The sequence below is a fragment of the Microcoleus sp. PH2017_05_CCC_O_A genome (assembly GCF_020738785.1).
GTDB lineage: Bacteria > Cyanobacteriota > Cyanobacteriia > Cyanobacteriales > Microcoleaceae > Microcoleus.
Genome location: NZ_JAEQCB010000005.1, coordinates 1 through 54,440, shown reverse-complemented (window position 1 = coordinate 54,440; position 54,440 = coordinate 1). Strand labels below are relative to the sequence as shown.

Genomic DNA, 54,440 nt, shown 5'->3' with positions numbered 1-54,440 from the left:
TCTTTTTCCCTCTGCCTCATCATAGTTTTTTTCCACGATTGTGGGATGTTTGGTTTCACCCTTTTTTAATTCGCCAACAGTCTCTTGAAACCGCGTCTACACAAACAAAGTCTGCCTCCGCAGACTAAAGAATAGAATATTAAGATAGACTCCAAGTTTTGGAAGTCGTATATTATGGAAGAGCGATCGTAAAAGGTAAGTCAAATGGTTGTCGCAATTTCTAAAGCAGGATTGGGTACAGGTGCGACTTTTCTGTCAAACGTGACATGGGAGACTCTGGAAAAGTTGGATGCAGATTTGGCAGACATTGGGGCGCGTTTAACTTATTTGGATGGGTGTTTAGAAATTATCGGTTCTTTTTCTGATGCTCATGAAGAACCTAAAAATACTTTAGGTCAGGTTTTAGAAATGTATATGCGGACGAAAGACATTCGTTTCTATGGGCGCGGTAGTACAACTATCGGGATGAAGGAGTTGGGTGCACGGAAAGAACCAGATGAGTCTTATTGTTTGGGTACGCGCAAGTCGGTTCCAGATTTGGCGATCGAGGTGACAGTGACAAGTGGTGGAATTGATACGCTGGAAATCTATCGTCGGGTGGGTGTGCAGGAGGTTTGGTTCTGGGAGGATGGGGTAATTTCGGTTTATTGTTTGCGCTCTACGGGGTATGAGTTGGTTAGTAAGAGTGAACTTTTGCCGGAGTTGGATTTGCGATCGATCGAGTTTTATTCGCGGATGGCGGATCAATATGATGCGGTGAATGCTTTTGTGCGATCGATGATTTAACAAACCCGGCGGTTGAAACCGCGTCTACAAAAACAAAGTCTGCCTCCGCAGACTAAGAAATAAATGGGTGGAATGTTACTTGGATTGAATATATTCTTTAAATACAGGATTAATCTGAAATTGCGATCGCCCTCCTACTAACATTTTTTGCACTAAGCCACGCCGCGCTAAAGATTGTATGGCTTGCCACAATTGCGATCGGGATAATTCACTATCTGCTGGTGCGTGGGAAATATCTACCGCATCATCTTGACTTGCTAACCAGTAGAACGCCTTTTTTTCCGAGTCTGATAAACGCTCTAGGTGAGATTCTAAAAGGGGTTCTAAGTCACCTAAAAATAAATCTGTTCCATCCGCTAAAAACAGGGAAACGCTACCATCAAATAATTCCCAAATTGTTGCAGCGATGATATTTAGCCAGGAAGGATGTCCTTGATAAAAGGCGATCAAGTCTGACCATTTTTCCTCATCAGCTAATCCTTTTTCTCTGATAATTTCTGCGGCTTGTTCTCCTAAGCCTTTGAGGTGTAATGTTCGTGCGGGTCGGTTTAGTGCTTCTAAAGCAGTAATTTCTCTGGGTTTTTCCCAACTGAGGAGGATTAAACAACTCTGATGAGAGGATGTGGCAATTTGTTTGAAAAATTTGCCGTAATCTTCATAGCCTGTTAAATATTGACCTGCTAATTGACTGCTACTAAAAATATTTTGTACGTCATCAAGGATTACTAAACAGCGAGAGGATCGGAAATAATCGATGATTGTGGGTAATGGGGGTTGTGGCGATCGCCCAAAAAATTGCTTGAGTTCGGTTTGGAGGCTTAAAAGTGTGGGTGTGTTGGTGAGACTTAACCAAATAATATAATCAAATTCGGTTTGAATTTGTTCGATGAGTTTGAGGGCGATCGCGCTTTTGCCAATTCCACTTAAGCCGTAGACGGTAATCAGGCGGGTGTGGGCTTGTAATATCCATTGTTTGAGGGTGGAGAGTTCGGATGTGCGGTTATAAAAGCTTGTTAATTCGGGTGCGTCTGTTAAATCGATGATTGGGGATTGATTTTTATTTTGGGGAGAGTTAGGGGGATTGGGCGATCTGATTTTTGTATCTTCAATAGTTTGTATAAATTGACCCCCGATGTTAATATTATCAATTTGTAATAAACAGTGACCTAATTGGGAAGCTTGAGAAACTCTATACTTTTTCTCTAACTTAGAACGAAAATTTAATTTATTAAGGTCTTCTCCTAATTCCTCACGCAACTTTTCCCATAACTTAGCCGCTTCTTTTTTTACGTGAGATTCACTACAATGGAAGTCTTTAGCGATTTGAGGATATTTTTGTCTTTGCCAAACACCCATCAGTATTGCTTCCTGTATAGGTGTAAGATGTTCTCCAGTTTTGTCAAAAATCGAATTATTCGCCCATTCTACAACATCTTCAACATTCATGGGTCTGGGTTGAGTGCGGTTGAATGTACTATATCCTACTAAATCCTACTTTGTCAACTGAATTGTACCAAATCCTACTAAATTGGTTCGGGATGGTTAGAAAAATTGGGTACTAAATCCGACTCTTTTGAGTTGTCAAAGCTAAAACCGACAAAATATAATCATTGAATAAAAATAAAACACAATCGAATTCAATAAAGTTGAAGTAGTGTTTTATAACCTATATAAATTATTCTGCTCTTGCTCAAGCCCAATTAATGACTTTTCTGAACAATGAGGATAGTCAAGAGAAATAACATTATGAAAAAATTGGCTATTATTGCGACCACACTCGGCTTTTTGTCTCCTCTGTTCTTTTCAGGTACAGCCCAAGCACAATCCCTTGCCTCCAAAAGAGTATGCCTCCAGAGTGGTAAGTATGTAGTCTTCGCTCAACAGCCTGTGTTTTTTGGTGCGTGGAATGTTCAGGGTTTATTGAATTACTGGCTTCCTCCAGAGCTAAGGAAACCAGGTGGAGATATATTACCAGGACAAGGTATTACAAATACGGAACTTTCCCACGAACATATCTTCTTCTGCGATAGTGGTGAGATAGTTGATAACATTGGTTTTGGTCCAGAAGGAAGGTTCAAATACTCCAAAAATTCACTTAACAGTGGGAAAGAACCTAACGGGGGTAACGTAAATAATTTCGTGCCAATCGATCGTGAGAAATATAATCCTAATATTGTGCGTTTAGTTGTGAGCGAGTTCCGTAGAATTCTTCCAGATCGATGTGTACTTCAACCAAGAGATGGTAAATACGAGCTAATCGGAAATAACTGCCAGAACTTCACAGCAAAGATTAGAGAGGAATATTGGCGTAAAATGTTTGTAGGTACATGGAGAGGAAATGGTTACACTTGTGAAAGAGGAGGATTAACAGAAGAAGTACAGATTTCTGTTAGTGGTAATTCTCTAGTTGCCAAAAAGATTATAGGTGATAACTGTGTACCAGCAGGAAATATAACTTTTCAAGGAACAATTCCCCAATCTGTATCAAAGGGTAGTTCTTTTTCTGTCACTTTTAAGACTGGTTGGCCAGATAGACCAGCTTGTTGCTCTGCTGAAAATCAGCTAAGTATTGTAGATGCAAATACATTTACTGCTTGGGGTATTAGGTTTACTAGAATTGATTAATTGAAATTAAATTCAAACTTCATAAGTAGCAGAAGAAGCGCGATCGCAATATCTATTGGTAATCAAATTGCGATCGCACTTCTTCAACAATCTCGACCAACCTCATGGGATGAAAAGCCGACTTACACCCATATAGCCATTAATACCAAGCACAATCTCTATTAGACTCTCAACACAACGTTCTCGATATTCCGAATCATTCAGTAATCTATCAGCATTTCCAATCGTAATCACAGGTAATGAATTAGGAGTATTTTCTTCGCGCATTACTTGTTCCAAAGAATCCTTACCTTTCATACTGCGATTAGCTGTGAGCAAAATCATCTTATTTTCTTGAGCAAGCCGCCAAACTACTCTATCATCGCTATTGATGGGTAATTCCATTTGTGCAAAGGTGACAAAACGAATTGGGATGATATCAAGCCAACCTTGATTAGCAATAGAACCAAAGAAAATTATGGCGTGTCCGTTGAGATTATGATCTATCAAAAAAATCATGCTTTAGCCTCACGTTTTGCCTTAGCCGCTCGAAGTTTTTCCCAAGCCACTTCCGTTCCTGGTTTTGGTGGTTGCGCCGCAATTCGAGCAATCAGATCGCGATTTTTTTCTTCGTAGTATAGTCGCAGTTCCTCAGCTTCCTTAAGAACAATTTGATACTCGGCTTCAACATCAGCGCGATTTGCCTCAATATAAGCTAAAGCTGCGTTAATTTGTTCTTCTGTAAGGTCAAATAATCCTCTGATAAACTTAGGCGGATATTGAGCCGTCACATAGTCCATGATGTCGTAGATAGTGATGCGCGTACCTGCGATGGACAGTCCTCTTTCTGTACGGATAATCGCTGTTTGTTCGTTCGATAGGGTTGTCATTTTTATAGCCTCCTAGAAGTTATTTTTATATGGCAATACGCTTGGGTTGACAAGGTAATTGCTCAGTACGCACCTTACTTAATTGAGAAATGCCATAATCTCTGCGATTGCTTCGCGGGGACAGCAATGACAAATAGCGCTAACCCAAGCCTATTTCTTTATATTGCTCGAAAACTCTGCACAAAATTCAGCCAGCGATCGACTTTATTGCCAGTAATGTCTAAAATTCGGATAGAACGAGTTCTCAATATTGGCGGCCCAGCCTCCTCCTGAGAATATGAAATCGCACTACGCTCTCGTTTGCCTAAACCGTAAGTGTTCGCAATATCTCCAGCCAACTGACAGGTGATTCTGAATGTCCCCATGCTAATTCTGCCATTTCCGGCCCTGTACTCCCAATCTCTAAAGCCAGCCCTAGGGATCTCCTGGCAATCAGCATAGGTCACCTCAAACATCTTAGCAATATGCACGTCATAGAGGCGCAACTGACCCCCATAAGCAGATTTTGTGGTGTCCGTCTCTGACACCGTAAGGGTATAGGTTCCTTCCCCGTGTTGCAGTCTCATCGGAACCTTTGTCTGGGCGATCGCCCCCGGTATCCCCTGAATGACGGTGACAGATCCCCAACTCATAGTAATAGCGGTCAAGCTGGTGAGGAATAATTCTTTCGCGCTTCTCATTTATCTCTTAAAAGCTATAGGCTACTTTTAACATATATTTAATTTTACTATAACTGTAATCTTTAATAAAAATTAAACCAGAAAGAATTGGTTTAAAGCCTGTCCCCGATCGGGAGAAATTAAAATCAGACTATTCATTACTCCAATCCTCGGACTTCCAGGTAGAGGTCGCTGTCCCAGGTCAACTGTCAACTGTCAACTGAATGAAGGTTATACCTAAATTTTATGTATTGAACCAACTGCCAAACTATACGATCGTAACTATTGATGGGCAGATTTATTTCGTCAAAGGCGATCGGCTCGCTCAGCACTGAAATTGGACATCAAGAAATAATCAAACCAGGAGTGAGCCGTTGGTCAGACGCCGCTCCAAATATGCAATTTAAATGCAGAATTGTTTGCCAGCCAACGCTACTTGAATTTATCCTCAAACAAGCAACGCTGCTAACAGATTTTTTACCAGAAATAATTGGTTGAAAGCCTCTCACGAGTGAGGGAGAAATTAAAATCAGACTATTCATTACTCCAATCCTCGGACTTAAGGGTAGAAGTCGCTCTCAAACTGTCAACTGTCAACTGTCAACTGTCAACTGTTGAACACTTCCCCGCCTCAAGACACCTGGTGTTCATAGTAGTTTCTGTAACTTACGCTTTTAGGCTAAGTTAGAATGGCAAATTTCTACCAGTCTTCAAAACCATGCCATCAGCAGTACCAGTTAAGATCGTAATCACAACCCCAACCCCAACCAGCCCGGGTACCAGACCCGGAGGCTCTGCTACCGCTCGCAATGGCACCAGCGGCCCTGACTCCCTCAGCGGTACTGCCGGCGCTGACTTGATCTTCGGTTTGGGAGGCGCTGACACCATTTTAGGTTTGGGGGGAGACGATAGCCTCTACGGCGGTGACGGGGACGACTCAATACAGGGCGACGCTGGTAATGATTTGCTGTTCGGCGGTGCAGCCCGCGACAGCGTTTTGGGCGGCGCGGGCGACGATACTTTCTACGGGGGGAAAGGTGCTGACTCGGTAAGCGGGGATGATGGCAATGATTTGCTGTTTGGCAACCAAGACAACGATACTTTGTTGGGCGGCGCGGGCAATGATACGTTTTTTGGCGGTGCCGGCGATGACTCGCTGTTTGGTGGCCTGGGCGATGATTGTTTGTCGGGCGATCGCGGCAGAGATACTTTAACTGGTGGCGCAGGGAATGATACTTTTGTGATCGGGCGATCGGCAGATGGCGATGTGATTACCGATTTTACTGTTGGTACGGATAAAATTCGCTTGAGAGCCGACCTCACTTTTGCCGAACTCACCATTTCTGCTGGGGCCGGAACCGTGCCGAGTACAATTGTTCAGTTTACAAGTACCAAGGAAACTCTGGCTACTGTATTGGGAGTTACTATCTCTCGGACGGACTTTATTTTTTAATTGGGAATGGGTAATGGGGATTGGTAATTGGTAATTGGTAATTGGTAATTGGGCTTGCAGGTTCTTTTGAGTTTTAAGTTTCAATATTTAACTTTTTAACTCAAAACCGGGAAGCGTTGCGACCAACAAAGTAATCTCAAAACTTTTCTTTTTCCTTCTTTCTTGTTCCTTGTTCCATTTTCCCTCGAATCGATTTTCACTAAATCCGTTACATCTGAGATCTTGCACCAATGTCGATAAGCCCTTGATGAACAGGCAAGATGCCTGTTCCACCAGAAAATTCATCTTTTGTGGAACAGGCATCTTGCCTGTTCTTGAGAATGGTACAAGATGTGAGTTACATCCGTTATACAATCCCTTGCCGAACTTCCTTCTTCCTTCTTACTAATGACTATTGACGGTTTTCTCAATCTCAACAAACCTGCGGGCATGACATCTCACGACTGCGTGGGGCGAGTGCGCCGAATATTGAAACTCAAACGAGTGGGACACGGAGGAACCCTCGATCCGGCTGTGACTGGCGTTTTGCCGATCGCCCTGGGAAGAGCAACCAGACTGCTGCAATTCCTCCAACACCACAAAGCTTACCGAGGTACGATTCGGTTTGGCTTAACTACCGCTACGGACGATTTAGAAGGAGAAATCCTGAATTCTAAACCTGTCCCGGAGTTGAGTTTAGAACAAGTGCAAGCTGCACTGCCGAATTTTATCGGCAAAATAGAACAATTTCCGCCGAGTTTTAGTGCGGTTCAGGTGGGAGGAAAACGGCTTTATGAGTTAGCTAGAAAAGGCGAAACTGTGGAAGTTGCGGCTAGGAATGTTGAGGTGTTTCGGCTGGATATCTTGGATTGGCGGCCCGGCGATTTTCCAGAATTGGATTTGTCGATCGCCTGCGGGGCGGGTACTTACATTCGGGCGATCGCCCGGGATTTGGGCGCACTCTTGAATGCCGGCGGTACTTTGGCTGGTTTGACTCGCACCGAAAGCAGCGGTTTCTCGATCGACCAAAGTCTCACGTTTGAAGAATTAGAAGTGCAATTGCAGGAGAATACATTCAGCCCGATTTTGCCATCGGCGGTTTTGAGACACTTAGGTGCGATCGTCCTTTCTCCTGAATATACCAAACGCTGGTTTCAAGGACAGCGCCTCCCCATTCCCGAAACCGCGATAGAAGCCGAGGAAAGTAGCAACAATCCCCCTGAAAACTTAATAACCAAACCTCCCTATCCCTTGCAAGTTTACGACCCTGATGGTATTTTTTTAGGTATCGGTCAAGTAGCAAACTCCGAAACAAGTACCATATTGTCTCCTCAAATTGTCTTTTAGCTATCCAAGAGGTAAAAATGAAAATAGGTATAATTGGCGCGGGAAATGTTGGCGGAACTCTCGGACGCATTTTAACAGCAAAAGGTCACTCCATTGTATTTGGCGTCAGAGATCCGCAGAGTGCAAAAGTGCAGTCTGCTGTGGAAGCTACAGGAGGAAATGCGCGAGCCGCTAGCGTTGGGGAAGCTGCAAGTCACGGTCAAGTTTCGATCTTAGCTACGCGTTGGAATGGCACGCAAGAGGCGATCGCACAAGCCGGAGATTTGACTGGCAAAATTATCATTGACGCAACTAACCCGATCGAGATGACACCCGCTGGACTTGCTGCTGGACTGACAATCGGATACACTACCTCCGCAGGCGAAGAAATTGCCAAATGGGCGATCGGAGCGCAAGTTGTGAAAGCGTTTAACAACATTGGCGCAAGCTGTGCGTGAAAACTTGCAGTTCGGTTCGCAAACAGCAACTGCTTTTATTTGCGGAGACAATGCAGATGCGAAGAAAATTGTCACCAATCTTGCGGAAGATATCGGATTTGAAGTTGTAGATGCAGGGACACTCAAACAAGCTAGATTGTTGGAACCTTTGGGGATGCTGTGGATTAACCTAGCTTTCAGCGGTATGGGACAACATTTTGCAATTAATTTAATCAAACGCTGAGGTCAAGATTGTGAAAGTATTGCTGATCGGATTAATTCGAGGCTACAAAATGGGGATTTCTCCTTATTTGCCTAACGCCTGTAGATTTCAGCCCACTTGTTCCCAATACGCGATCGAAGCCATAGAAAGATTTGGGGCGGCCCGCGGCGGAGCGATCGCAGTTAAGCGCATTTTGCGCTGTCATCCTTTTCATCCAGGGGGTTACGATCCCGTACCTCCCAAAGATAGTCATTAGTCATTAGTCATTAGTCATTAGTCATGTTTTGCTGTCCCCGCCGAGCGAACGTCCAACGTCCAACGTCATGTTTTGCCAGCGTCTCCCCCGAGCGAACGTCCAACGTCATTAGTTATTAGTCAACTGTCAACGCATCCTTATAGCTAAAACTCCCGAGGGGAATCATACCTTTTTGAGATTTGAGATTTAAGATTTCGGAATACCGGATCAATTAAGGATTTCGATCGCACTTATAGTTGCATTATTTTGGAGAAATTGTATGAATACCCGATCGGGTTAAACTCGCATCAGGTAGTGTGTTTTTTTGAACACAATTCAGTAATATTACTGTTTTTTTCCCAAACTCAGCAGCGATATAATAGGGAAAACAGGAGTACAGGGGATGCGAGTTGATATGTCTGCTACCGCAATCGGGTACAAAATGCTGTCTCATACTTTGGCAGTCCTCAGCCAGAAACAAGCAACGGGAAAACTGCTATTAGAGCAAGGTGAGCAACAGTGGCAACTATACTTTTTTCAGGGTAGTTTGGTTTATGCCACAGGAGGAGCGCACAGAGCGAGGCGCTGGTACAGGGCTATTGGACAACACTGTCGCAACTTTCAAGTGGATCTTAGAGATCTCGAAGCTCGGGAACTGTGGGAATATCAACTGATTCAGCAAGGGCTAGCGGCCAGCGAAATGAGTTTGCAACAAGCTAAGGCGATCGTCCACAGCAGCGTTTCCGAAGTATTCTTTGCTCTGATCGGTCAATCGGGTTTGCGTCGGGAGTGGCGTCCGTCGGAAAAATATTTTTCTAAAGTAATCTCTTCTTTGCTGCTGTCTGTAACGGAAGTAGAACAAATTATGTACTCTACAGAACTAATTTGGCAGAAGTGGAAAGGCATGGGTTTGTGGCTGGTAGAACCAGAACAAGCACCCCTTTTAAAAGCGTCTGCCCAGTTGCAGGAAAATCGATTTAGTTCTAACTCTTTGATAGCTTTGGCTAACGTATTTAACGGCGAGAATACTCTTTGGGATATTGCATTGAAGAAAAAGCAGTGCGTGACAGTCGCAACTCGCGCTTTAGTTAATTACATGAAGCAGGGTTTAGTAAATTTCCGCACAGTACCAGACTTACCGTCGCCTATAGAACAGTGGCGCCTTGCTGCGTCGATGGCTGGGCAGGTTCGCCCTTTGATTGCCTGTATCGATGACAGTCCGACAGTATGCGAATTTTTACAGCAAATTTTATTGCCGGCGGGGTATCGAGTTCTAAAAATTCAAGATCCGATGGATGGAGTGGGCATCATTGCCAAACAAAAGCCTGCTTTAATTTTTATGGACGTGGTAATGCCGAAGACAAACGGCTTTGCTTTGTGTAATTTTTTGCGACAAACACCGAGTTTTCGGGAAACTCCGATCGTGTTTTTGACTGGTAAAGACAGTATAATCGATCGCACGCGAGCCAAACTTACAGGTGCTTCCGATTTTTTGAGCAAGCCGCCCAATCCGGAACAGGTTTTGCAAATAGCTCAGAAGTATTTAAAGGTAAAAGGCGATCGCAACCCTTTAGGAATTCGCCCCCACGATTTACTGAATTCGCGCCAACTTACTTTGGCAAATTCTTGAACCAAATTTATGCTCAAAAAGCATCGCTTATCCGGTGCGTCAGTCTCTGGCGCACCTTAGACGTATTATAATAAAGACGCAACTAGATTTGATAAATAAATCTTTGAGGCGCGAGTGTATAATTTTTCTGGATTTCACAGCCAGGGATTTTAGTAAATCCGCCCAGCCTGTATAGATTCTAATGCTTCGGACTTGATATTCATGATGAGCGATCGAACTCCGCAGGTAAGCGTGGTGATTCCGGCTTACAACTGTGCTGCTTACGTCGGCCAAGCCGTAGATAGCGTGCTGCACCAAACCTATACTGACTGGGAAATTATTGTAGTAGACGACGGTTCCCGAGACGACACCAAATTAGTTTTAGAGCAATATAGCGATCGCATTCGCTACATTTACCAACAAAATCAAGGAGTTTCCATTGCCCGAAATCGCGGCATCGAACTAGCGCAAGGAGAATTCATCGCCTTTCTCGATGCAGATGACTACTTTTTACCCGAGAAATTAGCAGCACAAATTGCTGTATTTAGAGCGCAACCAAATCTAGGAATAGTCCACAGCGGCTGGCGTCAAGTCAACAGCATAGGCGAACCTATCAAAGATGTCAAACCCTGGGAAAACGTCCCTAAATTAGACTTAGAAATGTGGCTGCGGTGGAAACCAGTATTGCCCAGCGCGATGATGTTTCGCCGCCATTGGTTAGAGCGAGCGGGCGGTTTCGATCCTCGATTTCCACCAGCCGAAGATACAGATTTAGCGCTGCGTTTAGCCTTAATGGGATGCGAAACAGAGTGGCTGCGACAAATAACAGTTTGCTACCGCCAGCACGAACAAAGTGCCATGTACAAAGGTTTACCGCAGGCTAAATCCTTGGCGGCGGTAATGGACAATTTTTTTGCGCGGCCCGAAGTGCCGGATAAAATACGTTTGTTGGAAAAGCAAATCAAGTACAGTACGTTGGTTTGGATTGCTTGGTATTTGCACCGCACCGGTCATCCTGTTGAGATGGCAGAATTTTTGCAGCGTTCTTGGAATTATACGCCTTATTTGCCAGTGGAAACAGTAATTAATTGGGCGGAGTGTTTTACGGAATTTTCGCAGGATACTGGCAATGAATTGGATGCAGATTTATTAACTCAATCTCCCGAATGGCAGCAGTTAATGCAGTGGACAATTCTCAGCAGCCATACTACAATAGGTTTGTAGTGAGGACTTTAGTCCTTCTTTCCGAGGACTAAAGTCCTCACTACGAACCTTTTTGTTACCAATTCCACCTCAGATTGGTAAATAAGGTTTTTTTAACGAACCGCGAAGACGCGAAGGACACGAAGAAAGAGAAGAGAAAAAGTGCTAAAGTTTTTTGGCAATATGAAATGCTGAAATATAGGAAGCTTTGATGATATTTTCGCAGTTTTTTGCTAACGCTTCCCGCAAACTTGCCAACAAAGAATTTTTCGTGCCATCGTCTAGCGCGATGTACTCTGAGTAAGTCTGCAAAAGATTCAGATAATCCTCAATGCTGTAGGTAATTTCACATACTAACTGTTCGTAAATTAAATCCTCGTACAGGCCTGAGTCGATGATATTTTGTCCGAGTTCTTTGATACTTTCTGCTTGATTGGCTCTTTCTTTGGCATGATATACTGCTAGAGACGGAGCTTGATTTTGATAAACTTCATCCAAAACTCGGTAAACTTCATCTTCTGGCAAAACTCCGGCATTCCAGAGCAAAATCAATGAACCTTTATCTTTTAATACGGCGGCCGTTTTTTGATAGCGAATCTCCGGTGACACCCAATGAAAAGAAGTCGCCGCCAGTACAGCATTGAATTTATCAGCTTCTAATTCCCACTCTTCCAAAGTTTGATTTTTAATTTCTACAGATGGATAAGTTGCACAGTTTTGTTGTGCTAGCTGACAAGCTGGCTGACTGGGTTCGAGACAAAGCATTGCAAAACCTAATTCCGCAAACGGAACAGTGGCTATTCCGGGGCCACATCCGATTTCAAGAATGTTGGCATTTGAGGGGAGTTCGGCTAATTCAACAACGCGATTAATTAGTTGTTGAGGATAGCGCGGTCTAGTTTTGTGGTAGAAACCTGCGATTTGGCTGTACCAATTTTTTCGCTGTTCGTAACTGTAGGTGGCGATATATTCGCTATACCAATCTTGGGGTTTTTCTGATTTATTTGCCATTGTTAAATCTTTCTTTTCTCTTCTCCTCTCTTCCTTCGCGTCCTTTGCGTCTTCGCGGTTCGTTCAAACTACTTATATTAAAATGCGAGATTATCCTTCAGTTTCAGCTTCTGTAAAAATTGGCGGTCACAGTTCACAAATTGGCAATTCCCAACCAGGAAAAAGTTCTGATACCGTCAAAATATCTCCATTACCCAGAACAGTTGATTATTCTTTAGCAGAAAAGGAGTTGCCGCAGCTACAGCTTTGGGCTGCATTGGGATTGTGGAATCGGAAACCTCCGCCCATCAAGTCTTCTGAATAATCTAAGGTGAGCTCGTTGAGATATTTTAAGTGCTGGGGGTCGATCGCAACTTGAACTCCCTCGGACTCGCAGAGAGTGTCTTCTGGGACGGGTGCATCGTCAAATGCCATTGTATAAGACAAACCGGAACAGCCGCTCGATTCCACGCCCAGACGAAACAAAGCATTCGGGTTCGGATACTTTGACTTGAGGCGCTTTACTTCTGTCGCTGCTGTTTTGCTTAGATGAATCATTAATTTTATTTGGTTACTGGTTACTGGTTATTGGTTACTGGTTATTGGTTACTGGTTACTGATTGGTGCGAATAACAAATAACAAATAACAAATAACAAATAACCAGTTTATAGGTTATTTAGCCTTAGATTCTGTCCGCGCATAATCGTCTTGAAAGCGCACAATATCATCTTCTCCGAGATATTCACCATTCTGCACTTCAATTAAAACCAGGGGAATCACTCCCGGATTTTCCAGACGGTGAGAAATACACTGTGGAACATAGGTAGACTGATTTGTAAATAGAACTTCTTCGGTTTCGCCACAAGTAACTTTTGCAGTACCGGAAACTACGATCCAGTGTTCGCTGCGGTGGTGGTGCATTTGCAGGCTGAGGCGGTGTCCCGGCTTGACTTCGATCCGCTTAATTTTGTATCCCGGGCCTTCTTCAAGTGTTGTAAAAGAACCCCACGGGCGTGATTCTGTAGCGGAAATTCCGTTGGGTGCAGCAGATGCGAGCAGAGTTAATGTTTGAGAAAGTTCTTGAGTTTGAACCATGATTTTTTACTCCTTCGGGATTGCTTGTTGAAGCCTTTAGTAAACGATGTTGGTTTTTGAGGTGAGCTAATTAGTTGTTAAAATCGAACCTCACCTGCGCGGAAGGGTTAGCGAACTGTACATTTTACTGTGAAATCTGCTCTTCCCGATCGACCAGCCTTAACAACCATAGCAAAATCACTATATTAGTTGTCACCTGTGATGGGTGCGATCGGCCAAATCTACATCAAATCTTCATCTGGGAGTGCTGATTCTTTATTTAATGGGAACATTTTATAAGATTTATGGTTGTTTTGGATTTTTTTAACCGCAGAGGGCGCAGAGGGCGCAGAGGAAGAGCGGATGTAGCGATTTGATCCTATCACTGTTCAGCTCCCGATCGTGTCCAGCTTCATTCGGCGCGATCGCAGCTTGAATATCCTCTAGATGTGAGTCGCTATCACAATTACTCATCTCTCTTCTCTTCCTCTGCGCTCTCTGTGGCCTCTGCGGTTAAAAAAATCCAAATATCTAATTTATCAATTAATTACCAACAAACTGTTTTTTACTTATTTATGAACAGGCAAGATGCCTATTGCTGACAATGGCGTAACATCTCAGCTTTAACTATTTTTTCACCGTCACTCGATCGCACAAGCTTTGATTTTTTAGTGGATCTACCCAATGCAGTATATCCACATATAATACATGATACTAGGTCAGGGTAAGCGCACCTCAAACGCAGTTTCCATCTAGATTGTAGGACTGCTACTTTGAGAGAGTTCAGGGAGCGCTGCGACTAATACCTTCACCATATAGAACTCATTTGACATCTTTTCTTGACCGATAAGGCTTGCAAGTAAGCCGTTTGGTATAACTCAATAAACTGTTGACGATAGCTGCGTAACCAACTCTAGCAAAACAGCCAAAATTCATAGATCGCAAGGCTTGCAGTTATAGCAATAGATCTCAAATGAGTTCTATGAGGCTTTGTAGATCTTAAGACCTACAAGTAGGCAAAGCCAATTGATAGTTCTGGCGTTTATGTACCCTTAACTGTCGTTTTTTTTAGGGTGCATTTATTATGTTGATTAACTAAGTTTTTTCGTAATTGCTCACCCCCCCTACGGACAAAAATAAAATCTCTGAAACCCTTTGTAGGCAAGTATTGCAAAGTTTGAACACAATTATTTCATTTTTCAGTTTCGATCGCTAAAACCCTCATTCTGTCCTTGATTTTATTGAAGAAGAAGCTTTTTGCTTAAAATTCACAATCTGAAACTGTCTCGCTTGAGGCAGTTTCAGGGGAGGGAGGGTAGTTGACCAATTACAATTCATGTTACGATCGTCCAGATTTGCTATTAAACTTAGCAAAGCCTTTTAGCACTAGCGTTTGTAACCATTTGTGTCTGAAACCCAGAAGCCCTCTCGTTCCCTAGCAGGGATTGCCGGTATTGTCGCAGTCGCCACTCTGATTAGCAAAGTCTTCGGATTGGTGCGCCAAATTGCGATCGCAGCAGCCTTTGGAGTCGGTGTCGCCGTCGATGCCTACAACTACGCCTACGTCATCCCCGGTTTCCTATTTATTTTACTGGGAGGCATTAACGGGCCATTTCACAGCGCGATCGTCAGCGTTTTAGCCCGCCGCGACAAAAAAGAAGCTGCACCCTTAGTCGAGACAATCACCACATTAGTTGGCGGCATATTGCTGTTGGTAACAATCGCTTTAATTATTTTTGCAGATCAGGCGATCGATTTAGTAGCACCCGGGTTAAATAGAACAGCAGAAGGTTTAGAAATCAAAGCAATAGCCGTCCAACAATTTCGGATTATGGCGCCGATGGCATTGCTTTCAGGCTTAATCGGCATTGGTTTCGGCACACTCAACGCCGCCGATATGTACTGGCTTCCTTCGATCAGCCCTTTATTTTCCAGCGTTGCACTTGTCGGCGGTTTAGGAATTCTCGCGCTACAACTCGGAGAAAAAATTACTCAGCCACAATACGCACTAATCGGTGGCTTAGTATTAGCTTGGGGAACTTTAGCAGGAGCAGTTTTGCAGTGGTTAGTGCAACTGGCGGCGCAGTGGCGCGCGGGATTGGGAAAATTGCGTTTGCGGTTTAATTTTAAACGCCCCGGAGTGCAAGAAGTAGTTAAGGTGATGGTTCCTGCTACCTTATCCTCGGGAATGCTGCAAATTAACGTTTATACTGACTTGTTTTTCGCATCCTACATCCCTCAAGCTGCATCTGCCATGGGCTACAGCGGCTTGTTGGTTATGACTCCTTTAGGCATTATTTCTAATGTAATTTTAGTACCATTTTTGCCAATATTTTCTCGCCTTGCCGAACCCAAAGACTGGCAGGAATTAAAAGATAAAATTCGTCAAGCTTTAATTTTGACTGCGCTGACAATGATGCCCTTAAGCGCTTTAATGGTGACACTGGCTACACCCATCGTCCGCATTGTTTACGAACGCGGTGCTTTTAATCTGTCAGCCTCGCAGTTTGTCATACCGATATTGATGGCTTACGGTATTGGAATGTTTGTGTATTTGGGCCGCGACGTTTTGGTACGGGTATTTTATGCCTTGGGAGACGGGGAAACCCCTTTTCGTGTCAGTATTATCAATATCTTTTTAAATGGGCTGCTGGATTATTTGTTAGTAGGAGCTTTCGGCGCGCCCGGATTAGTTTTGGCGACGGTGGGAGTGAATCTAGTTTCGATGATTATGTTTTTGTACTTATTAGATAAAAAGCTGGGTGGCTTGCCTTGGGGGGAGTGGAGTTTGCCTTTTTTGGGGTTAGCTTGTGGTAGTTCTCTAACTGCTTTCGTGTCCTTGGCTACTCTGCAAGGCTGTCAAAGAGTTTTGGGTACTGAAGGTTTGGTAATTCAATTAGTGCAGTTGAGTGTGGCGAGTTTGGCAGGGTTGGGAGTTTTTGCCATTTTTGTGCATCAGATGAAGTTGCCGGAAGTTGAGATGTTTGTCGATCGCATTCGCGGCCGTTTTGGTAGATAATATAGTTTCTGTTGGCATCTGAATCATGTTTTAGGAGCGTCCCACTGCCCCAGAGAATAATCTAAAAAGTCTCGACAGACAGACAAGACTTCCTGATTGACGAGGTTGACTTGCTAGCAACCCAAAGCCTCGTGAATGTTGCCGTAGTCGTTAATGGTATACTCTATTTGCAGCATCAAGCGCGGTTTCTCAGTTGGCTGCGTTCCTCTGTGAAAGCAAAGGGGATTTTCTACAAACCCAAAACCAGCTTTGCCACAGACATTCACCACATTTTCAGCGCCGTAATATTCAACAATCTTTTCGTCATCGATGTCTGCACAGCGCGTACTTATAAGCTGGTGCATCAACTTTTTGCCTTTGTGAGTTCCAGAAACATAAGTGTGCGGCCCGCTGAACATATCGACATCGGTAAGGTAGAAAAAAAACTTAATGAACCGATAGTCGTCTAAATCGTAGTGAAATACTTGGGCTGCCTTGCGTTGCTGGATGTGGTTTTCTGCTGGAACTGGGAAACTCCACGATATTTCGCTGCCCATGTGTACTGGTTCGGCACCCAGAAATTTAGCTGCAATAGCCAGTATGCCGGGGTCTTTTTCCAGTTCTTTCAGGGTTGAAGACTGGTTTCCGTTACTCATATAGCTGCAAACGCGGGCATTTTTGGGTAAGTCCGCACCTACTTTTTCTGTTCCTTTGTAGTGGTAGGGACGGTTGGCATCTCTGTTAATGTAGCCAACTGTAGAACTGGCAAATTTCAAAAGTTCTTGAACTGTATCTTCGGGTAGCTGAAGATTTTGATAACAACTATCGGTTTCGATCGTAGCAGCGATCGCATCTACATCCAACTTTCCCAGAACTGAAGCATTTTCTTGACTGATAACATGAGATTTAGCTGGACGCTTCAATAACATCGTTGCCCAGTCGCGTACAATCTCGAAACGAGCAAATTTACGCATCAAAAATAGTCGAGGGTTTTGAATCAGACATTGATAGTTTTTGACGAAATAATTGGCAAGCTTGTACCCGAAGCTTTCCGATTTCTGAATCACGCTTGTTGTGTTCATAGTTTGCGGTAGTTTTGTACAAAATTTGTTATTGTAGCTTGCACCTGTGATCTTTTTGTGATTGTAAGCTGTCTTTGTTTGCAAAAAAAAGAGATATAAAAGTTTTAGAGTTTGCCAATACTTTAGCAAACAAACTTTTAGGTCTCAAGACTTACGCATGAACCACAAAAAACATAGAGTTGAGATTGCGATGCACAGCAAAGAATGACAGATATGCGTTTTCTTGCGTAAGTCCTATATCTGTCACTTGCATTGTTCTAACCTGATTGTTTTACGTTGTCAAGTAAAACAGATTTTTTAATTATTGTTGCTCTCGATCGAGTCCATGCTTGAATTCGACTGTCTTGAATGTATTTACGGCTGGTTATTTCGCGATATCTGCTCTTGATACGATCTGAACTTATGTGTTGCTTTGTTTTAAGAAATGTTATCAGAGCGGTTTCAGTGTAGTGCCGTAAAGATATTCAGTGGAGACAAGTCAATGCCTTGTTTTTAAAGGATTTCAGGCGATCGCAAACCTCTATAATTGCGCGAGCAAATTCTGGCAAACCGCTATCTTAAAAAAATGTAAAAATATTGGGTGGCATTCCCGACAAGCCTCCCCATAGCATTTTTGATTGCAAAAATTACGCTGGATGTGACAATTAAATCTCTGGTGTCCGGGGCTATAAGGTGTATTTTTAAACTTCTCCTTCAAATTTAGATCCGCCTTGCATCCCCCTTAAAAAGAGGGACAAAAGAGGATCTTGCTTCACTCTTTTTTAGCTGTCAATTAAGTAAATGAGTATGAAAATATACAAGTATTCAAATAGCGATCGAGACGAAGTGAAGTGAAGTCAAGCAATTGCTCCCTGACACCCATACACATTCTGTTACACCGCACCGATTTATTGGCGCCTACTTACTTAGTCCCATTTTGTTTAATATTTACGATCGCGCCACCGCCCCACCATTCCCTAAATTCACCGCGATCAATAATCAGAAAAATATAAATAATTGTAAATAAGCGAACTCAATCACAGACAGTGCGATCGCACTTTGCTAATTTCCTAGTAATTAAAAGCCTAGGGTGCCATCAGCTACGAGATAGAAGTTGCAAAATGATAGTTTAATTTGCGGTAGCGGTAACAATCTATTTGTCTTAGAAGCCGATGGAGGATTTGATACGATCGCTGATTTTACCGTCAATCGAGATTCGATCGCACTAACCGATGGTTTGAGTGTTAGCCAGTTGGGAATAACTCAAAATACTCAGGGAACTCCGATCGAAAACCTCTTGACAGGGGAGCAGTTAGGTGTGATGGTTGGAGTAAGTGCGAATGCGATTACCCCTGCTAATTTCTGGTTGATTTAGGCAAATAATGAAAAGTGCGATCGCCCTTAAGTCAAATTAAGGGCGATCGCACTTAAATCCCAATCAATAATTGAGATCACATATCCCGTTGAAATTCCTCAAGAACATCCATCAATTGCACTTGACACTGCATCGGAATCAAATCTGCCAGCGGCACTTCCCGCTTACCGCCACCGAGCTTAACTGAAATACCTTGCAAAACTCGTGCAACTTTGTCATCATTTAAACTGCCATCTTCCAGCATCGGGTAAAGTTGTTGGGCAACAACGGTATGCAGGTGGGCATCACGGAGATATAAATGCCACTTGGCAATGTCAATGTAGACATTTTCGCCGATTTGGGCGGCTAAGGATTCGATCGCAACTGTAGTATTAGCCATATCTAAAAAAGCAAATTATTTGTGCTGGATTAAAACAGTTAACAAATCGCCGACAACTCCCTTCAACCAGAATCTTTGGTTAAAGGCGAATAATCGGCGATCGCAAAAATGAAAATCGCGTGGGCCAAAACTACTAGAGCCCATACACCCGTCACTGTAACTGCCCAAGGCCAATCAGCCTTTTGCAAATTTTGAACAAACCACAAACCAGAATTGGAAGCAGAAAAAAGACCGACGTGGATCGCAAAATTCATGCGATCGTCTAATTGACGGTACTCAGGGTCTTTGCGATCGGGTTTGCGGGGCCAACGAGGAGGCATAGTTTTTCACTTGATGTTAGTAGTTCTGTGCCTATTTTAAGCATAAGTGCTACTTTTTGAATTCTGCCTCCCCCCAAGGCCGGAACTTTATCCCTCTAAATTTTGATAGTCTCCCGATTTGCCGCCGCTTTTGCTTACCAGTCGAATCGATTCAATGGCGATCGACTTGGACAACCCCTTAGCCATATCGTACAGAGTCAGCGCTGCAATCGAAACCGCCGTCATCGCCTCCATTTCCACACCAGTTTCGCCCTTAATTTTCACCGTCGCCCGAATTTGATACCCCGGCAACCCAGCATCCGGTATCACCTGCACTTCCACGCTGCTAATGGGCAGAGGGTGACACAGAGGAATCAGATTCGCCGTCTGCTTAGCCGCCATAATTCCAGCCAGCCTTGCAGTGCCCAATACATCGCCTTTCGGCGCATTCCCCGCTTCGATCGCCGCAAACGTCTCCGGCAGCATCCGCACCCGCGCCGCAGCCACAGCTTGGCGCACAGTTGCCACTTTCGCCGAAACATCCACCATTTGGGCTTCCCCGCTGTTGTCGAGGTGAGTTAGCTGCGCGCGATCGGGCAATTTAGAAAAAGTTTCGGAAAGGTCTTGCATTATTTTAGTAAAGGTGTTACTGTTAGATTCTGTGAGAAAAGAACTTAATCAATTTTAGATTAAGTCTGAACTCGACAGGGGCTTGTAGCTTAGTTGGATAGAGTGCATGGCTACGAACCATGAGGTCGGGGGTTCGAATCCCTCCAAGCCCATTATCAAAAGCGACGCATCTTACAGTATTTTGTAGGGTGCGTTTGTTGTTTAAAGTTGCCAAGTGCGATCGACAACAGACAAGATTCCAAAAATAGCTAAGACGGGCTCTCCGGCCCATTCCACAAAACTTTTTTCTTGTGGGATGGGCCGGAGAGCCCGTCCCGAGACGAAGAGAGGAACGAAGCAATCGCAGAGTCTATTTTTCACATCGCTTTTACTATCTTGAGATCTTATCTAAACTGTATCGGACAATAAACAAGATTGCAAAAATAGCTAAGACGGGCAAGATGCCCATTCCATTTTTTTGTGGGATGGGCATCTTGCCCGTCCCCATCCTGTCACCTATTCAAAGCATAAACATCTTTGCCACGCCCGATCGCAAATTTAAGCGAATGAGACAAATTCTTGCTACACAAAGTAACAAAAATCAGCAAAGCCAAAGCAGCCAGAACAGCCGCCAAACCAAACATATTCCTGTAGCCAACTTGTTCAGCAACAAAACCCAAAGTCGGGCCAGCAAGCGCAATCCCCAAATCAAACCCACCAATACAAATCGAAAACAAACGACCTCTTTCTTGAGGTTCGCACCTATCCGACATCAGCGTCACCATCATTGGCATAACAGTACCGCCAGCCGTACCTTCAACCAAAGCCGCGATTAAAAAAGCACCGCTGCTGTTAGCAAAATACAACAATAACATAGACACGGCGTAACAGATTAAGCCGCCAGAAATAAACAAGCCGCGGCCGTATTTGTCCGAAGCCCGCCCCGTCACCAACCGCAAACTGAAACTGGCGATAGCCGCCGTAGAATAAAATAATCCCGGATTCAAATTAACCTTAGTTTCTTGGATAAACAAAGGCATAAAAGTGCTCAAAGTTCCGAATACCAAACCAACCAGCAATAGCACCAAAGCCGGAATCCGCACCCGGGGATTCCACAGCATTTGCCAGTATTTTTGGCTGTTTTTGTCCTCAGATAGCGAGTCAGACTTTGTTAACTCAGCGAAATTCGGTTCCACAACTTTGGTGGTAATAAATAAAGCTGTGGTGGCGAAAGCCGCCGACATCGCAAACAAAGCAGGATAACCAATCCCAGCTTGAATAAATCCGCCCATCGCAGGGCCAAATGCCAAACCGATAGGGGCGGCCAAACTCATATAACCAATTAATTCGCCCCGCTTTCCTGGTGGCGACAAATCTGTCACCAAAGCGCTGTAAGCTGTAGTAAAAGCGGCGATACTAATGCCGTGAAAAGCCCGGAGAAACAACAGTAATGGGACAGATTGAGCTAACAGGTAGCCGATAGGGGCAAGTGCAGCGACAGACACGCCTAGCAGCAAAACTTGTTTGCGCCCCCGGCTGTCGGCTATTTTACCCAACTGCGGCCTCGATAGCAAAAGCCCGATCGCAAATGCACCCATCACAAAACCAATTTGCTGCTTGCTACCGCCCACAGATTGAACGTACAGCGGCAAAGTTGGCAGCAGCGAAGCCAAACTACACCAGAATAGCAAGCCTGCGGTGAATAAAGTTACCAAGCTGCGTTTGGGTTGGGGTTCGATGTCCCTAAAAATATTCAAGATGCGAATTCCCTGTAAATTTTCTGATTACCAATTAGCAATTGCCAATTCCCATTACCAATTACCAATTACCAATTACCAATTACCAATTACCAATTACCAATTACCAATTCAGTAACTTGAGAATTGCCACATTTGTTTCTGTAAACTGTCAACCCTTCGACAAACTCAGCGCAAGCTGTCAACTATCAACTGCAAACTGTCAACTGTCAACTGTCAACTGTCAACTGTCTGTTTTACCAATCAACCTCGGCCCTTTCCTCCACCACGCGCTGATAAACCCACTCGGTTTCCATTGCCAACTTCGGCCAACTAAATCGACGTTCCAAATCCTCATAAGCATTGTCAACCAACCATCGCCCATAACCAGGATTTCTCAGTACCTCCAAAATCCCCCAGGCCAAAGAATCGCGATTGTTAGCCTCAGTAACAACACCAGTTTTTGTATGCTGCACCACCTCCGGTAAGCCACCCGCATTCGACACCACCACAGGTACTCTTGCAGCAAAGCTTTCTAATGCTACAATCCCAAAAGGTTCGTAAAGACTGGGGAAAACCGCGCAGTCAGCCACCGTCTGGAATTTGTCGAGATGTTCCTCAAACATGAAACCCGTAAAATAACACTTATTCCAAATTCCTAAATTCCAAGCCATAACTTTGAGATGGTCTGTATTGCCACCACCAACAATAACAATTTTTGCGTTACCCCCCATTTCCCTAATTACTTGAGGTGCTGCATTGAGAAATACAGCAATGCCTTTTTCGTAGCTAATTCTGCCTACATAATAAACTATTTTTTCGTCGTCTGCTGCAAACTTGCGGCGGAAATCCATCGCGTCAAATTCGTCCCTGCGCGGCTTTTTTTCCGATCTAATTCCGTTGTAAATTACCTCTATTTTGTTCCACGGAGTCGATAGTACAAGTTCGGCTTCCCGCCGCATATAGTCGCTGCAAACAATGACGCGCCAAGCGTTATAAGCGAGGTCGTTTTCCTTGGCGTTAATGTAGCGCTGCCCGTCATTGTGGAGACCGCTGAAGCGCCCGTATTCGGTGGCGTGGATGGTGGCAATTAGCGGTACTTTAAAGGTATGCTTGAGGGCGATCGCCGCATCTCCCACCAGCCAATCGTGAGCGTGGATCAAATCAAAGGGGCCTTCTTCTAGCATTAGTTTGCCGCCTTGGTGCCCCATGCTTTGGTTGAGGTTCGCCACCCAGTGAAAAAAGTCCTTGGCGTGCCCGACTACTACACGATGCACCTCTATTCCTTCAACCACTTCGTACATCGGCGCGTGACCGAACTCTACTGTAATTAAGTGAATCGAGTGCCCTAGCTTCACCAATTCTGGATACAGTTCCGATACGTGGCGGGCGATACCGCCGACTATTCTGGGAGGAAACTCCCATGCCAATACCAAAATTTTCATCTTTCTCCCCTCCTAAGAATTTATATATCTTAATGTTTATTGTTGACTACTTTATTGTATGATCCACAGCCTAAAATGTTGATCGATCGCAAATCTATGGCCGAGGGCTGACTTTTGGCAGCAACAAGGACGGAAAATTATGCAGAAACCGGGTGTTTGCAGCAATTGCTCTCTGGCCCGGTTTCTGGAATATTTGGCCTAAACCGACAGTTTCGGGCGATCGCCCGCACCCTCAAGATTGCTTCAAAATCGGTTCCAACTCGCGGCGAAAACGATCCCAAGCAGCCACCGATGCAGAATTAGAAGCAGCGCCCTGACGCATTAAAATCGCACCGTCTTCAAAGCCAACAATTCCGTAGTCTCCAGATTTGGACATTCGATCGATCGCTGGCACGATTTGCTGCAACTGTCCGCGTTCCCGGCGAAACGCAGGTTGATACTGCTGCAACTGCCACATATCGGCAATTACATATTCCATCTTCACTGCCTCTCCCGCATCATTCCGCAGTTCAAACATCGGAAACCGGAGAATTTCCCGGCGGCTTGACAAAATCGGCACAATAGTATTCGTTGCAGCCACGCTAGCATTATCAGGAATTTGAGCTAACAGCGGGCGCACTTGAGACACGTGCTGCCACTGTCTGATGAGAGGAACCTGCACCCAAGGATCGATCGCATCGGGCAAAATAAACGAAAAAGTCCGATTAGGATTAGACGTGAAGGTAAAAAATAGCGACAAGCAGATGCAAAACCCCCAAAAGCGGCGAAACTGCGAAGACGAAGGGAAAGGAAACACCGCATTCGGAAAACGCAAAATTGTTTGTTCTCCCCTTTTAATTCTATCTTCTTCCTTTTGACGGCCAGCCCACCACAGGATTGCCCCATAAAACAGCCCCGGAACCACAGTCATCGCATAGCGAATATTAATTGCCAGCACAGATTCTCCTTTAGCTAAAAATAGCTTTAGCAGCGGGAAACCTGCGATCGTCCAAGATGCGGGCGCTACGGCAGGAACCAAAGCTAACGGCAACCACTGACCAAGTAGGTATCTAATCTTACCAAAAAAGGGCGTAAATAGCTCAGTCACCAACCGCCCGGGATTGCTAACCATTCCCCAAATAATTTCAAGAGTCGAAGCTTCATCACCATCAGCATATTGACCGAAGCGCTCCATCATAAACCGCTCGGAAATATCAGCAGAAAACAAAGGCATAATCAGATTTGTCAAAGCAATCATGTAACCAAAACTGAGAATGCACACAGCCAAGCCAGTCAGAGGATAGCGCCGACTCAAAATCATGTAAGCCCCCACCCCAAACAACACAACTCCCCCATCTTCTCGCACGGCTAACATTAAAGTTGCGAGAATCCCAAACAGCGGCCACCAGCGCTTCTCCATCGCCAGCAACAAGCCAAAAACATAAAGCGGAGTTTGGCAAGAATCATGAAAATTGCCCAAAGTCGGGCCGATAACGGCGTTAGCTGCGTAATAGCTCACGACAATTGTCGCCGACAGTCGCGGTTCTAGATAGTGTCTGGCGAGAGCGTACAGGACTAAACCAGCCGCCGTAATTAAAGTCACCTGCAACACCGTCAAAGTAACAGGAGAGGGGAACAGCGAGTAAATTGGCAGCCACAGCATCAGCGCTGGGGTGAAATGCTGCCCCAACCGATAGTAAGATACAGACGGGAGCTGATTTTGGTGAACCACGTTAGTGGACAAAGCCGAAGACAGGGAACTCTCAAACAAGTGACCCCGAGTGCCGTTCCAAAAAAGTTGATTGAAAATGCCTTGGTCGTATGTAGCGTAAAAGCTGTAGTAGCGGTGCAGCGTCAGCAGCAGGCACAGCACAAAAAAAGCCGCCGCCACTTGAACCACTACCCGCAGCGACTCATTTTTCTTCCATCTCAAAAATGTCATTGGCCCGCCGTAATGAAATCATCGGACAATAGCATAAATCTAAAGTAAGTATTAAATTAAAGTAGAAGTGAAATAACTCGGCTCGGCAATGGTCAATTATTTTCACCCGATCGAAAAAGTCAACAGCGTCAATCCAACATCCGGCAACGACGACACCGACTGTTCTCCCGAACAGCCGACCAATCCTGCACCGCTTTTACAGCTTTTGCTGTTCGTAGACAAGCGTCCCTCTTCCAGGGAACAGACCAGACACATCCGCAAGTCCCTACAGGCTTTGAAGGCAGAGTGCGACTTTGAGCTTCAAGTCATCGACGTAGGAGAACAGCCGGATTTAGCCGAACACTTTAAACTTGTAGCCACTCCCTCGCTGCTCAAAATTCATCCCGATCCCCGACAAACTCTCGCCGGCAGCAATTTGATCGCCCAACTCGAACATTGGTGGCCCCGCTGGAAGCGTTCTGTAGAAGAATACGCAGCTCAGCAGCAGTCTACCTCGGCTCTGGCTGCCAATCTGGCCCACCCAAAACCCATCTATTCGGTTGCTTGCGCCACCGAACTCGTGCAGCTTGCGGATGAAGTTTTTCGGCTCAAACAGGAAAAAGAACACCTGCAAGAGCAGTTGCAGTTGAAAGACAGGATTATTGCGATGCTGGCTCACGACTTGCGAAATCCCTTAACGGCCGCATCTTTGGCTTTGGAGACTTTGGAGTCAAATCAGAAGGTAAAGGAGGGGCAAAAGTCCCGTTTGACACCGACTCTGGCGGCTCATTTGATGAAACAAGCCCGCCGCCAAATCCGAATTGTCGATCGCATGATTACAGATATCCTGCAAGCAGCACGGGGTACTAACGCTCAACTCCACATGGAACCCAAAAAAATCGAACTGAGGGCGATTTGTCAAGATGTAATCCTGCAATTTCAAGACAAATTTCAGGCTAAAAGTCTGAATTTAGAAACAGACATTCCCGCAGATTTGCCCTTGGTTTATGCCGATCCCGATCGCATCAAACAAGTCATAGTCAACCTGCTGGACAACGCCAGCAAGTACACGCCAGAGCAAGGAACTGTAAGTATTTCCATACTGCACCGCACTGCTTACAAAGTTCAAGTCAGCATTGGTAACAGCGGGCCGGGAATTCCTGAAGAAGATTGTGCGAGCATTTTTGAAGACAGCTATCGCTTGCAGCGAGATAAATCAACAGACGGTTACGGCATTGGGCTGTCTTTGTGCCAAGGCATCATCCGCGCCCACTACGGTCAAATTTGGGTAGACTCAGTACCCGATCGAGGCAGTTGTTTTCACTTTACCCTGCCCATTCAGCGGTAAACAATGCCAATTAAATATCACGAACGGTCGCGAAGAGGGTAGAGAAGTTTTCGCGATCGCGCATTTGCCAGTTGGGCGATCGATCGGCAGAAATTGCAGCCCACATTCCGGCTGAAATAAAGCGGTAGACAACCTTGGCATCCCCACCAATATCTCTCGTCAGTCCGCTCCAGCGCGTTGTTGTGCTGCTGTCACTAACGGCGCGATTATGGCTTTACTGCTTTTAATTTTACCGGATTAACGACTGCAAAGATTGACTGAATACTTTCACCTGCGAAATCAAAGCTGAAAATGCTATGTGGCTTGCCGTCCACAATATTTACAATTCCAGGCTGACCATTTATTTCCACAACTTGAGGGACTAACTCAGGTGTCAATCGGCTGCGTCGAATTGAGATTAGAAAACGAGCTACTTTCAGGCAGCCATGAAACGGTTTTTGGGCTGCTACAACTTTCCCTCCTCCATCCGACAAAAATGTTACATCTTCTGCCATGAGAGCAATAAGTCCCTGTAAATCCCCTTGGTTCCAACAAGTGAGAAATTGCTCGATCGCGGTGTCTTTATCAGGAGAATTAGAGCTAATTGTGGGTCTGCGTAGAGCCAGATGCTGACGAGCACGACGAACAATCTGGCGGCAATTTGAACTACTTTTGCCGACAGTGTTAGCGATCGCCTCATAGTCATAATCGAAAACTTCGCGTAACAGGAAAACGGCTCTTTCAGTTGGGGATAAGCATTCCAGCAGCATGAGAAATGCAAATGAAAGAGATTCTGCTAATTCAGTGCAGTCCTTGGCATCAATTGATTCTGTCATCAGCGGCTCTGGCAGCCATGTGCCTATGTACTGCTCTCGCTTCACGCGGGCGGATCGCAGATGATCGATACACAAACGAGTCACGGTACGTGACAGAAACGCTTTAGGAGACTGCACAATGCTCTTCGTATTCTGCCAGCGAATCCAAGCTTCCTGAACGATATCTTCTGCCTCGGTCACGCTACCCAGCATTCGATAGGCGATCGCAAACATGAGCGATCGATACTGATTGAACAGGTCTAATCGGTTCATAAATTACCAAGTTGCCGCTAAGTTCATCAGCTTGGCGCGTGCCTGTTCAATTGACTGTTGCCGAATTGCATCGGGCATGAACTGATTGGGAACAGCCACAATTGTCATGTCTTCAATGCCAATAAAGCTTAGAATTGCTCGCAAATAGGTTTCACAAAAATTCATACTTCTCATTGGTGTATCGGGCGCAAAATTTCCGGCACTTGGGGTAATCACTAATGCCTTTTTGTCGGTCGCAAGTCCTTCAAAGGTAAAACTGGCTGGATCGAAGGCAAAGGTGCGATTAACTCGAACGATATTATCCACATACGCCTTAAAAGTTGATGGCACACTGAAGTTATACATAGGCACACCAAGTAATACGCGATCGGCCCATAGCAATTCCCCGATCAGTTGCTCGGATTCAGTCAGTGCCGTTTCCATTTCTGAGGTACGACTGTCTGAAGGAACATAGTTCGCAGTTGTCCATAGTTCTGTTGGATGAGCCGGAGGATTCATCCCCACATCTCGCTGTTGGTATCGTCCATCAGGATTGGATTTCTGCCATGTTTGAATAAATTCGTGACTGAGGGTGCGGGAAATTGATTTTTCTAATCGCACACTGGATTGAACTTCAAGTAGTTTCATAGGTACTGTGCCGTAAATTTATGTTCAACGATTTAGCGTTGGAATTGTTGGTAAAGTTGCTCAAACTGCGTCGGATCGAGTTCGCAATCGATAGCATTCATTAAAGTCTCTTGGCTCGCTGCGAGCGGTTGAATACCCTGCTGACAAACTCCGGTCAAAAATGCAATTAGTTCGCTCAATCGGCTAAATTGAGGCTGAGTTGATAAAAATGATTCAGTTACGCTCATCGGCGGCAGTTTTGTCCCGTTGGCACAATAGATGATGGGATTCTCTGGAGCTAAACGCATCATGCAATAAATCGTATTGTTGCCATCAGTCAAGATCGAAAAAGGGAGTAGATCTATTTGGCATCTGCCCAGTTTCAGATGGCGATGTCCTGCCAAGGCGTAATCCAATGGCAAGAATTTGGCAACGATCGCGCGATTTTCCAGTTTCAGATGCACTTCATTCTCTCGACCGGATAACTCTCCATGCCATTTTCCTTTAACCCTGAGTAGTTTTTCCACCAAATTCAACTTTCCTGGCTTGCCAGATAGCCCATTATGCCGTTGATACAGGTCGAAAGCATCCTGGGGAAACTCCCATGAGAATGAAACGATTTGTACCTCAATTTCCGCACGGGTTAATCCGCGCTGTAGGTGGCTGGCAATGTTCGGGGCTGTTTGGGTTAGCACAGTGTCAAAACGATCGAGTATTTCGAGTAGTTCGGGCATGGCGATCGCTCACAGTTAGAGATTGGCTTACTCAATTAAGACGAGAGAGGCACTGGATTTGTGACAAGCCAATACTCACCAAATTTGCTCATCTCAAGATATGCCGGGGGATATGATAAAAACAATAGTTCAATAAAAAGCTTGAAAATTTTTCTAAAAACCTAGCAAGTATAAACATAAGAATCCTCGTCCTTCTAAGACGATCGATTCTCAAGCAAGGCAGCAATAATCTGTTCGTTTGCCTTGGGAAAAGTAAATTGGTCAATTTCGTCCAGTGTCACCCAGCGAATTTCATCGCATTCGATCGTTTGCGGTTCCCCGCTGATGTAGCGGCAGTGGTGCACGTAAAGCCTAACTGTAAATTTAGTGTAGTCGTGGTCAATTGTAATCAGGCGATCGCCAACTTCTACCACAATCCCCAACTCCTCCATAATTTCCCTTTGTATGCAAGCTTCGATCGTTTCTCCCGGCTCTATTTTACCGCCCGGAAACTCCCAGAAACCGCCGTGCAGTCCGTGTTGTCGGCGCTTGTCAATCAAAATTTCTTGGCGATCGTTCCAGATCGCAGCAACGCCGATAACTTTGTGGGCCACAGGAGAAAGAGACATATTAATTGGGAATTGGGAATTGGGAATTGGGAATTGGTGATTGGTAATTTTGACGCACTGCTAGTTTCGTACTTAGGGACTTGCGTAGAAATAAAATCCCAGCCATGCAATTGTATTGTCGAAGGAGTAGCCAAATGATTGGTATAGTATTAAGCTGCAAGCCCCTTACCGTTTTTTTAACCGCAACTGTGGGCTGTAACGAAGTATTACGGTGAAACAACCAGCTAGATGGCAACCCGTGCGATCTATTGTAATTAAAAATTAATAATTTAATCATATTATCAATTTTATTAACAAATCACAAGTGACAACTAATACCGTCTCATAAAAGTCTGGCTGCAAACTTTCGTGTTGGGTTTCAATTCAGCAATCTACCCATCCAAAATCCAAAATCTAAAATCTAAAAATTTAAGCCCCCATCTTCCGAAGGGGGCTTGACACTTGTACGATTTAAATGTTAATAATCAACTAATCATCCGAGCCGTGTCTCTCACTAGCTTGGATGGACTTTTCAAAAGTCATTCGCTGTTCGGCATTTTTGAGAAAATAGCCGCTAATCATAGCCGAGGCGAGCAATCTACCCAAATGTTCGCGACTGGTAGTCACTGTCACCCCGAAGTGTTCCGAAGGTAAATTCCCCAAAAGTCCGACAATATTTCGCTCCATTACTTGAAACACTTCGTGAGAAGTCGGCTTAGACAACTGAGAAACAGTGTCGGGAGCCATTGACTGCACGTATTGCCATAATAAATTAGCATTTTCTCCGTCTTCTTCAAAGAATTCAGGGGATTTATTAGATGAGTTGCTCACGAGTACCTCCGTTTCAGAGACAGCTTGTTATTTTAGACGCGGGCGGTTAAATTAAATAACCCTTATCCGATCGCTGCTGCTATTTATTACCAAGTAATTACTAATGTAGCAGGACAGTCGCAGCAACCAAGTGGGTACAACCGAATTAAAGGCGGCGGTTTTTACGATTTTAGATTGGAAAATGGCGATCGCCTGTGTCCCGATCGCCATTCCCATCTAGCTAGCTAGCGAGATAATCGTTGATATCTTGCTTGCGCTTGCGGAGTTTGGTTAAAGCTTCCCGTTCAATTTGACGCACCCGTTCCCGACTGATGTTCAGACGATCGCCTATTTTTGCCAAAGTTAAAGTTTGCCCGTCTTCTAAACCGAACCGCAAAGCAAGGACTTCTCGCTGTTGCTGAGTCAGTTCCGCCATTAGGTGGTCTAAGTCAGTCCGCAGGGAAGCTTGCAGGGCAAAATCTTCTGGAGTAGTACCCGTATCTTCCAACAAATCGCCCAACTCAGTATCTTGATTGTCTCCCACGCGCAAGTCCAGTGAAAGTGGCAGGCGCGCGCGATCGAGATATTCGCGAATTTGCTTGGGAGTCAAATCTAACTCTGACGCCAATTCAGCAGCAGTAGCCGCGCGGCCGAGCTGTTGAGCTAGCAGGCGCTGAGCCTTTTTAATTTTGTTGAGTTTTTCGGTAATGTGGATCGGCAAGCGGATGGTGCGACCTTTTTCGGCGATCGCCCGGGTAATTGCCTGACGAATCCACCAATAAGCATAAGTTGAAAATCTGTAGCCCTTAGTCGGGTCAAATTTTTCTACTCCCCGCTGCATCCCGATCGTACCTTCCTGAATTAGGTCGAGTAAATCTACATTGCGCTTGATATATTTTTTGGCAACAGACACAACCAGGCGCAGGTTAGCTTCCACCATGTGGCGCTTTGCCCTTTCGCCATTGTCGATCGTCCGCTGCAACTGTGCCTCAGACAGCCCGACTGTCTGTGCCCATTCAGCCGCCGTCGGGTCGCGGCCTAACTCTTCGGCTAAAATATTTTTTTCCTGATGCAGTGCGGCTGAGCGCTGTACCTGTTTCCCGAAGAGTATTTCTTGCTCATGGGTCAACAGCGGAACGCGACCGATTTCCCGCAAGTAAGCGCGAACAGAATCTGTATCTGAGGACTTAAGAGTTTTCATGAGCTTTTCCCGCTGAGGATCTGTGCCTCTAAAGGTTTGTCGGATAGCAAACCTCTAGCTTTAGCTGGGAAGGAAAGCGGGCGGGGACTTGCGCTTTCCTTCCATTTAAAGAGGCTTAATTTTATGGTAGCTAGCTGTTACTCCCAGTCAGAACCCTCTCAGGTTAGGTTTTGGTTGGGGGTGCACAATGCTACTTATGTTAAGAATCTTAACATTTGTGAGAGCAGTTGGCTACACTTCTTTACATTTATTTCATGGAAGCCTGCAATGTTGGTACGAGAGTACCCGCAAACAAGCTTTGCAGTTGCATCATGTTAAACAAAATGCGCTAAATCTCAGAGGGGTAGAGGGGTAGAGGGGGAGATGGGGAGATGGGGAGATGGGGGGTAGAGGGAAGAGGGGGAGAGGGGGAGAGGGGGAGATGGGGAGATGGGGAGATGCTTTCGGACAACGCAATTAAAAAATACACTTTAAATGCCCAGCAGCTTTTCAATACCGCCCCAACAGATAATGACTAATGACTAATGACTAATGACTGATGACTAATGACTTCTTTGCCGTTGAGCTTCGTACAAGATGAGGGCTCCGGCGATCGACACATTGAGAGATTCTACGCCGCGGCCGAGGGGGATTTGGATTTGTCGATCGGCTAAACTTCTCAATTCTGACGACAATCCAGAACCTTCGTTGCCCAAAACGATCAGAGTCGGCACTCGCAAATCAACTTCCCAATAAGTTAAACTGGCGCCGGCAACGGTTGCTAAAATTTGCATCCCGCGATTTTTATACCCGGAGACTTCGGCGGTTAAATCTGGAGTGACTGCTACTGGCAGCTTAAACCAAGCTCCTGCTGAGGCGCGCAGCACCTTGGGATGGTCTAAATCAGCGCTGTCTGAACTCAGCAGCAAGCCGTCGGCATTAGCAGCAGCGGCGGTGCGGACGATCGCCCCCAAGTTGCCGGGATCTTGGATGGTTTCTAAAGCTATACCTAAAGTTGAGATTTCTGCGGGTTGTGTTGCGGTACGGGGTGCGGTGGCGATAATGCCGTCGGGTTGGACTGTAGTGGCGATCGACTCTAAGACTTTGGCACTGACTAATTCTGTGCGATCGGCTAAACCAACAATTTGTTCCCACAATTTCCCATGCTGATCCAGCCATTCGGGAGTGCAGCAAACCGTTGCTAACGGGTATTTGGCCGCGCAAGCTTCTTCGAGCAAATGCGTACCTTCGAGTAAAAATAATTGTTGTTCCCTGCGTCCCTTAGAGCTGTGGAGTTTGCGGATTTCTTTTACTAAGGGGTTTTGAATACTTGTGAGCATTTTCTTAATTCAGCAGAGCGAATGGGGTTATTACCTGTATCGGGTCAACCCCAAACTTTTTTCTGCCTTGGGAATGCGGAACCCGGGACTTGAACCCGGAAGGCTTGCACCACATGAACCTGAATCATGCGCGTCTACCAATTCCGCCAGTTCCGCATTGGTCACGAATTACTACTATCGGGTATGCTCGCCAGTTTGTCAAGTGTTTTGGGAAATATTTTTTTATTCTAGCTGCGAGTAATATCAAGTCCGTTGGCAAAGGAAGAAGAAAGAAAATCTTCCTTCTTCCTTTTTCCCAATTCCCAATTTTATAAAGGCGAAGATGCCCCATGCCCCATGCCCCATGCCCCATGCCCCATGCCCCTTCTGTTATAGTTGTTGTGGCAGATAGTTCTCACCTCGACTACCTATGTCTGAGCCATTAACCCTCGATCCGAGTCAGTTGCCAGATATTAGCAACTTAGTTCTAGAAGACGATACTCCTTTGGACAGCTTCATCAACGAAAAACAGCAGCGATTGCTGACAACGGTTTTATATAGCGGTGGCGATACGGGGATTACCGTTCCCTTTATTGCGGCGGCAAATGTCGGTTTGTTCAGCAGCGTGCGTCAGCCGGGAGTCGCCCCGGATGTTTTTCTCAGTATCAATATTACTGGTGCTGAGGATTGGTGGGAAAGACAAGTGCGATCGTATTTATTTTGGGAATTTGGCAAACCTCCCGAAATTGCGATCGAAATTGTTTCTCCAACTCCAAGTAACGAATTGGGCAGCAAATTAATAGATTACGCTCGAATGCGAATCCCGTATTATGTTGTGTACGATCCGCTACGCGAGTTGAGAGGCAGTACGCTGCGAATCTTTGAATTGCACAATCAATCTTACGTGCCTAAAACTGATGCTTGGTTTCCCGAAGTCGGTTTGGGACTAACTCTGTGGCAAGGTGAATTTGAAAATGTTACTGGTACTTGGTTGCGCTGGTGCTCTGCTGGTGGCGCTTCCATTCCTACAGGCGACGAACTGGCGGTACAAAAAAATACTCAGTTATCTCAAAAAGATGCTCAGTTATCTCAAAAAGATGCTCAGTTATCTCAAAAAGATGCTCAGTTATTGGAGGAACGGGCGCGCACTAAACAAGCATTTATCCAGACGATCGAACTCGGTTTAAGACTAAAATTCGGAGATGAAGGATTGCTGCTGCTTGAGGAAATTTTGGCAATTTCTGATGTGGGTGTTTTGCAGGCGATCGCCTCTGATATGCTTGCAGCCAAAAACCTGGACGAAATTCGGCAAATTTATCAATCGTAATCTTACAAGGTTAGTAATCTCATCTCTGTTTATAATTTTAAGTGTTGCTTAATTTGCTGTGAGTTGAGATATTAGCTGGCGTCGAAATTGTTAAATATTGTGGAGTCATAGGTGGCTTACTTACTGCTAATTGCTGATTTTTACCAGAAAGAATTGGTTGAAAGCCCCAAGCTTGCTCTGGAGAAATTATCAGTTCCCTTGTGTTAGTTGCGGGTGCAGAATGTGTGTTGATGGGCCCGTGCGATCGCCCGCCGCGCCGGGGCCCCCTACCTCAACCACCGCCAAAAACTCAGAATTGCCACAAAAATTCAAAATCTCAAACCCAAAACTGCCCAACCCCAGTACGATCGATCTAGTTAGCAAAAAATAAGTAAAAACACTACCGGAGTAAATTATATGGATCTGGTCGTACTCCAGAACTGGCTGGACAACATCTCCTTTGCCATCTTGTTCGCAACAATGCTCATTTACTGGGTGGGTACAGCATTCCCCGGCATTCCCTACCTGTGGGCCTTGGGCACCGCAGGAATGGCCGTCGCCAACCTCTCCATCGCCGCCTTACTCGGTTCTAGGTGGATAGAAGCCGGCTACTTCCCACTCAGCAACCTTTACGAATCCCTATTTTTCTTAGTTTGGGGAATCACCACCATCCACCTAGTCGCGGAAAACATGAGCCGTTCCCGCCTAGTCGGAGCAGCCACATCCCCCGTAGCAATGGCAATATCCGCCTTTGCAGCCCTGACTCTGCCCGACACCATGCAATCGGCAGAGCCCCTAGTACCAGCCCTCAAATCCAACTGGCTGATGATGCACGTTAGCGTCATGATGCTCAGTTACTCAACTTTAATGGTAGGAGCATTGCTGGCGATCGCATTTTTAATCGTCACCCGCGGCCAAAAAATCGAACTCACAGGTAGTTCCTTCGGCACCAACGGCAACCGCAACGGCAACTACCGCCTGCAACGCCCACAAAATCCCGAACCTCAAACCCTCGAAACAGTAGGCGACAGCGCGTTAGCTTTCAGCGAACCGTCTTTCAACTCCAACAATAACGGTTTTGGCGCCACCGCAGTCCTAGAATCAGCAACAATTCAAACCGCATCAACCGCGGCAACTCAAACCTCAGAACTTCTCTCGCCCCAGCGCTTGAATCTAGCAGAAACTCTTGATAACATTAGCTATCGCATCATCGGTTTAGGATTTCCCTTACTAACAATTGGGATTATTGCCGGTGCCGTTTGGGCTAACGAAGCTTGGGGATCTTACTGGAGTTGGGATCCGAAAGAAACTTGGGCGCTGATTACTTGGTTAGTATTTGCAGCCTACCTGCACGCCCGCATCACTCGCGGCTGGCAGGGAAGACGCCCAGCAATTTTAGCCGCCACAGGTTTTGTAGTAGTTTGGATTTGCTATCTAGGCGTCAATCTGTTAGGCAAAGGTTTGCATTCCTACGGTTGGTTTTTCTAATTTCTGAACCACAAATCAGTCCCAGAGAAACAGAATAAATCACCGAATAGGGATTAATATAATCTCCAGTTGTAGGCAGCTATTTCCAGCAAAGTGTGTCAATTTAAGCCTAAAATCCTTTGTATCTATTCCTGTCCTCCCTTCTTAAGGGCTAGGCAAGGTTACAGATAGGTACGTAGTTGGGCTTTAGCCCTCTTTCTTTATACGCATAAAGAGGGCTAAAGCCCAACTACGTACCTTAGACCATTACTACGTTTGATATTAAGTTGACACAAAGGCAATGCCCACTTTGCTAAACTACTGAGACTGTAAAATTTTACTCCCTCTTCCTTCTTCCTTCTTCCTTCTTCCTTCTTCCTTCTTCCTTCTTCCTTCTTCCTTCATTAAAATGACAATTGATATGGACGATTCACAAATATTTCTCAAAGAAGACGATGTTTTGTCGGCTCCTACCAGCGCTTTGATGTATCAATGTACGTTCAAAGTCAACGAATATATGACCATTCTGAATTCAAGATTGCTAGAAGAAAGATTATTGTCAGATGGCATGGATTGCGAGCTGTTAAGTTCAGGAAAAGGCTGGACACAAGGAAAAGTTAGATTGCGCCTGGAGTTCATTCCCATCGAACCTGAGGTGAAAGAACAAAAAGCTCTTCCCGCCGCACCGGAAGAATCAGACACCGCCCAAAACAACGCCGAAGATAGCTCCGACTCAGAGCAAATTGATACAAATGAGCCATTAGATGTCACGGACTCAACAGAAATAAGTAATGATTTTCCTATTTCTAGGTATCCAGACAGCAACCCCCACAGTCGAGGAATGTGGAGCTAAGCTGCTACTTACAGGGAGGGAAAGCAGGAAGATTTTTAAATTTTAAGTTGAGAGTTTTGAGTTGAGGAGCTTCTAATTGCATCCTTCATACAACTGACAACTAACAACTGATACCAATTAAAAAATCCTTGCTACAACGCTCTTAGGAACGAAAATTTAATAACTTACACAAGTTTGTGGGGTGTCCCGCCCGCTGGCCCTTTTTGGACGGGCGGGACGCCCATCCCACAATAAGTAGTTAAAATTATAAGTTATTTAATTCGCGATCCTTAGTTGAGTTTGTGTAGTCAAATATTGTCGGTGGTGCGTCGCTCGATCGATTTTCTGTCTTTTGTTGGGTAGTATCGATGGCGACACACCCTACGACTACTGACAAGCTGACAACTGACAACTGCTAACTATCAACTGTAATGCCTGAATCTTCCAATTGGACGCGCCTCCACGCTCAACTGCACCGGACACTGCTGCAACGACAAATCTTGCCCTCAAATCAGCGATTGTTAGTAGCAGTATCCGGCGGGCAAGATTCTCTGTGTACGCTCAAATTACTGCTGGATTTGCAGCCCAAATGGGGGTGGAATCTAGCCATTGCTCATTGCGATCACTGCTGGCGTTCTGATTCCCAATCTAATGCAAATCATGTAGAAAATTTAGCTAAAAATTTCGGAATATCCTATTATTTGCAAACAGCCTCGGACATCCCCAAAACCGAAGCAGCGGCCAGAAAGTGGCGGTATCAAGCTTTAACCGAAGTTGCGATCGCCCACAACTACCCCTACATTGTCACAGGCCACACAGCCAGCGATCGCGCGGAAACACTCCTCTACAACCTAATTCGCGGTAGTGGCGCCGACGGACTTTCCGCCCTGACTTGGACGCGCCCCCTTGCCGATTTGCGATTGCCGATTTTAGATTTTAGATTGGGAGATTCTGGCGACAATCCCAATTTCCAAATATCTGCCGATTTGCGATCGCACAATTTAGATCAAACTCCCCAATCAAAAATCCCAAATCCCAAATCTAAAATCTACTTGGTTCGTCCGTTGCTGGAAATCACCCGATCGCAAACAGGTCAATTTTGTCAAGAGCAAAAACTACCAATTTGGGAAGATTCCACTAATCAAGATTTGCAATATGCGCGCAACCGAATTCGATCGCAATTATTGCCTTATTTAGAAACTCATTTCAACCCAAAAGCCCAACAAGCCCTCGCCCAAACAGCCGAACTCCTGCGCGCCGATGTCGAATATCTCGAAATTGCAGCCAGTGAATTACTACAGCGAGCCATCTCTCCAACTACAGACAACCCGCAGTTGCAAATTCAACTCCCCGTCAAGTTAAATCGCCCAATTTTACGAGAAGCACCCCTGTCATTGCAACGGCGAGCAATGCGACAGGTATTGCTACAAATATTGCCCTGTGCACCCAGTTTTGACAGCGTAGAAAAACTCACCAGCTTAATCGCAGCGCCCAACCGATCGCAAACCGATCCATTTCCTGGAGGAGCGATCGCCCGAGTTGAAAACCCTTGGATCGCGATCGATATTTAATTTTAGGCGCTTGGCAGAAAACTCGAAAGAGCTTGCCGCAGATCCGAAACAACCCGATCTTGCTGCTCTCCAGTTTGCTGTACGCGATCGAGTTCTCCCCCCACCGCTTCCAGCTTTTGGCGCAGCCCGCTCAAATTGTCCTGCACCGGTTGCAACATTTCTTGATAAACATTCACCCGGCCCCAGAGTTCCGCCACAGCACCTTTCTGGCTGAACAAAGTCTGCTCTAACTGCTTAAGTTCATTGCGTTTCGCTTCACTTTCCCCATTTTGACGGTTGACATTTCCCTCAATTTGAGATATTGACTCCCGCACCTGCTGAATTTCGGTTTCCAGCCGTTGCAATTCTTGGCTTTGCTGCTGGCGTTGAGTATTGAGCTGTGTGACGATCGGCCCCAAATCAATCTGTCCAGGTTCTGTTTTTTGAGGATTAGCAGTACCCAAGCGACGCCACAGCACCGCCTGATGCTGCTTCAAAACATTTTCCCGTTCCTGCAAGCGGAGGCGCTGTCCCACCAAAGTTTCATTCAACATCTGATAACTTTCGAGTTCATCGGCCATTTCATTTTCCAAAGCCATGCGATCGTACTCGGAAGCCGCTTGAATTTTGGCTTGCAACTCCTCGATTGTTTCCCGCTGGAGAGTCAACTCCTCCTCTTGATCGTTAACAAACCGGAACACCTTTTCCAAATCCTCTTGCAGGTGTTGCACCAGCCCCTGTAATTCCTCAACCGGCATCCGCTCCAGAGCAGACACATCTACTACCTGCTCCACAGCCCCAGCACCCGAACCAGACGCCAGCCCGGAGATTTGCTGGTACATAGTCTCAACAGCCTTCACCTGGACAGACATAGACTGAGCCTGCTCCTGCTTAGCGCCGAGGGTACATTGCTGCCCTTTCAGTTGGGCCCGAGCTTGCGCCAAAGCATCTTGGGATTGATACCATTCCTGCCAGCGGCTTTGGAGGCTCTGATTTTGTCGATCGACCTCTTCCTGCTGTTGCTGAGCGTTTGTGCGTTTTTGCTCCAACTGCTGCCAGTGCAAATCCAGAATTGCCTGCTGAGCGCCCACAACACCAAAAGACTGATTCAGTTGTTCCCGAACTCCTTGGGCCGCAGAAATTGCTCCTCCCAGCTTGTTCATCAACTCCTGAATTCTCAATGCCTGCTGCTCGTCAACAACTGCCCCCTGAGGAGCCTGAGACTGCTGGTGAGCCACCTGCTGCTGTTCGCCCCGCAACTGTTCCCAAGCCGTCTCCATCTCCGCGCGGCTGCGATCGACCTCTTCTCGCAGTCGGTTAGCTTCATCTCGAGTATTTTCAATTTCCGAGCGTTGAGCCTCCAGGCGCTCCAACTCCTCCTCCATTTGAGCCAACTGCTCTTCGCGGGCTTGCATTTCCATTTCCCGGCGATTGAGTTCCTGACTCGAAAACGTCAGAGAAGCCTTCCACTGCTCAATTTCCTCTTCCTTATCCTTAAACTTGTCCTGCAAGCGGGAGAAATTTTGCAGAATGCTCACCAACTGGCGGGCAGCCTCCTGAATCCGCTGCACTTGCTTGTTAGCGCTCAACTCCACCAGCACCAGCGTGCCGTCGTTAAACTTATTAGCTTCCTCAACTGGGATCGCGTCATCGCCCGGTACGGCGCTCCAGTTGTGTTCGCCCCGCTGACAAGCTAGCAGTTTCAGTTCAGCCTTACCGCCACCGAGACCAAAGCCGCTTCTCTGTTTTTGTACTTCTGCTAGATACAGCACACTAATAGTCCTCTCTTTGGTGTCGTTTGCCCGATCGGGAATAGCATCCTTGAACAACTGTCTTCAGCACTCGCCGACAGCACTGCTTCTCTCGCACTGCGTCTAGAAAGCACTGCCGCCGCCTGCTTTCTGAACCAATGGGAGAGCAGTATCAATGCCGCTTGATTCAAGACTAGCAAAACTGGGGGGACTGCCATAGCCCAAAGCCGAAAAAGATCAGTCAGTCAAAAACTTTCATTGATTGTATCAGGCTTTCGGTGCGGGTCGATCGCCATCTCGTCCTTTAATTACCCAGCATCGGGTCTCCTCCGCAGGCGGACTAGGGATTTGAACCGCGCTGCCTTAGAATAGTGGAATCACGCGAGCCTGTCATCGAGATCTACTCTTGAGCAAAAAGGTCAATGCTTTAAGACAGAACCCAACCGCAAGGACGCACAGCGCAAGGTAAACGTCAAAATTTTGGCGGTCGAAGACTTGAACCAGTCGTCCCTGCCAGCGTTGGACGACGATCGAAAAGCCCAGACAATTGTGTGTGTCATAAACCCCACGCACCAATGCCGGGGTGATGACTGTTAACAATTTACCTAGATTTACCCAGGATTTAGTAGTTAGATTCTCGGTAAGCCAATGGATAGATTGATGAGTATTGGCGAGTTAGCAGAGCTTTAAAGCTGTTAACATACGAAGAGATAAACACATTGAGAGGTCGAATCAATGGCTACCCTAACTTATTGCAAAGGCTTGCCCACACCAGTACACGAACTCAACGAACTAGGATTTACAGATTTCGAGATGTTCTTAGAAGCTTACGCCCCAATTTTTAGGGCTGCAAGCATTGAAACAGTTGACCACTTACTTTTAGGTACAGAGTTCAAGAAATCAGATTGGAACACGCATTTACAGCAAACCTACGGCATCAATAAGCGCCACGCCAATGGTGTAATCAGTTCTGCCAAGGGTCGTGTAGATGGTGCTAAAGAACACAGGATTTTACATCTAAAAGCTCTTGAAGGAAAAATTAAATCTATTGGTGCGTGGCTCAAAAAATCCGAACGCAAGTTGGTATTAGCTCGTAAGTTCTATGCCAAGAAAAAATGGCATCAATCAAAAATAGGTTGCAATTTCCCCTTAGCCTGCTCACTTAAATATAAATCCACAAACTGGCAGAATTTGCGCTTTCAAATTCACAATAAAAAGCGTAAACTGAATTGGTTAATTAACAGAGTAGAACATTTAAGACTTGAGCCAGTCAAAGTCTTCATCCCGATGAGGGATATTTTTGTTGTCGGCTCTAAGGATGAGTCTTTTGGCAATCAAGTCTGCCAGTGGAATGGGCATAAAATAACTTTTAGAGTCCCCAAATGCTTAGAGTCGCGATTTGGAAAAACCCTGTCATCTGAGATTGGTGATTTTAGCCACAACATAAACAGACTGCCAGAATGCGGTGCTAAAACCTGGCATTTCTACCGTAAGAATGGAAAGTGGGTTGCTGCTGTGCAGTTTACCCCAAATCCCGCGAAGCAGGTTTCGAGAGAGAGAATGTACGGTTGCATTGGTATCGACATAAATCCCGGTTCTATTGGGTGGGTGTATGTCGATTCTGAAGGGAATCTCAAAGCCAAAGGGCAGATCCCATTGCAGATAGGTTTACCCTCCGGCAAGCAACAGGCTCAAATTGTTGATGCTTGTCTGCAACTAGCTGCAAAAGCCACAGAATTTGAATGTCCTGTGGTTTGTGAAGAACTTGATTTCTCAACAAAAAAGCAATCGCTGCGAGAGAAAGGTAGAAAGTATGCTCGAATGTTGTCGGGTTGGGCGTATAGTGAGTTTTATAAACAACTCAGTTCTATTTTGTCGAATCGTGGGATTGAGTTGACAACGGTCAATCCAGCTTATTCAAGCATTATCAGCTTGGTGAAATACCTGAGAATGTATGGCTTAGCTAGTGACGAAGCGGCTGCACTGGTAATTGCTCGTAGGGCACGCAAGTTAAGTGAAAAAATACCTTGCTCCTTAACCGCCTATTCTGAAGTGAATTCAGAAAAGCACGTTTGGAGCGAGTGGAACAAACTGAATAAAAAAATCAAACGTTCCGCTATGATATCACGTCGTTGTGATTATTACAGTGTTTCTAACTGGAGTTTCTTGGTCAACCTCGATACTGAGGAAGCGTAAAGCGCTAAGAAAGAATGTTTCAAACTTATACCGCAGAGTTTACCTAGGTTTGCCTAGGTTTTTATAAGCGGCTTGTAAGACTTAATTCTAGACAGGCTGATGCCTGAAATTGCTGCCCGAAGCTCAAAATCCCCAGGCCTCCATAGCTGGGGAGTATGTCAACAAGAGAAAATCGCCCTTTCGTCAATTCCTAATTGTGCCAGTGGCATCAAGCCCTTCATTCAGTTGACAGTTGACAGTTGACAGTTGACAGGTAAATTATTGACAGAAACTAAAGTCAATATGAGCGCGATCGCACAGTCTTTCCGATTTCAGACGCCAACGGTTTTAAGGAGGATACTTTAGCTGCATGCAGGGAAATTTGAGTGAAATTGACATCCGCAGCATCCTGCAATTGATTGAGTTAGGTCAGCGCACCGGAGAACTGTTCGTAGAGGCCTACAGCTTCATCGGCAACTCGGGTAATCTACCTACCCAGCGCTCCCCTGCAGGACAATCCTGGTATGTCTTCTGCTTCAACGGTCAGATTATTTACGCTACCCAGAGTGCGGGCAGTTTGTTTCGCTTGCGCGACTACCTGCGCCGCTACAAAGCAGACACCGCCCTTGACAAAATCCAAGTTCCCTATATGGCATCTACCAATGCCCCAGAATACGCCTACCTGTGGGCCCTGCTAGAAAACCACACCCTCACCCCAGCTCAAGGGCGCAACATCATCCACAGCATGATCCACGAAACCCTGTTTGACTTGCTCAGCCTCCACCAGGGTTCCTTCACTTTTGAAATGGGATCGGCATTGGCTCCTCAACTCACCAGCTTAGAAATTAGCTCGCTGCTGGCGAAGATTGTCCAACAGGTGCAGCAGTGGAAGCAGTTTCACCCTCACATTCAGTCGCCCAACCAATGCCCGATGATTTCAGATCCCGCCCAGCTCCGAGTCGCGCTCCCTGCCAATACCTTTAATACTCTCAGACGCTGGGCCGACGGTCACACTTCGATCCGCCAAATGGCGCGCTACCTCAACCGAGACGTGCTGACTGTCGCCAAGGCGATTTACCCTTTCGTGCAGCAGGGATTGGTGCAAGTATTTTTCCAGCCTTCTGTTGTCCCTGGCAACAACAAAATAGAATGGTCTTCTCCAGAAACCAAGGTCAAGAGAGTTGTCTGTATAGACGATGACAATGTGATTCGCAAAACAGTTGAGTCAATTTTAAACGAACAGGGTTACGAAGCTACTGGCATCAGCAATCCCCTCGAAGCCCTGAGTTTAGTTTTTAAACTCAAACCCGATTTAATTTTGTGCGACATCGCCATGCCCGAACTCGACGGCTACGAAATTTGCGCGATGCTGCGAAATTCTAGTGCTTTCCGGCACACGCCCATTGTCATGTTGACAGGGATCGACGGATTTATCGATCGCGTTCAAGCCCGCATGGCGGGGGCGACTGACTACTTCACCAAACCTTTTGGCGAAAGCGAGTTATTAATGCTGGTAGAAAAATATGTAGGCCCGGGCTATCCTCCGGCCAATCTCTCGGAAAAATTATTAAGCCGATCGCTAGAACACGAATTATAAGCCAATAAATTCCGCACTGATGGCACGGGAGGTTTTTTGTATCCCAGCAACCCAGGGCAGTCCCGGCAGTCACAGAGAGAAAGCTCCTTGCTGCGGGCGATCGCACCATCAACTAGAATGTATAAATTTGCGAGCTGGCCGTCCGGCGTCAGTAAAACTCAGTTCAATTTCTCGACCGCTGTCGGGCCTAAGTCGCTCAAAGTGCAAATATAATATATTTGTTCTCCACTTGCTGCCGATCGCCAAAACCGATGGGCACAGCAATGATTCCTTGAATTTCAAATCTCAAGCAGACTGAATTATCTGAACAGACAAGACATCTTCTGTTAAATTTCCCAAGTAAAGCAAACGCTGGCTTTATGGCTAAACCGACATCGGATCAGGACTCAAATTCAAAAGAAAAGACCTTCAAACCAAACTGGAATCCGTTTTGTCAAATGAAGTCGGATTGGTTGTCATTGCCTGCAAAGCTGGTTGGTGCAGGTTTGGATTCAATTTTATCTCATGTCCGAACCTGCCCACAAAAACTGAGATATTGGTTCTCAAATCTGGCTACTTTAGCCCGATTTAAGAAATCGTTGAAGATGTCCTCGCCATCATCCACATCTTTAGTTACAGCCTGGGCGCGATACTCAGAAAATACCAATAGCAAGTATGCCGAGACCGTTAGTTACCAAGTTTACCCGTGCCAGAAATTAGGGGTAATCCGGAAAAAGTGGGTGAGCGCTGTTCGCAAAGTTTACAACATTTTAATTGCTTACATAGACGAACATCAAGGTTTTATCAAAATCGGCAAGGGTCGAGGAAAGCGAGGTTTGAAAATGGTGCTAAAAACATCAGGTTTAATTCCTAAATGGTGCATCCCTAGAACGCTGGCAGCATTCAGACACCGGATTCAGGATTTAGGTTGGGAATGTGACAAACAAATTGCTTCTGCTTTTGCCACAACTTACGATTTTATATTTTTTCCGACATTTGAGATGTATAAAAGAGTAATTCAAAAAAATCGCATTTTAAGGAGTAAAACGGCGACATCAATGATGAATTTGGCTGGCAAAAATCCAGGAAAACCTTACAAAACTTGTGTTGCCTTGACGGTTCCAAGTTAGTTGGGAGCAAAGACGAACCCACCTCTAAAACATTCGTGCCGTGGGAAAAATTATACTTAAAATTGGGTGGTTGCCCAAATTGTAAGTTTCCTGACTGTGGGTATGAAATTTCTAGAGATTCCCCGGTTGTAAAGATTTTGGGGAAAGCTTTGTGGGATAAAATATCGATCGCTAATGTCCGAGCTCGCTCGTGTTGTACTTAGCATCTAGCAGGAAGTCTAAAATTATCCCAATCTTCAGGGTAAAAGTATCAGATAGTTAATAGCAGCAACAAAATAGGGAATTATGTAGAAAAAAGGCTGTCTGCACCAGTGGAAGTTTTAAGGTCTCAACTCAAGCAGGATTGGTGCAAGGAATTAGTCATAAATACTGCCAACACATTTACAAAAAGGACGGTTATAGTTATGTTTCATAGACCGAGCTCCCATTTTCCTCCCAACACCGACTTGAGTAGGGGTACGATGTGGGTTTCCCAGAGAGAAGAATTATGATTAGTGGCAGCCCAGACTTTATATTACCAGGACAAGGCATAGATCAGGCTCCGGAATTCCAGGAACTAGAAACTCCCGAAGGCGAGCTGCACCTGCGGTTCTACGTTCCTTCGGGGAACGAGTTCGCACTGCCGGCAACAGGGATTAGAGAGGTGCTATCCCCCTCCCCAGACCGAATGACACCCATTCCTAACGTTTCCTCCTTGCTTTTAGGTACGCTAAACATGAGAGGACGAGTGATTTGGGTGGCAGATCTGGGCCAATTTCTGGGAGACCAAACACCTCTGAACACCGATCGACCCGAAATCCCGATCGTGGCTGTGGAAGACCAAGATACGATTTTGGGGCTGGCAGTCGATCGAATTGTGGGGATGGACTGGCTCGACGTAGACCAACTGCACTCTCAGAACAATGCACCAGACGGCATGATTCCATTTCTGAGGGGAGAATGGATGTTAGGTGCACCAGCGACTAAAGTGCTCCGACTGCTAGATCAAGTGAAAATTCTGCGCTCTGCGCGGTGGGCAGCGTGAAATCGATTTTAGATTTGCGATTTGCGATTTTCGATTGGGGTCTAACTATCAACAGTCACAGGACTTGAGGCACGCATCTAAACATTCAAGCAAGATAAAAATCTAAAATCTCAAATCTAAAATCTAAAATCAAAAGAGGGCGGCAAATGGCAACAAGTACCAACTTTCAGCAGGATTACCAACGGGCAGAAGCGGCCTACATGGATGGCAACTATTCAGAAGCCGCGGCCCTAGTTTATCAATTAGTAGAAGATTTTCCCGAAGACCCCAGCGCTCGGCTGCTATGCGGGCACATCTACTGTTACGGACTGCAACAGTATGAGGTGGCACGGGAACAGTACATGGTGGTGCTGAGCCTGAGTGACGACCCGAGTTTGGTCGAACACGCTCACGGCGGTATTAGCCACACAGACCAATTTTTATCCGGAGAACTGCACACGGAAAGTTTCGAGGCTTTGTCTGCGGAAACTGAATTGGAATTCTACCCAGACTTGTCTCTGGAGGAAGGGTTGGAAGACCCGGATTTAGCACTTTTCCAAGGGAATTCTCCATCCATGTCCTATGGGAGTCAATCGCCACAGGACATGGAAAACGAGGACTTGGCAGATTTGGGGATGAGCGGGTTGGAGTGGGAACCACAAGACAGCAGTAGCAGTGCTGCAACCTCTCTCGAAGATTTAACTAACCCCTTTGCTGGCGACAGCGGCGCAATGGCAGCTTATGCTGATGCGTCCGAGCCGCTAGACATGGACGAATTTGGCTCGGACTTGGGAGATCCTTTTGGCTTAGATGACCCAGGGTTTGATGCTGGTGACTTGTCTGATAGCAAAGTTTCTGGTTCCAAGGCGCCTTATTCAGGAGAGTTGTTTTCAGAAGCTCCAACTCAGGTACTCAACGGTCAAAGTTTTGCTGGTTCTGAAACCGGGAATTCCTTCGACTCGGAGCAATTAGACTCCCCCACTGGGCCGTCTGACAATTTTGGCGAACCTTTTGCGCCGCTCGATTTGCCAGACGAACTCGACTTGAATGATGACGACTACGACTATCAATCCCCGCCCGTGACCGGGCAAAATCAAGGTCAGAAGCCACCTCTGCCAGAAGAGGCAGACCCTTTTGCTCAGCCGATGTCCTCGGGTTTTGGGTCTTCTCGATCGCAAAGCAAGCAGCCGAATATTGACTCGGAATACTCGTCAAATTATTCGCTGGCGGAAGACGAAACGCTGTTGATGGGAGGTGCTGTCCCCAATTCTCAGAGTCAAAGGTCGAGCCGGGGACAATTTAATTCGGCCGATCGCTCAAACTCTAACAGCAACGGTTACGGCGACTCGGAACCGCAGGCATTTGGCTCCATGGACAGCTTTGAGCTAGATGCTTTTGATGACGACGCTTTCAGCGATTCTTTCTCTCTCGACGAAAACGAGCAAGCGACTGCTTTCGGGGCTGCCACCAAGAACAGCAGCGACTGGTCGTCAAGAACTGGGAACGCTCAAGAACACAGCGGCTTTTTAGACGAATTTGACGATTTTGACGATTTGGGCAATTTGCCGGATTTTGATATCTCAGAAGATGCCAACAGTTCGATCCTGACTAGAGGTAACACCAATTTCGGCAACTCGACCAGCGGCATGATGGGTACGAGCGGCAGCGGTCTGGACTTTGACAATAGCGACGGCTCGGCAATTCGAGACGATGAGATTTTTAGCATTTCCGGCCCTGCTGATGCGTCGGTGCCGACTTTTGCTCCGACAGAAAGTGAGGCGATCGATAGTTCGGTGACTGTAGAACAGGGCGGACTGGCTTTCTTGGAAAATGCCCCTCTGTTTACCAAACAGTTGTACACGGCAATCGGGGCTGGATTGGTTTCTCTGGTAGCTGTGGCTTTCGTGACTAACATTGCCTCCTATCAAGCTCTGAAGCAAGACAAGCCGGAGGCGATCGTTTACCTGCGCCAAACAGGCTGGGTAATGACGGCTGCCGCAGGCTTTACGAGCTTTTTGACTTCTTGGGGTATCGGCCAGTTGATCGCCAAGCAGGTACGCAAGTCCTCGGACAATTTGCAAGCTCAGTTCGATGCGGTATCTCAAGGAACTTTGGACGCTCGGGCAACGATTTACTCGGAAGATGAATTTGGCAAAATGGCTGCTAAATTCAACCACATGGCGAAGGTGATCCAAACTACGATTAGCGATACCAGACGCAAGTCTGACGAACAGGAACAGGCAAAAGAAGACTTGCAGCGCCAAGTGATTCGCTTGCTAGATGACGTGGAAGGAGCGGCTCGGGGTGACTTGACGGTGACGGCGGAAGTGACGGCAGACGTTTTGGGCGCTGTTGCTGACTCGTTTAACTTGACAATTCAAAACCTCCGCGAAATCGTCCATCAGGTGAAGCAGGCGGCTCGGGAGGTTAGCAAAGGCGCTACGGATAGTGCCAAGTTTGCGGGCGATTTGTCTTCTGATGCGCTGCGGCAGGCTGAGGAACTGGCGGCGACGCTGAATTCGGTGCAAGTCCTCACCGATGCGATTCAGCGGGTCGCAGAGAGTGCTAGAGAGGCGGAAGAAGTGGCCCGGGGCGCGGCGGCAACGGCTCTGAAAGGGGGCGAGGCTGTGGAGCGGACGGTGGCCGGGATTTTGGAAATTCGAGAAACGGTAGCAGAAACCACGAGAAAAGTCAAGCGGTTGGCGGAAGCTTCTCAAGAAATTTCTAAGATTGTGGGTTTGATTGCGGCGATCGCCTCTCGGACGAATTTGTTGGCTCTCAACGCTAGTATTGAGGCGGCGAGAGCTGGGGAATCGGGTAGGGGTTTTGCGATCGTGGCGGATGAGGTGCGGCAGTTGGCAGATCGATCGGCGAAGTCTTTGAAAGAAATTGAGCAGATCGTGATGCAAATTCAAAGTGAAACCGGCGCGGTAATGACGGCGATGGAAGAAGGTACGCAGCAGGTGATTGAGGGGACAAGATTGGCAGAACAGGCGAAGCGATCGCTTGAAGATATCATTCAAGTTACCAATCGCATTGACGTGTTAGTGCGATCGATTACGGCGGACACTGTGGAGCAGAACGAAACAGCTCGTTCGGTGGCCGCTGTGATGCAAGCTGTCGAGTTAACTGCTCAGGAAACGTCCCAAGAAGCGCAGCGAGTTTCCGGTGCTTTGCAAAATTTGGTAGGCGTTGCTCGCGACCTTTTGACATCGGTGGAAAGGTTCCGAGTAGAAACAGCAGAAAGACAATAATTGATTGTTTAATGCTTTTTTTACTTCCTGATTTACAAGCACCTTAGTGTGGCAATGATGGCAAACAAAAAGCAACCTCGCAGTCTTGAAACGATTGCGGGGATGCCAATCCAGCACCTAAATAAACTAGGAGTTGTACAGATGAACGATAACATAGTAGAGGTAATTCCTGGTATTTTTGGTGAAATTCAGCCGAATGGCTGTATTATCTCTACTTTAACCAAGTCTAGCAGGGGCTATGCCAACAAAAGACTTAAGATTGACGGTGAATGGAAAACGTTTACAGTTCACCGTTTAGTATTAGAAAATATCTTAGGTCGTCCGATTAGATCAGAATACTTTTCTTGTCATACTTGCGATGTCCGTAACTGCATTAATCCCAACCATTTATGGGAAGGTTCTAGGCTGGAAAATTCTCAAGATAGGTTTAGAAAAGGACGGGTTAAAGATGTAGGAAGCACATCTGCTCCTAAACCTCAAAAAGTACCGCGAGGCATAGAAGTAATTCCCGGCATTCGGGCCGAAATACAGCCAAATGGCTGCATGATTTGTATCCTGGCTAAAAGAAGTGATGGTTACGCCATTAAGGGTACTAAAATTAATGGCAAAACTAAAAGTTTCTACGCTCACAGACTGGTACTGGAAAACAAACTGGGACGATCGATCAAACCGGGTTATTTTGCCTGTCACAGTTGCGACGATCGCGGTTGTGTCAACCCCGATCATTTGTGGGAAGGAACTCCCGCCGATAACTCCCGCGATTCTATAGAAAAAAACCGCTTTCCTTTCGTTCCCGGCAATATAAATCCTAACCGCAAGCTAAAACCCGAACAGGTGCAGCAGATTCGCTATCTTTTAGGTGAGGGGATATCGAAAAGAGAAATAGCCAGGACATTTGCCATATCTCGCAGTCAGATTATTCTCTTGTCAAGGGGACAGATTTACAAAGACATTCTCTAAGACTCCTAAAATAGACAAAATACAATAACGCTTAAAATCAGGAATAAAACTATGCTGCCGGAGCAACAACAGAGGATCATGGGCTACTTTATTGAGGAGGCAAAAGACCACCTCAATACGATCGAGCAAGGGTTGCTGAACCTGCAAGCGACGATCGAAGACCCAGAACTGGTTAACGAAGTATTTAGGGCTGCTCACTCTGTCAAAGGAGGAGCCGCAATGCTTGGCCTGACTAGCATTCAGCAAACATCTCACCGACTAGAAGATAGTTTTAAAATTTTAAAAGAGTGCAGCGTTAAAGTAGACCAACAGCTAGAGTCGCTGTTTTTGCGAATTTTTGACACGTTACAAGGGCTGTTAGAGCAACTGTCGGGGCCTTTTGGGCTGACAGAGGAATTGGGAGAGCAGATGGTTCGAGAATTAGAACCTGTATTTGAAGAACTCAACGGGCACTTGGGGGGACTCGTCGGACACTGCGCTAACGATTCAGACGAAAGCAGCCCGCTGCCAATACCACAAACAGTTATGGCCCGAATGGGAGCCGGGACGTTTAACTCATCGATGAGTTTTGCGGACTCGGATTCAGCTTACGCATCCGATCTCACAGAAACGGAAGAAACCGCGCTGCATCTGGTATTTGACTCGGATGTGCCGGCGAGGATGCGGGAAATGCTGCAAGAGTTCAAACAGCCTGAGGGTTCTGACAGCAGGCGACAACTTAGGAATATTTGTCGGAACTTGAAAATGGCGGGGGAGGAATTTGAACTGCCCGAGTGGATAGAATTGATCGCTGTGGTAGAAAAGGCGATCGCCAACTCAGAAAATACCTACCGCACCTTAGCCCCAACGGTCATCAAAGACATCAAACAAGCCCAAGAACAGGTACTTTTGGGTCAATCTGGGTCGATCGCACCCAGCGCCAAACTTCTGGCGCTGGTGCCGACGGTTGTGGTTCCGGAAACAGATTTTGAAGACTTGCTGGCATTCGCTCAACCGGGTACGTTGGGTTCAAATGCGGTCTCTGTTGAAGATGCGGCCTGGGATCTGGCTTTGGGCGGCGATTCCCCGGATGGATCGAACAAGTTGCTGCCAACAATTTCTGGGCTGAGCATAGACGAGCTGTTCGAGCAACTCGACGGCGACGAAAGTGACGATTACGCCGGAGGTCTATCGCCGTTGGACAATTCCCCAGGGTTCGGAGAATCAGATGTAGAGACAGGTTCTTTTAGAATCTCGACGCGCACGGGCCCGGAAGTGGGGGCGGCCGAACTCAACACTTTAGCAGACTTGTTTGAAGGCGAATCTCCAGATCTCGACGGCGCTTGGGAAGAAGAAGATGATCTGGACTACGTACAATCTGCTTCTAGGATGCCGACGGGGGGAATCATGGAATTAGATGATGATGACAATTCCGGCGATTTTACTGATTTGTTGTTTGACGAATACGGTGAGGAAAATTCGGAAACGAATGCGAGGACTCCTTTAGAGGATCTCACGAGTTTGTTTGGGGACGATTTGCTGTTTGGAGGTGAGGCTGATGGTTCGGCGGTGGCAGCCGATCGCGAAAATGCGGGTTTAAAGCAGCCGCCAACTCGCAAACAGCTTGAAACAAACAGGCAGGGTTTGGATCGGGGAGAGGGCAGGGTCGGCATTACCAGGAGGCAAGCTGATGAAGATGCTCTCGGTACGCTTTTGGACGAAGTGGCGGCCCAAACTTCTGTTGTGACGGCAGATGCTGATTTGGATAACTTGTTCGGCGATTTAGGCTCATCTGAGGAAGCGACTGTGCCGGCAGTTTCCGAGGAGTATGCTCTCAACCCGGATGCTTTCGACGCAGAATTTTCGGATCTACTAGCAGGTGGTGGCAATGATTCAGGGGATGCAGAAAAACCGACTGTAGCCGAAATAGATGATTTCGAGTTGCTCTCTGGGGTGGAGGAAGACTCGGATTTCAGCGAGCTGTTGAGCATTACTTCTGATTTCCTTTCTTCTGAAGGTGAAGCTGGGGAGAGCAGGGGCGATCGATCTTTAGCTACTGGCAGCACACCAAATGAGGAAAGTGGCAGCGTTTTTAATATGACATCAAATTCTGATTCTGATTCTGATTTAGATATTTCTGCGGATGGAGATTGGCTAGAAGATGCTTTTGGCCTGGAAGACGAGTCTGTGCAATCGACCAACCTGGATCTGGAGGATACCGATTTAGATGCGCTGTTTGGGGAGATTACGTCGGACTCGATTTCTGAGGATGAGGAGACTGGGCGCGATCGGCAGGCGGTTCATTCCCAAGAAGCGGCGAATTTGGCAGATCTGTTCGGTTCTGTACCTACGGGTACTGAGTATGACGGGGAAGCTTCGCCAGAAGTCGATGGGGATTGGTTGAATTTAAATGGAGATTCTCAATTGCCCAGTGCTGGTACGGCAGCGGATGAGGGGGACTTGGCGAGTTTGTTCTCGGACTCGGAGGCTACTGTTTCGGAGGCAGGCTTGACAGATTTGGCAGCGGCTGAATTGGGGCTATTGTCCGATCGTCCTGATGCGGAAATTGCCAGTGTCGAGTCTGATGAGGGTACTTTCGATTTGTTGGAGGATATGTTTGGCGAAGCGCCTCCACCGTCGGTGGATGCCGAAGCTGGTTTTGATTTGCAGGAGTTGTCGGCCGAAGTTCCTGAGAGTTTGTTCGATCGAGCCCAAACAGATGCGGCAAGTGAATCCGACGAGGAGGAAGATGATTTGTTTGGCGCGCTGGAAACGGATTTTGCGGCTGGCGATTTAGAGGTGATGTCGTCAGAATCTCTCGATGATATGTTTGAGGGCGATGCTGATTTGCTAGCAGCTCTGGAAACCGGGGCGACTCTCAACACCGAAGAGTTGGATGCTTTTGATGATTTGTTGGATTCGCTAGATGCTGGGCCTCTGGTGACTTCGGAACTGACGGGCTTTGGCGACGAAGAAGAAGAATTGAGCGAAGCCGATGCAGCACAGTTGGAAGATGAGTCGCTGGCGGACTTTTTTAGCGACATTCAATCAGGTACTGAGGATTCCGAAGGCAATTTTGACGATTTAGAAGCGCTGTTAATCGCAGGCGGTGCTGGGGTCGCAATGGCAGCCTCTGGGGGTGCAAATCCGAGTCCGGTAACGACGGAAGTTTTCTCCGATCTTGAAGATCTGCTGAGCGAGAGCGCAACTATGCCGGAAATTCCAGCACCGGCGAAAACTGCCCGCAAAGCACCACCCGCTCCTGCTGCGGAGAGCGACGACGAATTTGGCGACTTAGAAAAACTGCTGGAAGATCCAAAGGACAGCGGCCGTCAAAGCGAAACCAATATCGGACAGTCGTCGGTCAATAACAGACCCAGGCGGAATGCCCGCGCGGGCGGGTTCGGCGACCAAACCATGCGCGTACCGGTCAAGCAACTGGACAACCTCAGCAACTTGATGGGGGAACTGGTAGTCAACCGCAACAGTTTGGAGCAAGACCAAGAACGGATGCGGCAGTTTTTGGACAATTTGCTGCACCAAGTGACGCTGCTGAGCGATGTCAGCCAACGGACTCAGGATTTCTACGAGCGGAGTCTTTTGGAGATTGCTTTGCTGGCAAACCGCCAGGGACATCGATCGGCATGGCGCACCGAAGAGTCGTCCCACCAACGCGAAAGCGCTTGGAGACCAGAGGAAATGGACAGGTTTACTCCTTTCCACAGTTTGGCTCAGGAGATTATCGAGCTGATCGTGCGGGTGCGGGAGTCGGCGGCGGACATTGAGTTTTTGGTGGATGAGGCGGATCAGGTGACTCGCCAATTGCGCCAAGTCACGACTCAACTGCAAGAAGGTTTGACTCGCGCCCGGATGAAGCCGTTTGCGGAGACGACGGACAGGCTGTTCCGGGCGGTGCGGGAAATTGGGATTAAGTGCGGGAAGCAGGCTCAGTTGCAGGTTGAGGGTAAGGATATTTTGATCGACAAGATGATTGTGGATCAACTTTATGACCCGATGACTCACTTGGTGAACAATGCGATTACCCACGGAATCGAAGCGCCGGAGGTGCGTTTGGCAGCCGGGAAGCCTGCGATGGGCAGGATTACGATTCGGGCTTTCCACCAAGGGAATCAAACGGTGGTTTCGGTTTCTGATGATGGGGCGGGAATTGACCCGCAAAAGGTGAAGGCGAAGGCGATCAAGCAGAATTTGTTGACGGCGGCTCAGGCTCAGAGGATGTCTCGCTCGGAAGTTTACAATTTGCTGTTTATGCCCGGTTTCAGCACTCAGGAACAGGCGACGGAGTACGCCGGCCGGGGGGTCGGTATGAACGTCGTGGAGACCTCCTTGCACGAAATTCGGGGGACTGTGGGGATTGATTCGACGATCGGCAAAGGCACAGTATTCACCATCCGTTTGCCTCTGGTGTTGAGTATTTCTAAGGCTCTGACTTGCATTAGCGATCGAGCTCGGATTGCTTTCCCGATGGACGGGGTGGAGGACATGATCGATGTACCTCGCGATCAGGTGACGAC

Annotated in this window: 49 protein-coding genes and 2 tRNA genes; 26 read left to right on the top strand and 25 right to left on the bottom strand. The window is 46.4% G+C overall.

Translation table 11 applies throughout. The annotated features are described in order from the left end of the window. Window positions 1-204: 204 nt before the first annotated feature. Window positions 205-786, top strand: a complete 582-nt coding sequence (locus JGK20_RS01605) for a Uma2 family endonuclease (RefSeq protein ID WP_293193930.1) — start codon at window positions 205-207, stop codon at window positions 784-786. A gap of 75 nt (window positions 787-861) precedes the next feature. Here the strand turns inward: JGK20_RS01605 and JGK20_RS01600 are convergent, their stop codons facing one another. Beyond that, window positions 862-2,232, bottom strand: a complete 1,371-nt coding sequence (locus tag JGK20_RS01600) for an ATP-binding protein (RefSeq protein WP_293218399.1) — start codon at window positions 2,230-2,232, stop codon at window positions 862-864. 300 nt (window positions 2,233-2,532) lie between these two features. On the opposite strand from JGK20_RS01600, the gene JGK20_RS01595 reads away from it, so the two are divergent. Beyond that, window positions 2,533-3,411 carry a hypothetical protein gene (locus tag JGK20_RS01595; protein WP_293180785.1) on the top strand — a complete coding sequence of 293 codons (879 nt, stop codon included), beginning with the start codon at window positions 2,533-2,535 and terminating at the stop codon, window positions 3,409-3,411. A 102-nt stretch (window positions 3,412-3,513) separates the two neighbouring features. On the opposite strand, the gene JGK20_RS01590 is transcribed toward JGK20_RS01595, so the two are convergent. The 3 genes from JGK20_RS01590 to JGK20_RS01580 form a co-directional block, all read right to left on the bottom strand. Next, window positions 3,514-3,909, bottom strand: a complete 396-nt coding sequence (locus JGK20_RS01590) for an ACP S-malonyltransferase (protein ID WP_293180782.1) — start codon at window positions 3,907-3,909, stop codon at window positions 3,514-3,516. Next, window positions 3,906-4,280, bottom strand: coding sequence for a DUF433 domain-containing protein (locus JGK20_RS01585; protein WP_293180779.1), 375 nt, complete (start codon window positions 4,278-4,280; stop codon window positions 3,906-3,908). The genes JGK20_RS01590 and JGK20_RS01585 overlap by 4 nt, the downstream gene beginning before the upstream one ends. Before the next feature lie 158 nt (window positions 4,281-4,438). Further along, window positions 4,439-4,960, bottom strand: coding sequence for a hypothetical protein (locus JGK20_RS01580; RefSeq protein WP_293229020.1), 522 nt, complete (start codon window positions 4,958-4,960; stop codon window positions 4,439-4,441). 267 nt (window positions 4,961-5,227) lie between these two features. Between JGK20_RS01580 and JGK20_RS01575 the strand changes: the two genes are divergently transcribed. After that, on the top strand, window positions 5,228-5,437 hold the full coding sequence (locus JGK20_RS01575; protein WP_293180773.1) for a hypothetical protein: 210 nt from the start codon (window positions 5,228-5,230) through the stop codon (window positions 5,435-5,437). 220 nt (window positions 5,438-5,657) lie between these two features. After that, window positions 5,658-6,392 carry a calcium-binding protein gene (locus JGK20_RS01570; protein WP_293229018.1) on the top strand — a complete coding sequence of 245 codons (735 nt, stop codon included), beginning with the start codon at window positions 5,658-5,660 and terminating at the stop codon, window positions 6,390-6,392. An 87-nt stretch (window positions 6,393-6,479) separates the two neighbouring features. Here JGK20_RS01570 and JGK20_RS01565 read toward each other — a convergent pair whose 3' ends face one another. Then, window positions 6,480-6,695 (bottom strand): hypothetical protein, encoded by a 216-nt coding sequence (locus tag JGK20_RS01565; RefSeq protein WP_293180767.1) that lies wholly within the window; start codon window positions 6,693-6,695, stop codon window positions 6,480-6,482. Window positions 6,696-6,779: 84 nt separating this feature from the next. Between JGK20_RS01565 and truB the strand changes: the two genes are divergently transcribed. The 6 genes from truB to JGK20_RS01535 all read left to right on the top strand — a co-directional run bounded on the left by truB (window position 6,780) and on the right by JGK20_RS01535 (window position 11,425). Beyond that, a complete protein-coding gene (gene truB, locus JGK20_RS01560) occupies window positions 6,780-7,718 on the top strand; it encodes a tRNA pseudouridine(55) synthase TruB (protein ID WP_293229015.1) in 939 nt (312 codons plus the stop codon). A gap of 17 nt (window positions 7,719-7,735) precedes the next feature. Then, window positions 7,736-8,155 carry an NAD(P)-binding domain-containing protein gene (locus tag JGK20_RS01555; protein WP_293180761.1) on the top strand — a complete coding sequence of 140 codons (420 nt, stop codon included), beginning with the start codon at window positions 7,736-7,738 and terminating at the stop codon, window positions 8,153-8,155. Further along, the gene (locus JGK20_RS01550) at window positions 8,148-8,378 is read left to right on the top strand and encodes a hypothetical protein (RefSeq protein WP_293229012.1); all 231 of its coding nucleotides are present in this window, start codon (window positions 8,148-8,150) and stop codon (window positions 8,376-8,378) included. The genes JGK20_RS01555 and JGK20_RS01550 overlap by 8 nt, the downstream gene beginning before the upstream one ends. A 10-nt stretch (window positions 8,379-8,388) precedes the next feature. Then, complete coding sequence (yidD, locus tag JGK20_RS01545; protein WP_293180755.1) at window positions 8,389-8,613, top strand: membrane protein insertion efficiency factor YidD; 225 nt, start codon at window positions 8,389-8,391, stop codon at window positions 8,611-8,613. A gap of 394 nt (window positions 8,614-9,007) precedes the next feature. After that, window positions 9,008-10,222 (top strand): response regulator, encoded by a 1,215-nt coding sequence (locus tag JGK20_RS01540; RefSeq protein ID WP_293180752.1) that lies wholly within the window; start codon window positions 9,008-9,010, stop codon window positions 10,220-10,222. 204 nt (window positions 10,223-10,426) lie between these two features. Further along, a complete protein-coding gene (locus JGK20_RS01535) occupies window positions 10,427-11,425 on the top strand; it encodes a glycosyltransferase (protein WP_293229023.1) in 999 nt (332 codons plus the stop codon). 144 nt (window positions 11,426-11,569) lie between these two features. Here JGK20_RS01535 and JGK20_RS01530 read toward each other — a convergent pair whose 3' ends face one another. From JGK20_RS01530 to JGK20_RS01515, 4 genes are all read right to left on the bottom strand, one after another. Next, the gene (locus JGK20_RS01530; RefSeq protein ID WP_293190158.1) at window positions 11,570-12,415 is read right to left on the bottom strand and encodes a class I SAM-dependent methyltransferase; all 846 of its coding nucleotides are present in this window, start codon (window positions 12,413-12,415) and stop codon (window positions 11,570-11,572) included. Window positions 12,416-12,622: 207 nt separating this feature from the next. Continuing rightward, a complete protein-coding gene (locus tag JGK20_RS01525) occupies window positions 12,623-12,952 on the bottom strand; it encodes an iron-sulfur cluster assembly accessory protein (protein WP_293180746.1) in 330 nt (109 codons plus the stop codon). A 115-nt stretch (window positions 12,953-13,067) separates the two neighbouring features. Continuing rightward, on the bottom strand, window positions 13,068-13,490 hold the full coding sequence (locus JGK20_RS01520; RefSeq protein WP_293180743.1) for a phosphomannose isomerase type II C-terminal cupin domain: 423 nt from the start codon (window positions 13,488-13,490) through the stop codon (window positions 13,068-13,070). 303 nt (window positions 13,491-13,793) lie between these two features. Then, entirely contained in the window at window positions 13,794-13,943 is a 150-nt protein-coding gene (locus JGK20_RS01515) for a hypothetical protein (RefSeq protein WP_293180740.1), read from the bottom strand. A 931-nt stretch (window positions 13,944-14,874) separates the two neighbouring features. Between JGK20_RS01515 and murJ the strand changes: the two genes are divergently transcribed. After that, window positions 14,875-16,488, top strand: a complete 1,614-nt coding sequence (gene murJ / locus JGK20_RS01510) for a murein biosynthesis integral membrane protein MurJ (RefSeq protein WP_293218393.1) — start codon at window positions 14,875-14,877, stop codon at window positions 16,486-16,488. 113 nt (window positions 16,489-16,601) lie between these two features. On the opposite strand, the gene JGK20_RS01505 is transcribed toward murJ, so the two are convergent. Beyond that, window positions 16,602-17,549: a phytanoyl-CoA dioxygenase family protein gene (locus JGK20_RS01505; RefSeq protein ID WP_293208109.1), complete on the bottom strand. Its 948-nt coding sequence runs from the start codon at window positions 17,547-17,549 to the stop codon at window positions 16,602-16,604. 1,093 nt (window positions 17,550-18,642) lie between these two features. On the opposite strand from JGK20_RS01505, the gene JGK20_RS01500 reads away from it, so the two are divergent. Further along, window positions 18,643-18,903, top strand: a complete 261-nt coding sequence (locus tag JGK20_RS01500; RefSeq protein ID WP_293180731.1) for a hypothetical protein — start codon at window positions 18,643-18,645, stop codon at window positions 18,901-18,903. 76 nt (window positions 18,904-18,979) lie between these two features. Here the strand turns inward: JGK20_RS01500 and JGK20_RS01495 are convergent, their stop codons facing one another. The 3 genes from JGK20_RS01495 to moaC all read right to left on the bottom strand — a co-directional run bounded on the left by JGK20_RS01495 (window position 18,980) and on the right by moaC (window position 20,211). Then, window positions 18,980-19,282 (bottom strand): DUF3181 family protein, encoded by a 303-nt coding sequence (locus JGK20_RS01495; protein ID WP_293180728.1) that lies wholly within the window; start codon window positions 19,280-19,282, stop codon window positions 18,980-18,982. A gap of 62 nt (window positions 19,283-19,344) precedes the next feature. Continuing rightward, a complete protein-coding gene (locus tag JGK20_RS01490) occupies window positions 19,345-19,602 on the bottom strand; it encodes a 2TM domain-containing protein (protein WP_293157023.1) in 258 nt (85 codons plus the stop codon). Window positions 19,603-19,689: 87 nt separating this feature from the next. Next, window positions 19,690-20,211, bottom strand: a complete 522-nt coding sequence (moaC, locus tag JGK20_RS01485; RefSeq protein ID WP_293180725.1) for a cyclic pyranopterin monophosphate synthase MoaC — start codon at window positions 20,209-20,211, stop codon at window positions 19,690-19,692. A gap of 78 nt (window positions 20,212-20,289) precedes the next feature. Here moaC and JGK20_RS01480 point away from each other — a divergent pair. Further along, window positions 20,290-20,363, top strand: a tRNA-Arg gene (locus tag JGK20_RS01480). A gap of 339 nt (window positions 20,364-20,702) precedes the next feature. Here the strand turns inward: JGK20_RS01480 and JGK20_RS01475 are convergent. The 3 genes from JGK20_RS01475 to JGK20_RS01465 all read right to left on the bottom strand — a co-directional run bounded on the left by JGK20_RS01475 (window position 20,703) and on the right by JGK20_RS01465 (window position 25,292). Beyond that, window positions 20,703-21,947 carry an MFS transporter gene (locus JGK20_RS01475; protein ID WP_293190156.1) on the bottom strand — a complete coding sequence of 415 codons (1,245 nt, stop codon included), beginning with the start codon at window positions 21,945-21,947 and terminating at the stop codon, window positions 20,703-20,705. Between the two features lie 236 nt (window positions 21,948-22,183). Then, the gene (locus JGK20_RS01470; protein WP_293180719.1) at window positions 22,184-23,371 is read right to left on the bottom strand and encodes a glycosyltransferase family 4 protein; all 1,188 of its coding nucleotides are present in this window, start codon (window positions 23,369-23,371) and stop codon (window positions 22,184-22,186) included. 232 nt (window positions 23,372-23,603) lie between these two features. Continuing rightward, a complete protein-coding gene (locus tag JGK20_RS01465; RefSeq protein ID WP_293229008.1) occupies window positions 23,604-25,292 on the bottom strand; it encodes a DUF2079 domain-containing protein in 1,689 nt (562 codons plus the stop codon). 88 nt (window positions 25,293-25,380) lie between these two features. Here JGK20_RS01465 and JGK20_RS01460 point away from each other — a divergent pair, with 88 nt between their 5' ends. After that, entirely contained in the window at window positions 25,381-26,619 is a 1,239-nt protein-coding gene (locus tag JGK20_RS01460) for a histidine kinase (RefSeq protein ID WP_293229006.1), read from the top strand. A gap of 206 nt (window positions 26,620-26,825) precedes the next feature. On the opposite strand, the gene JGK20_RS01455 is transcribed toward JGK20_RS01460, so the two are convergent. The 8 genes from JGK20_RS01455 to JGK20_RS01420 form a co-directional block, all read right to left on the bottom strand. Continuing rightward, window positions 26,826-27,686 carry an RNA polymerase sigma-70 factor gene (locus JGK20_RS01455; protein ID WP_293211082.1) on the bottom strand — a complete coding sequence of 287 codons (861 nt, stop codon included), beginning with the start codon at window positions 27,684-27,686 and terminating at the stop codon, window positions 26,826-26,828. A gap of 3 nt (window positions 27,687-27,689) precedes the next feature. Further along, window positions 27,690-28,313 (bottom strand): NAD(P)H-dependent oxidoreductase, encoded by a 624-nt coding sequence (locus JGK20_RS01450; protein WP_293211084.1) that lies wholly within the window; start codon window positions 28,311-28,313, stop codon window positions 27,690-27,692. A 32-nt stretch (window positions 28,314-28,345) separates the two neighbouring features. Further along, window positions 28,346-29,026, bottom strand: coding sequence for a hypothetical protein (locus JGK20_RS01445; RefSeq protein ID WP_293211086.1), 681 nt, complete (start codon window positions 29,024-29,026; stop codon window positions 28,346-28,348). A gap of 194 nt (window positions 29,027-29,220) precedes the next feature. Then, window positions 29,221-29,634, bottom strand: coding sequence for an 8-oxo-dGTP diphosphatase MutT (mutT, locus tag JGK20_RS01440; protein ID WP_293211089.1), 414 nt, complete (start codon window positions 29,632-29,634; stop codon window positions 29,221-29,223). 468 nt (window positions 29,635-30,102) lie between these two features. Continuing rightward, window positions 30,103-30,444 (bottom strand): DUF760 domain-containing protein, encoded by a 342-nt coding sequence (locus JGK20_RS01435; RefSeq protein ID WP_172187001.1) that lies wholly within the window; start codon window positions 30,442-30,444, stop codon window positions 30,103-30,105. A gap of 220 nt (window positions 30,445-30,664) precedes the next feature. After that, entirely contained in the window at window positions 30,665-31,624 is a 960-nt protein-coding gene (locus JGK20_RS01430; protein ID WP_293180704.1) for an RNA polymerase sigma factor, RpoD/SigA family, read from the bottom strand. Window positions 31,625-32,166: 542 nt separating this feature from the next. After that, entirely contained in the window at window positions 32,167-32,943 is a 777-nt protein-coding gene (locus JGK20_RS01425; RefSeq protein ID WP_293229004.1) for an RNA methyltransferase, read from the bottom strand. 74 nt (window positions 32,944-33,017) lie between these two features. Beyond that, window positions 33,018-33,099: transfer RNA gene (locus JGK20_RS01420), tRNA-Leu, on the bottom strand. A gap of 253 nt (window positions 33,100-33,352) precedes the next feature. Between JGK20_RS01420 and JGK20_RS01415 the strand changes: the two genes are divergently transcribed. The 5 genes from JGK20_RS01415 (at window position 33,353) to tilS (ending at window position 38,098) form a co-directional block, all read left to right on the top strand. After that, complete coding sequence (locus JGK20_RS01415; RefSeq protein WP_293229001.1) at window positions 33,353-34,249, top strand: Uma2 family endonuclease; 897 nt, start codon at window positions 33,353-33,355, stop codon at window positions 34,247-34,249. A 220-nt stretch (window positions 34,250-34,469) separates the two neighbouring features. Then, window positions 34,470-34,619 carry a hypothetical protein gene (locus JGK20_RS01410; RefSeq protein WP_293228999.1) on the top strand — a complete coding sequence of 50 codons (150 nt, stop codon included), beginning with the start codon at window positions 34,470-34,472 and terminating at the stop codon, window positions 34,617-34,619. 26 nt (window positions 34,620-34,645) lie between these two features. Then, entirely contained in the window at window positions 34,646-35,716 is a 1,071-nt protein-coding gene (ccsB, locus tag JGK20_RS01405; RefSeq protein WP_293180695.1) for a c-type cytochrome biogenesis protein CcsB, read from the top strand. A 400-nt stretch (window positions 35,717-36,116) separates the two neighbouring features. Further along, complete coding sequence (locus tag JGK20_RS01400; RefSeq protein ID WP_293180692.1) at window positions 36,117-36,548, top strand: KGK domain-containing protein; 432 nt, start codon at window positions 36,117-36,119, stop codon at window positions 36,546-36,548. A gap of 410 nt (window positions 36,549-36,958) precedes the next feature. After that, the gene (tilS, locus tag JGK20_RS01395) at window positions 36,959-38,098 is read left to right on the top strand and encodes a tRNA lysidine(34) synthetase TilS (protein ID WP_293180689.1); all 1,140 of its coding nucleotides are present in this window, start codon (window positions 36,959-36,961) and stop codon (window positions 38,096-38,098) included. A gap of 2 nt (window positions 38,099-38,100) precedes the next feature. Here tilS and hmpF read toward each other — a convergent pair whose 3' ends face one another. Further along, window positions 38,101-39,906 carry a pilus motility taxis protein HmpF gene (gene hmpF / locus JGK20_RS01390; RefSeq protein WP_325315127.1) on the bottom strand — a complete coding sequence of 602 codons (1,806 nt, stop codon included), beginning with the start codon at window positions 39,904-39,906 and terminating at the stop codon, window positions 38,101-38,103. A 735-nt stretch (window positions 39,907-40,641) separates the two neighbouring features. On the opposite strand from hmpF, the gene JGK20_RS01385 reads away from it, so the two are divergent. The 7 genes from JGK20_RS01385 to JGK20_RS01355 all read left to right on the top strand — a co-directional run. Further along, window positions 40,642-42,024 carry an IS200/IS605 family accessory protein TnpB-related protein gene (locus tag JGK20_RS01385; RefSeq protein ID WP_293218378.1) on the top strand — a complete coding sequence of 461 codons (1,383 nt, stop codon included), beginning with the start codon at window positions 40,642-40,644 and terminating at the stop codon, window positions 42,022-42,024. Between the two features lie 349 nt (window positions 42,025-42,373). Continuing rightward, window positions 42,374-43,600: a response regulator gene (locus tag JGK20_RS01380; protein WP_293180683.1), complete on the top strand. Its 1,227-nt coding sequence runs from the start codon at window positions 42,374-42,376 to the stop codon at window positions 43,598-43,600. A 719-nt stretch (window positions 43,601-44,319) separates the two neighbouring features. Further along, window positions 44,320-44,709, top strand: a complete 390-nt coding sequence (locus JGK20_RS01375; protein WP_293228996.1) for a hypothetical protein — start codon at window positions 44,320-44,322, stop codon at window positions 44,707-44,709. Between the two features lie 490 nt (window positions 44,710-45,199). Next, on the top strand, window positions 45,200-45,733 hold the full coding sequence (locus JGK20_RS01370) for a chemotaxis protein CheW (protein ID WP_293180800.1): 534 nt from the start codon (window positions 45,200-45,202) through the stop codon (window positions 45,731-45,733). 146 nt (window positions 45,734-45,879) lie between these two features. Then, window positions 45,880-48,966, top strand: a complete 3,087-nt coding sequence (locus JGK20_RS01365) for a methyl-accepting chemotaxis protein (protein ID WP_293228993.1) — start codon at window positions 45,880-45,882, stop codon at window positions 48,964-48,966. A 141-nt stretch (window positions 48,967-49,107) separates the two neighbouring features. Then, window positions 49,108-49,926, top strand: a complete 819-nt coding sequence (locus JGK20_RS01360; RefSeq protein ID WP_293180674.1) for an HNH endonuclease — start codon at window positions 49,108-49,110, stop codon at window positions 49,924-49,926. A gap of 51 nt (window positions 49,927-49,977) precedes the next feature. Then, window positions 49,978-54,440 (top strand): chemotaxis protein CheA (locus JGK20_RS01355; protein ID WP_293228991.1); only part of this gene is annotated, 4,463 nt, incomplete at its 3' end.

Excerpts from the sequence above, each read along its gene's own strand:
- JGK20_RS01605 (WP_293193930.1), top strand. The coding sequence starts at position 205 with ATGGTTGTCGCAATTTCTAAAGCAGGATTGGGTACAGGTGCGACTTTT.
- JGK20_RS01600 (WP_293218399.1), bottom strand. The coding sequence starts at position 2,232 with ATGAATGTTGAAGATGTTGTAGAATGGGCGAATAATTCGATTTTTGAC.
- JGK20_RS01595 (WP_293180785.1), top strand. The coding sequence starts at position 2,533 with ATGAAAAAATTGGCTATTATTGCGACCACACTCGGCTTTTTGTCTCCT.
- JGK20_RS01590 (WP_293180782.1), bottom strand. The coding sequence starts at position 3,909 with ATGATTTTTTTGATAGATCATAATCTCAACGGACACGCCATAATTTTC.
- JGK20_RS01585 (WP_293180779.1), bottom strand. The coding sequence starts at position 4,280 with ATGACAACCCTATCGAACGAACAAACAGCGATTATCCGTACAGAAAGA.
- JGK20_RS01580 (WP_293229020.1), bottom strand. The coding sequence starts at position 4,960 with ATGAGAAGCGCGAAAGAATTATTCCTCACCAGCTTGACCGCTATTACT.
- JGK20_RS01575 (WP_293180773.1), top strand. The coding sequence starts at position 5,228 with ATGGGCAGATTTATTTCGTCAAAGGCGATCGGCTCGCTCAGCACTGAA.
- JGK20_RS01570 (WP_293229018.1), top strand. The coding sequence starts at position 5,658 with ATGCCATCAGCAGTACCAGTTAAGATCGTAATCACAACCCCAACCCCA.
- JGK20_RS01565 (WP_293180767.1), bottom strand. The coding sequence starts at position 6,695 with ATGCCTGTTCCACAAAAGATGAATTTTCTGGTGGAACAGGCATCTTGC.
- truB (WP_293229015.1), top strand. The coding sequence starts at position 6,780 with ATGACTATTGACGGTTTTCTCAATCTCAACAAACCTGCGGGCATGACA.
- JGK20_RS01555 (WP_293180761.1), top strand. The coding sequence starts at position 7,736 with ATGAAAATAGGTATAATTGGCGCGGGAAATGTTGGCGGAACTCTCGGA.
- JGK20_RS01540 (WP_293180752.1), top strand. The coding sequence starts at position 9,008 with ATGTCTGCTACCGCAATCGGGTACAAAATGCTGTCTCATACTTTGGCA.
- JGK20_RS01535 (WP_293229023.1), top strand. The coding sequence starts at position 10,427 with ATGAGCGATCGAACTCCGCAGGTAAGCGTGGTGATTCCGGCTTACAAC.
- JGK20_RS01530 (WP_293190158.1), bottom strand. The coding sequence starts at position 12,415 with ATGGCAAATAAATCAGAAAAACCCCAAGATTGGTATAGCGAATATATC.
- JGK20_RS01525 (WP_293180746.1), bottom strand. The coding sequence starts at position 12,952 with ATGATTCATCTAAGCAAAACAGCAGCGACAGAAGTAAAGCGCCTCAAG.
- JGK20_RS01520 (WP_293180743.1), bottom strand. The coding sequence starts at position 13,490 with ATGGTTCAAACTCAAGAACTTTCTCAAACATTAACTCTGCTCGCATCT.
- JGK20_RS01515 (WP_293180740.1), bottom strand. The coding sequence starts at position 13,943 with ATGAGTAATTGTGATAGCGACTCACATCTAGAGGATATTCAAGCTGCG.
- JGK20_RS01505 (WP_293208109.1), bottom strand. The coding sequence starts at position 17,549 with ATGAACACAACAAGCGTGATTCAGAAATCGGAAAGCTTCGGGTACAAG.
- JGK20_RS01495 (WP_293180728.1), bottom strand. The coding sequence starts at position 19,282 with ATGGCTAATACTACAGTTGCGATCGAATCCTTAGCCGCCCAAATCGGC.
- JGK20_RS01490 (WP_293157023.1), bottom strand. The coding sequence starts at position 19,602 with ATGCCTCCTCGTTGGCCCCGCAAACCCGATCGCAAAGACCCTGAGTAC.
- moaC (WP_293180725.1), bottom strand. The coding sequence starts at position 20,211 with ATGCAAGACCTTTCCGAAACTTTTTCTAAATTGCCCGATCGCGCGCAG.
- JGK20_RS01470 (WP_293180719.1), bottom strand. The coding sequence starts at position 23,371 with ATGAAAATTTTGGTATTGGCATGGGAGTTTCCTCCCAGAATAGTCGGC.
- JGK20_RS01465 (WP_293229008.1), bottom strand. The coding sequence starts at position 25,292 with ATGACATTTTTGAGATGGAAGAAAAATGAGTCGCTGCGGGTAGTGGTT.
- JGK20_RS01460 (WP_293229006.1), top strand. The coding sequence starts at position 25,381 with ATGGTCAATTATTTTCACCCGATCGAAAAAGTCAACAGCGTCAATCCA.
- JGK20_RS01455 (WP_293211082.1), bottom strand. The coding sequence starts at position 27,686 with ATGAACCGATTAGACCTGTTCAATCAGTATCGATCGCTCATGTTTGCG.
- JGK20_RS01450 (WP_293211084.1), bottom strand. The coding sequence starts at position 28,313 with ATGAAACTACTTGAAGTTCAATCCAGTGTGCGATTAGAAAAATCAATT.
- JGK20_RS01445 (WP_293211086.1), bottom strand. The coding sequence starts at position 29,026 with ATGCCCGAACTACTCGAAATACTCGATCGTTTTGACACTGTGCTAACC.
- mutT (WP_293211089.1), bottom strand. The coding sequence starts at position 29,634 with ATGTCTCTTTCTCCTGTGGCCCACAAAGTTATCGGCGTTGCTGCGATC.
- JGK20_RS01430 (WP_293180704.1), bottom strand. The coding sequence starts at position 31,624 with ATGAAAACTCTTAAGTCCTCAGATACAGATTCTGTTCGCGCTTACTTG.
- JGK20_RS01425 (WP_293229004.1), bottom strand. The coding sequence starts at position 32,943 with ATGCTCACAAGTATTCAAAACCCCTTAGTAAAAGAAATCCGCAAACTC.
- JGK20_RS01415 (WP_293229001.1), top strand. The coding sequence starts at position 33,353 with ATGTCTGAGCCATTAACCCTCGATCCGAGTCAGTTGCCAGATATTAGC.
- JGK20_RS01410 (WP_293228999.1), top strand. The coding sequence starts at position 34,470 with ATGTGTGTTGATGGGCCCGTGCGATCGCCCGCCGCGCCGGGGCCCCCT.
- ccsB (WP_293180695.1), top strand. The coding sequence starts at position 34,646 with ATGGATCTGGTCGTACTCCAGAACTGGCTGGACAACATCTCCTTTGCC.
- JGK20_RS01400 (WP_293180692.1), top strand. The coding sequence starts at position 36,117 with ATGGACGATTCACAAATATTTCTCAAAGAAGACGATGTTTTGTCGGCT.
- tilS (WP_293180689.1), top strand. The coding sequence starts at position 36,959 with ATGCCTGAATCTTCCAATTGGACGCGCCTCCACGCTCAACTGCACCGG.
- JGK20_RS01385 (WP_293218378.1), top strand. The coding sequence starts at position 40,642 with ATGTTCTTAGAAGCTTACGCCCCAATTTTTAGGGCTGCAAGCATTGAA.
- JGK20_RS01380 (WP_293180683.1), top strand. The coding sequence starts at position 42,374 with ATGCAGGGAAATTTGAGTGAAATTGACATCCGCAGCATCCTGCAATTG.
- JGK20_RS01365 (WP_293228993.1), top strand. The coding sequence starts at position 45,880 with ATGGCAACAAGTACCAACTTTCAGCAGGATTACCAACGGGCAGAAGCG.
- JGK20_RS01360 (WP_293180674.1), top strand. The coding sequence starts at position 49,108 with ATGAACGATAACATAGTAGAGGTAATTCCTGGTATTTTTGGTGAAATT.